Annotated in this window: 50 protein-coding genes and 2 tRNA genes; 18 read left to right on the top strand and 34 right to left on the bottom strand. The window is 62.1% G+C overall.

Annotated elements, in window-relative coordinates:
• Positions 1 to 86: 86 nt before the first annotated feature.
• The 10 genes from FJ423_RS30870 to FJ423_RS30920 all read right to left on the bottom strand — a co-directional run bounded on the left by FJ423_RS30870 (position 87) and on the right by FJ423_RS30920 (position 6,195).
• Positions 87 to 162, bottom strand: a tRNA-Phe gene (locus tag FJ423_RS30870).
• A gap of 165 nt (positions 163 to 327) precedes the next feature.
• Complete coding sequence (gene yacG / locus FJ423_RS30875) at positions 328 to 537, bottom strand: DNA gyrase inhibitor YacG (RefSeq protein ID WP_140847161.1); 210 nt, start codon at positions 535 to 537, stop codon at positions 328 to 330.
• A gap of 13 nt (positions 538 to 550) precedes the next feature.
• Positions 551 to 1,177 carry a Maf-like protein gene (locus FJ423_RS30880; RefSeq protein WP_140847164.1) on the bottom strand — a complete coding sequence of 209 codons (627 nt, stop codon included), beginning with the start codon at positions 1,175 to 1,177 and terminating at the stop codon, positions 551 to 553.
• A gap of 128 nt (positions 1,178 to 1,305) precedes the next feature.
• Positions 1,306 to 1,524 (bottom strand): translation initiation factor IF-1, encoded by a 219-nt coding sequence (infA, locus tag FJ423_RS30885; protein ID WP_006200926.1) that lies wholly within the window; start codon positions 1,522 to 1,524, stop codon positions 1,306 to 1,308.
• Positions 1,525 to 1,722: 198 nt separating this feature from the next.
• Positions 1,723 to 2,133, bottom strand: a complete 411-nt coding sequence (locus tag FJ423_RS30895) for a low molecular weight phosphatase family protein (RefSeq protein WP_095765707.1) — start codon at positions 2,131 to 2,133, stop codon at positions 1,723 to 1,725.
• A 42-nt stretch (positions 2,134 to 2,175) separates the two neighbouring features.
• Positions 2,176 to 2,661: a UPF0262 family protein gene (locus tag FJ423_RS30900; RefSeq protein ID WP_095765706.1), complete on the bottom strand. Its 486-nt coding sequence runs from the start codon at positions 2,659 to 2,661 to the stop codon at positions 2,176 to 2,178.
• A 2-nt stretch (positions 2,662 to 2,663) separates the two neighbouring features.
• Positions 2,664 to 3,956, bottom strand: coding sequence for a histidinol dehydrogenase (hisD, locus tag FJ423_RS30905; RefSeq protein ID WP_140847169.1), 1,293 nt, complete (start codon positions 3,954 to 3,956; stop codon positions 2,664 to 2,666).
• A gap of 6 nt (positions 3,957 to 3,962) precedes the next feature.
• Entirely contained in the window at positions 3,963 to 4,397 is a 435-nt protein-coding gene (locus tag FJ423_RS30910) for a DUF2948 family protein (RefSeq protein WP_095765704.1), read from the bottom strand.
• Positions 4,398 to 4,489: 92 nt separating this feature from the next.
• Positions 4,490 to 5,782 (bottom strand): UDP-N-acetylglucosamine 1-carboxyvinyltransferase, encoded by a 1,293-nt coding sequence (gene murA / locus FJ423_RS30915; RefSeq protein ID WP_140847171.1) that lies wholly within the window; start codon positions 5,780 to 5,782, stop codon positions 4,490 to 4,492.
• 140 nt (positions 5,783 to 5,922) lie between these two features.
• On the bottom strand, positions 5,923 to 6,195 hold the full coding sequence (locus FJ423_RS30920) for a hypothetical protein (protein ID WP_140847173.1): 273 nt from the start codon (positions 6,193 to 6,195) through the stop codon (positions 5,923 to 5,925).
• Between the two features lie 222 nt (positions 6,196 to 6,417).
• Between FJ423_RS30920 and FJ423_RS30925 the strand changes: the two genes are divergently transcribed.
• Positions 6,418 to 6,492 (top strand) — tRNA-Thr (locus tag FJ423_RS30925).
• A gap of 133 nt (positions 6,493 to 6,625) precedes the next feature.
• On the opposite strand, the gene FJ423_RS30930 is transcribed toward FJ423_RS30925, so the two are convergent.
• From FJ423_RS30930 to FJ423_RS30950, 5 genes are all read right to left on the bottom strand, one after another.
• Positions 6,626 to 7,072, bottom strand: a complete 447-nt coding sequence (locus FJ423_RS30930; RefSeq protein ID WP_246680366.1) for a DoxX family protein — start codon at positions 7,070 to 7,072, stop codon at positions 6,626 to 6,628.
• A gap of 26 nt (positions 7,073 to 7,098) precedes the next feature.
• Positions 7,099 to 7,899 carry a DNA-binding domain-containing protein gene (locus FJ423_RS30935; protein ID WP_140847178.1) on the bottom strand — a complete coding sequence of 267 codons (801 nt, stop codon included), beginning with the start codon at positions 7,897 to 7,899 and terminating at the stop codon, positions 7,099 to 7,101.
• Positions 7,886 to 8,920: a DUF692 domain-containing protein gene (locus FJ423_RS30940; protein ID WP_140847180.1), complete on the bottom strand. Its 1,035-nt coding sequence runs from the start codon at positions 8,918 to 8,920 to the stop codon at positions 7,886 to 7,888. The genes FJ423_RS30935 and FJ423_RS30940 overlap by 14 nt, the downstream gene beginning before the upstream one ends.
• Positions 8,921 to 8,963: 43 nt before the next feature.
• Entirely contained in the window at positions 8,964 to 9,233 is a 270-nt protein-coding gene (locus tag FJ423_RS30945) for a DUF2282 domain-containing protein (RefSeq protein WP_140700495.1), read from the bottom strand.
• 231 nt (positions 9,234 to 9,464) lie between these two features.
• Positions 9,465 to 10,343 carry a hypothetical protein gene (locus FJ423_RS30950; RefSeq protein ID WP_140847182.1) on the bottom strand — a complete coding sequence of 293 codons (879 nt, stop codon included), beginning with the start codon at positions 10,341 to 10,343 and terminating at the stop codon, positions 9,465 to 9,467.
• A 195-nt stretch (positions 10,344 to 10,538) separates the two neighbouring features.
• Here FJ423_RS30950 and FJ423_RS30955 point away from each other — a divergent pair, with 195 nt between their 5' ends.
• From FJ423_RS30955 to FJ423_RS30980, 6 genes are all read left to right on the top strand, one after another.
• Positions 10,539 to 10,814 carry a hypothetical protein gene (locus tag FJ423_RS30955; RefSeq protein WP_140847185.1) on the top strand — a complete coding sequence of 92 codons (276 nt, stop codon included), beginning with the start codon at positions 10,539 to 10,541 and terminating at the stop codon, positions 10,812 to 10,814.
• Positions 10,815 to 10,995: 181 nt separating this feature from the next.
• On the top strand, positions 10,996 to 11,271 hold the full coding sequence (locus FJ423_RS30960; protein ID WP_140847187.1) for a hypothetical protein: 276 nt from the start codon (positions 10,996 to 10,998) through the stop codon (positions 11,269 to 11,271).
• 204 nt (positions 11,272 to 11,475) lie between these two features.
• A complete protein-coding gene (locus FJ423_RS30965; RefSeq protein WP_140847189.1) occupies positions 11,476 to 12,387 on the top strand; it encodes a LysR family transcriptional regulator in 912 nt (303 codons plus the stop codon).
• A gap of 190 nt (positions 12,388 to 12,577) precedes the next feature.
• Complete coding sequence (locus tag FJ423_RS30970) at positions 12,578 to 13,060, top strand: cupin (RefSeq protein WP_140847192.1); 483 nt, start codon at positions 12,578 to 12,580, stop codon at positions 13,058 to 13,060.
• 128 nt (positions 13,061 to 13,188) lie between these two features.
• A complete protein-coding gene (locus FJ423_RS30975; RefSeq protein WP_246680360.1) occupies positions 13,189 to 14,352 on the top strand; it encodes an MFS transporter in 1,164 nt (387 codons plus the stop codon).
• An 81-nt stretch (positions 14,353 to 14,433) separates the two neighbouring features.
• Positions 14,434 to 14,859, top strand: coding sequence for a DUF302 domain-containing protein (locus FJ423_RS30980; protein WP_224611522.1), 426 nt, complete (start codon positions 14,434 to 14,436; stop codon positions 14,857 to 14,859).
• A gap of 53 nt (positions 14,860 to 14,912) precedes the next feature.
• Here the strand turns inward: FJ423_RS30980 and FJ423_RS34435 are convergent, their stop codons facing one another.
• Together FJ423_RS34435 and FJ423_RS34440 are read right to left on the bottom strand one after the other, a co-directional pair.
• Positions 14,913 to 15,104: a hypothetical protein gene (locus FJ423_RS34435; RefSeq protein ID WP_246680361.1), complete on the bottom strand. Its 192-nt coding sequence runs from the start codon at positions 15,102 to 15,104 to the stop codon at positions 14,913 to 14,915.
• A gap of 25 nt (positions 15,105 to 15,129) precedes the next feature.
• The gene (locus tag FJ423_RS34440) at positions 15,130 to 15,345 is read right to left on the bottom strand and encodes a LysR family transcriptional regulator (protein WP_224611474.1); all 216 of its coding nucleotides are present in this window, start codon (positions 15,343 to 15,345) and stop codon (positions 15,130 to 15,132) included.
• Positions 15,346 to 15,587: 242 nt separating this feature from the next.
• Here FJ423_RS34440 and FJ423_RS30990 point away from each other — a divergent pair, with 242 nt between their 5' ends.
• From FJ423_RS30990 to FJ423_RS31010, 5 genes are all read left to right on the top strand, one after another.
• Positions 15,588 to 16,370, top strand: a complete 783-nt coding sequence (locus FJ423_RS30990; protein ID WP_140847200.1) for a 3-hydroxybutyrate dehydrogenase — start codon at positions 15,588 to 15,590, stop codon at positions 16,368 to 16,370.
• A gap of 22 nt (positions 16,371 to 16,392) precedes the next feature.
• The gene (locus tag FJ423_RS30995) at positions 16,393 to 17,544 is read left to right on the top strand and encodes a patatin-like phospholipase family protein (protein ID WP_140847203.1); all 1,152 of its coding nucleotides are present in this window, start codon (positions 16,393 to 16,395) and stop codon (positions 17,542 to 17,544) included.
• Between the two features lie 33 nt (positions 17,545 to 17,577).
• Positions 17,578 to 18,972 (top strand): NAD(P)/FAD-dependent oxidoreductase, encoded by a 1,395-nt coding sequence (locus tag FJ423_RS31000; protein ID WP_246680362.1) that lies wholly within the window; start codon positions 17,578 to 17,580, stop codon positions 18,970 to 18,972.
• An 18-nt stretch (positions 18,973 to 18,990) separates the two neighbouring features.
• Entirely contained in the window at positions 18,991 to 20,337 is a 1,347-nt protein-coding gene (locus FJ423_RS31005) for an NAD(P)/FAD-dependent oxidoreductase (protein ID WP_140847206.1), read from the top strand.
• Between the two features lie 140 nt (positions 20,338 to 20,477).
• Positions 20,478 to 21,182, top strand: coding sequence for a peroxiredoxin-like family protein (locus tag FJ423_RS31010; protein WP_140700483.1), 705 nt, complete (start codon positions 20,478 to 20,480; stop codon positions 21,180 to 21,182).
• Here the strand turns inward: FJ423_RS31010 and FJ423_RS31015 are convergent.
• The 3 genes from FJ423_RS31015 to FJ423_RS31025 form a co-directional block, all read right to left on the bottom strand.
• Positions 21,166 to 22,071 carry a LysR family transcriptional regulator gene (locus FJ423_RS31015; RefSeq protein ID WP_140847209.1) on the bottom strand — a complete coding sequence of 302 codons (906 nt, stop codon included), beginning with the start codon at positions 22,069 to 22,071 and terminating at the stop codon, positions 21,166 to 21,168. The two genes, FJ423_RS31010 and FJ423_RS31015, sit on opposite strands and share 17 nt — an antisense overlap.
• Before the next feature lie 264 nt (positions 22,072 to 22,335).
• The gene (locus FJ423_RS31020; protein WP_246680363.1) at positions 22,336 to 23,082 is read right to left on the bottom strand and encodes a GGDEF domain-containing protein; all 747 of its coding nucleotides are present in this window, start codon (positions 23,080 to 23,082) and stop codon (positions 22,336 to 22,338) included.
• Between the two features lie 258 nt (positions 23,083 to 23,340).
• Entirely contained in the window at positions 23,341 to 24,045 is a 705-nt protein-coding gene (locus FJ423_RS31025; RefSeq protein WP_246680364.1) for a thermonuclease family protein, read from the bottom strand.
• Positions 24,046 to 24,250: 205 nt separating this feature from the next.
• Between FJ423_RS31025 and FJ423_RS31030 the strand changes: the two genes are divergently transcribed.
• A complete protein-coding gene (locus tag FJ423_RS31030) occupies positions 24,251 to 24,787 on the top strand; it encodes a hypothetical protein (protein WP_140847214.1) in 537 nt (178 codons plus the stop codon).
• Positions 24,788 to 24,819: 32 nt separating this feature from the next.
• Here the strand turns inward: FJ423_RS31030 and FJ423_RS31035 are convergent, their stop codons facing one another.
• The 10 genes from FJ423_RS31035 to FJ423_RS31080 form a co-directional block, all read right to left on the bottom strand.
• A complete protein-coding gene (locus FJ423_RS31035; RefSeq protein WP_140847217.1) occupies positions 24,820 to 25,377 on the bottom strand; it encodes a hypothetical protein in 558 nt (185 codons plus the stop codon).
• Positions 25,374 to 25,949, bottom strand: coding sequence for a L,D-transpeptidase (locus tag FJ423_RS31040; protein ID WP_140847220.1), 576 nt, complete (start codon positions 25,947 to 25,949; stop codon positions 25,374 to 25,376). The genes FJ423_RS31035 and FJ423_RS31040 overlap by 4 nt, the downstream gene beginning before the upstream one ends.
• Entirely contained in the window at positions 25,936 to 27,099 is a 1,164-nt protein-coding gene (locus FJ423_RS31045; RefSeq protein WP_140847223.1) for an AAA family ATPase, read from the bottom strand. Before FJ423_RS31045 ends, FJ423_RS31040 begins: the two co-directional genes overlap by 14 nt.
• On the bottom strand, positions 27,096 to 27,743 hold the full coding sequence (locus tag FJ423_RS31050; protein ID WP_140847226.1) for a TadE/TadG family type IV pilus assembly protein: 648 nt from the start codon (positions 27,741 to 27,743) through the stop codon (positions 27,096 to 27,098). The genes FJ423_RS31045 and FJ423_RS31050 overlap by 4 nt, the downstream gene beginning before the upstream one ends.
• 2 nt (positions 27,744 to 27,745) lie before the next feature.
• Positions 27,746 to 28,288 (bottom strand): TadE/TadG family type IV pilus assembly protein, encoded by a 543-nt coding sequence (locus FJ423_RS31055; RefSeq protein WP_140847228.1) that lies wholly within the window; start codon positions 28,286 to 28,288, stop codon positions 27,746 to 27,748.
• Positions 28,289 to 28,293: 5 nt separating this feature from the next.
• Complete coding sequence (locus tag FJ423_RS31060; protein WP_140847231.1) at positions 28,294 to 29,820, bottom strand: TadE/TadG family type IV pilus assembly protein; 1,527 nt, start codon at positions 29,818 to 29,820, stop codon at positions 28,294 to 28,296.
• Positions 29,821 to 29,891: 71 nt separating this feature from the next.
• The gene (locus tag FJ423_RS31065; protein ID WP_140847234.1) at positions 29,892 to 30,185 is read right to left on the bottom strand and encodes a hypothetical protein; all 294 of its coding nucleotides are present in this window, start codon (positions 30,183 to 30,185) and stop codon (positions 29,892 to 29,894) included.
• Positions 30,172 to 31,617: a type II and III secretion system protein family protein gene (locus FJ423_RS31070; RefSeq protein WP_140847236.1), complete on the bottom strand. Its 1,446-nt coding sequence runs from the start codon at positions 31,615 to 31,617 to the stop codon at positions 30,172 to 30,174. The genes FJ423_RS31065 and FJ423_RS31070 overlap by 14 nt, the downstream gene beginning before the upstream one ends.
• 48 nt (positions 31,618 to 31,665) lie before the next feature.
• Positions 31,666 to 32,706, bottom strand: a complete 1,041-nt coding sequence (gene cpaB, locus FJ423_RS31075; RefSeq protein WP_140847239.1) for a Flp pilus assembly protein CpaB — start codon at positions 32,704 to 32,706, stop codon at positions 31,666 to 31,668.
• A gap of 103 nt (positions 32,707 to 32,809) precedes the next feature.
• A complete protein-coding gene (locus FJ423_RS31080) occupies positions 32,810 to 33,022 on the bottom strand; it encodes a Flp family type IVb pilin (protein WP_140847242.1) in 213 nt (70 codons plus the stop codon).
• Between the two features lie 498 nt (positions 33,023 to 33,520).
• On the opposite strand from FJ423_RS31080, the gene FJ423_RS31085 reads away from it, so the two are divergent.
• From FJ423_RS31085 to FJ423_RS31105, 5 genes are read left to right on the top strand one after another with little or no spacing between them, the layout of a single operon-like run.
• Complete coding sequence (locus FJ423_RS31085) at positions 33,521 to 34,906, top strand: CpaF family protein (protein ID WP_140847245.1); 1,386 nt, start codon at positions 33,521 to 33,523, stop codon at positions 34,904 to 34,906.
• Positions 34,906 to 35,877, top strand: a complete 972-nt coding sequence (locus tag FJ423_RS31090) for a type II secretion system F family protein (RefSeq protein ID WP_140847247.1) — start codon at positions 34,906 to 34,908, stop codon at positions 35,875 to 35,877. Before FJ423_RS31085 ends, FJ423_RS31090 begins: the two co-directional genes overlap by 1 nt.
• Positions 35,878 to 35,896: 19 nt before the next feature.
• Positions 35,897 to 36,847 carry a type II secretion system F family protein gene (locus tag FJ423_RS31095; protein ID WP_140847250.1) on the top strand — a complete coding sequence of 317 codons (951 nt, stop codon included), beginning with the start codon at positions 35,897 to 35,899 and terminating at the stop codon, positions 36,845 to 36,847.
• A gap of 53 nt (positions 36,848 to 36,900) precedes the next feature.
• Positions 36,901 to 37,449: a tetratricopeptide repeat protein gene (locus FJ423_RS31100; protein WP_140847252.1), complete on the top strand. Its 549-nt coding sequence runs from the start codon at positions 36,901 to 36,903 to the stop codon at positions 37,447 to 37,449.
• A complete protein-coding gene (locus tag FJ423_RS31105) occupies positions 37,446 to 37,991 on the top strand; it encodes a prepilin peptidase (RefSeq protein ID WP_140847255.1) in 546 nt (181 codons plus the stop codon). Before FJ423_RS31100 ends, FJ423_RS31105 begins: the two co-directional genes overlap by 4 nt.
• An 11-nt stretch (positions 37,992 to 38,002) precedes the next feature.
• Here FJ423_RS31105 and FJ423_RS31110 read toward each other — a convergent pair whose 3' ends face one another.
• The 4 genes from FJ423_RS31110 to FJ423_RS31125 form a co-directional block, all read right to left on the bottom strand.
• Positions 38,003 to 39,250 carry a penicillin-binding protein activator gene (locus tag FJ423_RS31110; protein WP_140847258.1) on the bottom strand — a complete coding sequence of 416 codons (1,248 nt, stop codon included), beginning with the start codon at positions 39,248 to 39,250 and terminating at the stop codon, positions 38,003 to 38,005.
• Positions 39,251 to 39,478: 228 nt separating this feature from the next.
• Positions 39,479 to 40,171: a lytic transglycosylase domain-containing protein gene (locus tag FJ423_RS31115; protein WP_246680365.1), complete on the bottom strand. Its 693-nt coding sequence runs from the start codon at positions 40,169 to 40,171 to the stop codon at positions 39,479 to 39,481.
• A 164-nt stretch (positions 40,172 to 40,335) separates the two neighbouring features.
• Positions 40,336 to 40,704 (bottom strand): hypothetical protein, encoded by a 369-nt coding sequence (locus FJ423_RS31120; RefSeq protein WP_140847263.1) that lies wholly within the window; start codon positions 40,702 to 40,704, stop codon positions 40,336 to 40,338.
• A 72-nt stretch (positions 40,705 to 40,776) separates the two neighbouring features.
• The coding region (locus tag FJ423_RS31125) for a type I secretion C-terminal target domain-containing protein (RefSeq protein ID WP_140847266.1) at positions 40,777 to 42,700 on the bottom strand (1,924 nt) is incomplete at its 5' end.

Raw genomic sequence — 42,700 nt, forward strand, 5'->3', positions numbered from 1 at the left:
ACTCCACAACCCCTTCGGGCCAAAAGTGTTACCCATGTCTCCGGTATAAACCGTAACCTATGTGTCCGGAACGGACCAAGAGGGAATGGTGCCCAGAGGCGGATTCGAACCACCGACACGCGGATTTTCAGTCCGCTGCTCTACCAACTGAGCTATCTGGGCCTGTGCCGGCTAACGGGATGCGCCCGCCGGGTTTCACGAAGGCGCCAGGCGGCGCCCCTTGAAAGCGCGTGGGTTATAGCACGGGAATCTTGCCTGTCCAGCGCCTAGGTGTTGATTTCGTCAGGAAAGAAAAATCGCTGGAAAACAACCGGTCGCCGGCTGCGCTTACGGCTCGTCCTTGGGCGTCGGGCTGTCGTCTTCTTCCTCTTCGCCGTCGCGGCCGGGAATGACATAGGCGCCCTTCAGCCAGCGGTTGAGGTCGATGTCCTTGCAGCGCGCCGAGCAGAACGGATAATGCTCGCGCACCGACGGTTTGCCGCATTCGGGGCAGGGCCGTTTCGGCCTCAGCGGCGTTACCTTGTCGCCCGAGCTCATGTGTGGACTATGCTCATGGGCGCGCGGCGTGCCAGTGCTGGTGCGCCTTGAAGCCTTCGCCGGAAAGCAGCGCCACGCTCTCGTAGAGCGGCAGGCCGACCACGTTGGTGTAGGAGCCGACCAGCTTGACGACGAAGGAGCCGGCCAGGCCCTGCACGGCGTAGCCGCCGGCCTTGCCCCGCCACTCGCCCGACGCGACATAGGCGTCGATCTCCTCGCGCGGCAGCCGCTTGAAGCGCACCCTTGTCTCAACCAGCCGCTGGCGCAGCTTGCCGCCGGGCGTGATCAGGCAGATGCCGGAATAGACCCGGTGCGAGCGGCCGGAAAGCAGGCCGAGGCAATTGACGGCGTCGTCGATCGTCTCGGCCTTGGGCAGGATGCGCCGTCCGACCGCCACCACCGTGTCGGCGGCGAGGATGAAGGCTGGCGCATAGTCCTCCTCGCTCTTCAGCGAGGCCAGCGCCTTCTCGGCCTTGTCCTTGCAAAGGCGCTTGGCTAGCGAGCGCGGATGCTCGGCGCGCAGCGGCGTCTCGTCAACATCGGCGGGCAGCACCCGGTCGGGCTCGATGCCGGCCTGCTGCAAGAGTTCGATGCGGCGCGGCGAACCAGAGGCAAGCACCAGCTTCTGCAGAATGCTCATGGGGGCATGATGCCGAAAAGTGTGAAGCGGTTTTCGGACGACATCATGCTCCACTCCCTGATTTGGAGCCGGATGATTTCGGGTCGAACAGACCTGAAATCATCCGGCTCTGGGTCCGCGCTAGATGATTACTTGAAGCGATAGGTGATGCGGCCCTTGGTCAGGTCGTAGGGCGTCATCTCGACCAGGACCTTGTCGCCGGTCAGCACGCGAATGCGGTTCTTGCGCATGCGGCCGGCCGTGTGGGCGATGATTTCGTGTTCGTTTTCGAGCTTCACCCGGAACATCGCATTGGGCAGCAGTTCGGTGACCACACCTGGAAACTCGAGGACTTCTTCCTTCGGCATTCGATACCTTTGCTTGGATGGCGGTTCCGGCGCCTAGAGCATGATGCCGAAAAGTGTCAAGCGGTTTTCGGGCAACATCGTGCTCTAGTTCTTTGATCCGGAGTCGGATGATTTCCGGCCGAACCGACCGGAAATCATCCGACTCCGGCCGGAATTTGCGGCGGAACCTATATGATAATCGCCCGCTTGTGAACATGCTTAATCGGCCGCGTTTTTTGCCTCGGGAAGCAGAAAACGTCGGCTTATGCGCGCTTTCAGCCGCTCGCGCACATCGCGATAGGCGGCCATGATGTGCTCTCGCGTGCCGCCTGTGTCGGTGGGGTCGGGCATCGGCCAGTATTCGACCTCGACGGCCAGCGAGCGCGTCAGCTCGAGCGCCGCATGATGCGCCTCCGGCGCCAGCGTCACGATCAGGTCGAAATAATCGTCCTCCATATCCGCCAGCGTCCTGGGTTGGCGCTCGCCAAGCGACAGGCCTTCTTCGGCGAGCACCGCATCGACGAACGGGTCGCGCTCGCCGGCGCGCACACCGGCCGAAGCGACGAAGGTGGTGGCGGGAAGCATGCGGCGCGCCATTTGTTCCGCGATCGGCGAGCGCACGGCGTTCATGCCGCATAAAAACAGGATCGAATGGGGCAGGGCGACCAGGATCTAGCCTCGCCAGTGCAGCACGCAGACCAGCGTGAACAGCCGGCGCGCCGTGTCGAAGTCGATCTCGATCTTGCCGGCTAGCCGGTCCATCAAGGTCTGCGAGCCTTCATTGTGCAGGCCGCGCCGGCCCATGTCGATCGCCTCGATATGGCTCGGCGTCGAGGACCGGATGGCTTCGTAGTAGCTTTCGCAGATCAGGTAGTAGTCCTTGACGATGCGCCTCAGCGGCGTCAGCGACAGAATGTGGGTGACCACCTCGGCGCCGTTCTCGCGGCTGACGCCGAAAACCAGGCGGGACTCGGCCAGTGAAAGCTTAAGCTTGTAAGGACCCGCGCCGTCATCATTGACCGGCCGAAAACGGTTCTCCTCGATGAGGTCGAAGATCGCCACGGCCCGCTCGTGCTCGACGTCGGGCGTCGAACGTCCGATCGATTCGTCGAGCTCGACGTCGATCAGCCTGTCGCGGGTCTGGTCGCGGCCGGACATCGTTACATGTTCAACCTGATCGCGACGGAGCGGGCATGGGCATCGAGCCCTTCGGCCTTGGCGAGCGCGATCGCGGCGGGCGCCAGCGCCTTGAGCTGCTCCGGGCCGAGCTTCAGGATCGAGCTGCGCTTGACGAAATCGAGCACGGACAGACCCGACGAGAAACGCGCCGACCGCGCCGTCGGCAAGACGTGGTTGGAGCCGCCGACATAATCGCCGATGACTTCCGGCGTATGGCGGCCGATAAACACGGCGCCCGCGTTGCGCATCCTGGAAAGGAATACCTCGGCGTCGTCGAAGGCGAGCTCGACATGCTCGGCCGCGATCCTGTCGACCAGCGGCAGCGAGGCGTCGAGCGTCGGCACCAGGATCACCGCGCCGAAATCGCGCCAGCTGGCCCCGGCCGTCTCGCCGCGCGGCAGCACCTTGAGCTGGCGCTCGACCGCCTGCACGACCGCCTTGCCGAATTCCGGTTCGTCGGTGATCAGGATCGACTGCGCCGAAACATCATGCTCGGCTTGCGCCAAAAGGTCGGCCGCGATCCAGTCCGGGTCGTTGTCGGCATCGGCCACCACCAGCACTTCCGACGGCCCGGCGATCATGTCGATGCCGACCGTGCCGAACACCTGCCGCTTGGCCGCCGCGACATAGGCGTTGCCCGGACCGACGATCTTGGCGACCGGCCTGATCGTCTCGGTCCCATAGGCAAGCGCTGCAACGGCCTGCGCGCCGCCGACGCGGTAGATCTCCGAAACGCCGGCAAGGTCGGCTGCCACCAGCACCAGCGGATTGATGACGCCGCCCGAGGCCGGCACGACAATGACGATGCGCTCGACGCCGGCGACCCTGGCCGGCACCGCGTTCATCAGCACCGAGCTTGGATAGCTCGCCGTGCCGCCCGGCACGTAAAGGCCGACGGCTTCGATCGCCGTCCAGCGCGAGCCGAGCTCGACGCCCGCGGCATCCGTATAGCGATCGTCCCTCGGCTTCTGTCGCTCGTGATGCGAGCGGATGCGGTCGCGCGCGAATTTGAGCGCCTCGACGGTCGCCGGATCGGCCGCTTCATAGGCCTTGGCGATGTCGTCCTTCGATACCGCGATGCCGAGCGTGTTGAGATCGGCTTTGTCGAACTTCAGCGTGTAATCGACGAGCGCCTTGTCGCCTTCGGCGCGCACGCGGGCGATGATGTCGCGCACCACGGCCTCGACATCGGCCGACACCTCGCGCTTGGTGGTGAGGAAGGCCGAAAAACGCTGTTCGAAATCGGCGTCCTGCTGTCGGAGCGTTATCGCCATCGCGCTTCAGCCTCTGTGCAGGGGGCGCGAGGTGGCTTCCCAGGAGCCGCCGATGTCGGCAAGCCTGGCCTCGATACATTCGACGTCGAGCATAATGGTGCCGCCGCCCGAAAAGATCAGCTCGACGATGCCGGCCGGCTTGCTGATGGCGATGAAGCTGACCGCCAGCAGCGACAGCACCTCGGCCGGCTTATCGCGCGCAATGCCGTTGGTCTTGGCGCCGAGCACGCGATCGAAATGCAAGACGCTCTGGCGCCGTTCATTGTGCTGGCGGAACAAGCCGGATTTCGCTTCCCAGACGAAGCGGTTCATGGTCAGCACGAAGCGCTTGGCCGCCGGCAGATATTCGAGGTCGGAGACCTTCATCACGGCGTCCTGGACATGCGCCGAGACGATGCTCAGATCCTGGTCGTCGAGCGCGATGAGCTTGAGAGCTGCCATGCGGAATGCGCACCCTGAACGTTGACAATTCAACGTTCTGTTATGCGGTCTTTCCGCTCGGCGCAACCGCTGGGAAAGAATGCTGCGAAGCGTCAGCCCGAAATGCGCTCGATCACCGCGCCGCAACCGGAGAGCTTCTCTTCCAGCCGCTCGAAGCCGCGGTCGAGGTGATAGACGCGGTTGACCGTGGTTTCGCCTTCGGCGGCCAGGCCGGCGATCACCAGCGACACCGAGGCGCGCAGGTCGGTCGCCATGACGGGCGCGCCCTTCAGCCTTGCGACGCCGTCGACGATCGCCGTCTGGCCGGAAAGGGTGATGTGGGCGCCCAGCCGTGCCAGCTCCTGCACATGCATGAAGCGGTTCTCGAAGATCGTTTCGGTGATGCGCGACTTGCCCTTGGCCATGGTCATCAAGCCCATGAACTGCGCCTGCAGGTCGGTCGGGAAGGCAGGGAAGGGGGCGGTGGTCACGTCGACCGGCGCAATGCCTAAGCCGTTGCGCTTGACGCGGATGCCCTCATTGGTCGGCGTGATCTCGGCCCCGGTCTCGACAAGCACGTCAAGCGCGGTCTGCAACAGGTCTGGACGAGCGCCGGCGAGCATCACGTCGCCGCCGGTCATGGCGACGGCCATGGCATAGGTGCCGGTCTCGATGCGGTCGGGGATGACGCGCACGCGCGCCCCCGACAGCGCCTCGACGCCGTGGATGGTGATGGTCGAGGTGCCGGCGCCATGGATCTTGGCGCCCATGGCGATCAGGCATTCGGCGAGATTGACGATTTCCGGCTCGCAGGCGGCGTTCTCCAGCACCGTCTCGCCCTTGGCGAGCGAGGCCGCCATCATCAGCACATGGGTGGCGCCGACCGAGACCTTCGGGAAGACGTAGCGATTGCCGATGAGGCGGCCATTCCGGGTCTTGGCGATGACATAGCCATTGTCGACATCGAGTTCCGCGCCAAGAACCTGCAGGCCCTCGAGAAACAGGTCGACCGGGCGCGTGCCGATGGCGCAGCCGCCGGGCAGCGACACCTTGGCTTCGCCCATACGGGCAAGCAACGGCCCGATCACCCAGAAGGAAGCGCGCATCTTCGACACCAGCTCGTAAGGCGCGGTGGTGTCGACGATGTTGCGGGCCGAAAAATTGATCGTGCGCGAATAGCCTTCCTGCTGCTTTTCGCGCCGGCCGTTGACGGAATAATCGACGCCGTGATTGCCGAGGATGCGGATCAATTGCTCAACATCGGCCAGATGCGGCACGTTTTCCAGCGTCAGCGTGTCGTCGGTGAGCAGTGAGGCGATCATCAGCGGCAATGCCGCGTTCTTGGCGCCCGAGATCGGAATGGTGCCGGCAAGCTCATTGCCGCCGACAATTCTGATGCGATCCATGAGAAAACGTCCCCTCGGCCCGAACAGGCCGCTTCAATCGGTTTGAGTGTGCCCGGCTTAGACTATTGGCCGGCTTGGTTCAAGAAATAGGATTTTCCTAAAACCGGACCGACTGTGGCCGGCCAGTATGGCTGATTTGGTCAGTCCTTGTGCATTTTTCCTGCAGCCGGCAACTCTTCCGGCCGATCGTTGGGATCGGCAGCGCGCTGTTCGTCAGCGTCGCCGGCGCGTTGCTTGTGAACGTCGCCAGTGCGCTGCTTGTCACGGTCGCGGGCGCGCTGCTTGTTAGCGTCGCCAACCCGTCGCGAACGTGCCTGCATCTTGCGCTTCTGCAAATTGGCGCGCAGCGCCTCGGCCAGCCGGTCCTTGCGCTCGCCGCCGCCTTTTTTCGGTGGATTTGCCTTGTCGTCCATCGTCCATTCCTGACCGGCGGTCAGCCGGCCGCGATTCCGCATGGCTAGCATTTTCGGGCGGCCATGTCATGAAAGCGGGCCGAAAGTCGGGTTCATCCTGTGGATCAGCCGCCCATGCCGCCCCAAACCGCATAATTGCCGGCGGGAATCACATGCGACGCTTTGGGTTTTTCTTGGCCTTGCGCTTACCGGTTCGATATGGCAGAAGCGCCGCCATCGCAGGCTGCGGTAGCTCAGTGGTAGAGCACTCCCTTGGTAAGGGAGAGGTCGAGAGTTCAATCCTCTCTCGCAGCACCAGCCTATCCCGTTGAATTTGCTGAAGCTCTTGAGCGCCAAAGGTCTGCGTCCGTCTTTCGCGCCGATTTCAAGACATGGCTATCGTCAAAGTCCGCGAGCACGGGGTAAGCGATGGCCTCACCCGTCGGGATGTTCATCTAGGGGACGCCGAAAGGTTTCGCTCCGCGATATGATCGAGCGAGAAAATGCCGGCGCCGCGCGTCAGCACCAGGAGCAGCAACGAGGCCCATAACAGGTGCTCGGCCCAGTTCTCCGGATAGACGAAGGTCTGGATGACGGAGACGACGCCGAGCAGCATCAGGGCCGCCAGGCGCGAGAACAGTCCAAAAAAGATCAACACCGAGCCTGTGATTTCGGCCGTTGTCGCCAATGGCGCCGCTATCGAGGGATCGATGAACGGCAGGTTGTATTCGTTTGCGAACAACTGCAGCGTCACTGGCCACGAGGCGAGCTTGCTCTGGGCCGATTGCCAGAAGACATGTGCCACCGCCACGCGCGCAGCGAGTTGGACCAGCGAAAATGGAATATGTTCGGGCAGCTTGATGGCGCGCCTGTAGAGGCCGACAAGGCCGGCCGGCATGGATGAGGAATGTTCTGATGCTGCGCTCATGACTGTCTCCATGTGTTTGAGAGGAAATTCGCGGCGACGCGCACATTGGTGACGAGACCGTCGCCGAACAGACGCATAAGGGCGGAAACCAGATCGAAGGCAGGGTCGAGGGCCAACGCACGGCCGGTGGCATGCTCAAGGCCGAGACCATGCTTCAGCGAATGCCAGAAGGCGAGGCTCGCACGGTCGAGCAGAGCAAGTCGCACGTTATCCCCTGACCGCCACAACGCCACGCGTTCGGGGCGCCTTGTCCAGGCGCTGTTCTGGTCGACGGGTCCTTCCTGCTGATGCGCAGTCCATACCGAAAGGATCGACCAGTGCGAAATGATCAGCCGCAGCGAAGGCTGCAACACGATATCTGGCGATGGGCCGAGCTCGGTGTTGTCGTATTCGGCGAGGCTGCGGGGCTGCGACGAAGGTGCATCGAGCGCCTCGGCTATGGCCCATTCGAGCCGTGCCGTTTCGGCAACGATCGGCATGTCGGACAGCGTGTCGGTTGATTTGAGGAAGCGCGGGAAGCCGGCGCCATAGCGCGCCAGCCGCGATTCTGTTGGCGGATGGCGTCGAATGAACTCGCTTGCTGCGTAGCGGAAGAAACGTTCGTCGACCAGGCGAACAGTGACCGGAAAGACCGCCATCAGCACCGCTGTCAGCGAGCTGCGGGTGTTGTTCTGGTAGATGCGCAGGCGGCCTAGCGGATCGGCGCTGCCCGCGGTCAGCAATCTCGCGGCGATTGTTGGATCCGTGGACAGCACCGAGCGCGCCATCGTGGTCTGCAGGTGCTCAAGCGGCAGCATAGTATTCCTCCTCGAGCGGAGGCAGCGCCACGGAGATGGATGGTCTCGCGGTCCTGGCAGCCGCGAACGCCGCAAGGACGGGCATGCTGGTCGTCGTTTCGCCTTCGATCGGGAGGCGGATCGGCGTCGCGCGAGCTTCTGTCATTTGCTCGCGCCGCGCCGCCTGCTTGCGGCTGAACATGATCGATGCGGTCAGCATGTCGGCCCACATCGCTTCGCCCAGCAGCACGTCGAGAACGGGAACGTCGGTGTCCCACTCGATCAATGTCGGGCGCGGCCCAAGCCGATCCACGGCATGCTGGTAGAGCGCCCAGACGACCGGCGGCACGCGCGAGCCATGATCGTCGATCAGCACTGTGTCGGTTCCGACATGGTTGGTCGCATGGCCGGCGAGATGGATCTCGCCGATAGCTTCCTCAGGGAGCGCGTCGATGAAGGCCTTGGCGTCATATTGCAGGTTGTGCGCGGAGACCTGGACATTGTTGACGTCGAGCAGCAGGCCGCAGCCGGTTCGCGCCACGAGCGCCGCCAGGAACTCGGCCTCGTTCATCGAGGCGTCCGCGAAAGCCAGATAGGCCGACAGGTTCTCGATCAGCACACGTCGCTTCAGCGTGTCCTGAACCGTCTCGACGTTGCGGGCAACGATCGCCAGCGCCTCTTCGTCATAGCGCAACGGCAGGAGATCGTTGAGATAGGCCCCGTCGGCGACGCTCCAGGCGAGGTGCTCGGAAACCAAATCGGGCTCAAAGCGCTCGCAGACCTTGCGCAGCCTTTCGAGATGGTCGCGATCCAGGCCTTGCGCGCTGCCCAGCGACAGACCGACGCCATGCACGGACAGCGGATAGGTCTGGCGCAGTCTTTCCAGCGCCTGGACGCCCGCGCCGTCGCCCATGTAGTTCTCGGCGTGGACCTCGAGCCAGCCTGCGGACGGGCGCCGCGTCAGCATCTCTGCGATGTGGGGCGAGCGAAGACCGATGCCCGCCGATGCGGGGATTGCGAGTGGCGAAAACATATTGGACATCGGTCTCCTCCTTCTGGTCTGATTGCTCGAGGTGGAAAGTCGGCTAGGCCTTGGGCTTGTCGCTGCCCCCGGAAATCTTCGCGCAACTGCCGGCCGGCACGTAGAGCCAGGAGTCAGGCTGGTTGTCGGCGGTGGAAGTGCCAGCGCATGAATGCGTCGCAGTCTGGCAGTCGTTCTGGCCTGCCTTGACGACGCCATAGCACTTCTCGAAGGCGAAGCCGGGCTTGGCGGCGGGACCGCTATATGCCGCCGTGGCGGCGAGTGAGGTGGCGGCCGCGAGGGCCGAGCCGATAAGGGTCTTGGTGTTGATCACAGGCTTGTCTCCTGGTTGGCGTTTCGACGGAAAGACCGGCCCCGAGGCCCGTCTGCAGATCAGTTTCCACGATCGTCATGCCGAGCTGAAATGCTGTCTCGGCATGGAATTGATAAGCGGGCCACGATGTGCCGAGGGCGGCGCGAAAAGGCCCTCCGGCCGGGAACCGGAGGGCCTGGCGCCTGCATTCGGGAGTATGCGAGCAGGCGCGGCTAGGCGGGAGGAAAGCGCCTAGATGTATTGGGTTCTGCAGTCGTTGGCCGGGCGCTCGTTGGTGCTGGAAAGATCAGCGGCAAGCCAGTCTTCGGCACATTGCCGTCCCCTGTCGCGAATGTCAGTCAGCTCGCCCCAATCGATCCAGGGCCTCACAAGCAGCGGAGCTCCAGCTCGATAGTGGCTGTCGAAGATGCTGTGAACCGGGGCGCATCCGGTCACGCATTGGGCGGCGCCGGGGCTGCGATCCGGACAGCGCGCCATGAATATCGACGGCTTGCCGCTGACCACCACACGATGGCAGGCTCCGATTGACGCCGCAGGCGGCAGTTGCGAGATGTCGCCGTCGCCCCAATAGACATCGCCATCGATCTCAATGGCCGGCGAAAGGAACGGAACAGCCGCAGCCGCCACGATCGCGTTTATCGACAATTGTTCGTCCGAGAATATCTTCACCGCATCTGTGCGGGCGTTGACGGCCACGACGCGCAGCTTCACCGGGCAGTCTTCGTCGCGGATAGGCTGAAGGTCGATCGACTGTTCCAGCATCGATCTAAGCAGGCTCGTTCTGTCGATGGCGAACATCGAGGCATGGCTGACGCGCCGCCAGAAATTGGCGAGCGCCGTCCGCGCGCCGCGCCTTCCGCCGACGCTCAGCCCATAAGCAAAGACCGCCGCCTGCATCGCTGCAAAGCCCGACGCGGTAACGCCGCTCACGCTGCAGTTCGGCTCGTCCAGCAGCCGATCGAGCACACCCCAGACGAAAGCGGCATGCGCGTCATTTGCCAGCACGATGTCGATCGTCCGGCCCTCGACATTAGGATCCGTCACTGACGTGACAAGATCCGTCGCTGACGTGATCGATTGGACTGTGCTCACTGCGGACTGGGCAAGCATGGCCTGGTCTCCATCCCAAGGTCGCCAGCAAGGGCGATTGGAGAGAGACTGCCGCATCTTCTTGTTCAGCCGAAATGCCAAGGTGGCATGAAGTCCATAGGCAGATTGCATTGGCTGCTGGCCCCGCGCGCGACAATCTTCATCCCGATCAGGCTGGCGCCGTTGCCGGAGCCGCGCCTGGAAGGGAGATGAATGATGAGAAGACAACTTGCCTGTGTGGCTGTGCTTGCCGTTTGTCTTGGCGTGAGCCCGGCGTCCGCCGACCCGTTCAGCGACCTCGCTGCATTCCCGACCTTCTACGCAGACGCCACGATGAAGACGATGAAACCGATGGCCGGGTTCAGGAAGGCCTGGTTTGCTCTGTCAAAGCATGACCGGGTCAAGATGACGAAGGCGTGCAACGACCCGGCGATGCGCAAACCCCACGCACAATACTGCGCCAACGTGCTTGTTTTGGGCGGAGCCAATTAGCGGCGCACGCCCGGAATGCAGAACCGGCATAAACGCCATTCGCAGATGGCATTGGCGAATTGAGCGCCGGATGAAGCAAGGTCCACCTCGGCAAGCGGGAACAATAGAGTTCCAAAATGCTGCCGGTCATCAACGCAGTCGTCAAAGGGGCGATTGCACAACTCCGGAGAAGGATCCCACCATGAATATCAAAGCCATCTGCATCGGCGCATTTGCACTTTCCATGCTCGGCAGCGCTGCGTTCGCCGGCGCGCTCGACGAGCCGTCCAACATGCAGCCCTTCTTCACCGACGCCAGCATGAAGACGATGAAGCCCAAGGCTGAATTCAAGGCCGCCTGGGACGCGATGTCGAAGGACAAGCAGGGCGCGATGATGAAGGAGTGCCAGGATGCGGCGATGAGCAAGCCGCACGCCGAATTCTGCGCCAACCTCCAGGCGCTCGGCGGCGCCAACTGAGCGCTCGACAACCGTTTCGGGCAACATCGGACGGCGGCATGATGGCGAGCAGCTTGCTCGCCATCATGCTTTTGAGAAGCGAGAGCATTCGCCGGAAGCTCATCATGACCGATTGCTATCGACTTTATACCCCCCGTGCATTGGCGTGATGGAATGCATTGCGGCAGGGTTCGAGCCTGCAGATGCAGTTGAGGGACGACCCGCATGGACATACATCACATCCGCTATTTCCTGGCCGTCTGCGAAACCCGGAATTTCACGCGCGCAGGCGAGAAGTGCAACGTTACCCAGCCGGCGCTCTCGCGCGCCATCCAGCAGCTCGAGGATGAGGTCGGCGGACTGTTGTTTCGCCGCGAGCGGAATCTGACGCACCTCACCGATTTGGGCGCTTTGCTCCGCCCCAGATTTCAGCAGATCCTCGATGAGGTGACCGGCGTTCGCCAGGAGGCGTCGAGATTCCTTTGCCTGGAGAATGCAAATCTCAAGGTTGGCGTGATGTGCACGATCGGTCCGCGGCGGTTTACCGGGCTGCTGACGGACTTCAACCGGCGCCAGCAGGGCATCCAGCTGCAGCTTGTCGAGGGGGTGCCGGCGTCCCTGTCGCAGCTGCTGGAAGCGGGTGAGATCGATGTCGCCATCATGGCGTCGAGCAACAGTTTTCCGGAAAGGTTCGATGTTACGCCCCTCTATCGCGAGCGGTTCGTGCTCGCGTTTCCCAATGGGCACCGGCTGGCCCGAAACGACAATGTCGCCATCTCGGAGCTCGACGGCGAGAACTATCTCAGACGCCTGAACTGCGAGTATCGCGACTATCTTGCGGGCCTTTGCAATGAACGTGGCGTCAAGCTCAGGATCTCCTACGCCAGCGAGCGCGAAGACTGGATTCAAAACATGGTCTCCGGCGGGCTGGGCATCTGCTTCATCCCGGAGTTCAGCGCCGTCATCCCGGGATTGCAGGTCAGGCCCGTCATAGATCCGGAGGTTTGGCGAGAGGTATCGCTTGTCGTCGTGGCCGGGCGCCGGTTCTCGCCGGCCACATCAACCTTCGTCAACAGCGTCAAGGCGCATAGCTGGCCGGAAAGCGGCATCGATCTGGTTAGGAAAACGGCTGCATAGCAAGTCGAAGAAAAGAACCGACGCCATGGTCTGTCGTGGCGCGGATTGCTGCGCCCGTATGATGATCGACGATAGTTTTCAGGTATCGATTTAAGAGCCAGTCAGCATTTCTCTTTCGGGAAGGCTCCGGTCACTCTCCTCGTCATGCCCCGCCTCCCGCGATTGGGCACCGACAAAGGAGAAATACGAGATGGCTACCAAGAAACTCAACCTTGCGTTCGCGCTGGGCATGCTGTCCGCGACCGCTGCACTTTCCGCGGCCCCGGCTTTCGCCGGCGACTGCCCTGCCGGCCAGGCCGCCACCACCGATATCCAGGAACATCCAAGCAAACCGGTCGGCGTGACCGACACGGTGCTTTCCGCAATCGATCTGAGCAGCAAGGGCGAGGCCTGGAAAGGCAACATGCTGCGCCTTCGCAAGCTCGTCGTTCAGCCCGGCGGCGTCGTGCCGTGGCATGAGCACAATGTCCGCCCTGCCAACATTATCGTCCTCGAAGGCTCGATCACTGAATACGCCAGCACCTGCAAGGTCGGCATCGAGCATCCGGCCGGCGACGCGACCGCCGAGTTCGGCCAGCTCGCCCACTGGTGGAAGAACAACGGCAAGGTTCCGGCCGTCCTCTATTCCGCCGACGTCCTGCCGTCGGCGATGCATGAAGACCACATGATGTAAGCCGCTCGCCGCGGTGAAGATATCCCGGCATCAGAAACCAAAAACCCGTCCTCGGGTGATTGCCTGAGGACGTGGCAACGGAGCCTGTCATGACGACCAGTGAGCATTCCGAACCGACGCGGCTTCGCATGGCGGCCGCGGATAGCTGGCGCTTCGGCCTGATCGCGCTGATTGCGTTCCTGACGCTCGTCGATCTGTTCGCCACCCAAGCCATCCTGCCTTCGCTGGTGGTGAAATTCGGCGTCAGTCGCGCCACCATGGGCTTTGCCGTCAACGCCAGCACCTTCGGCATGGCAGTGGCCGGGATTGCCGTCGCTCTCTTTGGGCGAGGCATCGACCGCCGCAACGGCATCTGGATCAGCCTGGCCATCCTGGCGATCCCGACGACGCTGCTGTCGCAGACGGACAATATTGTGGTCTTCGCACTGCTGCGAGTGGTGCAAGGCCTTTGCATGTCGACTGCGTTCACGCTCACCATGGCCTACCTGGCAGAGCATTTTTCGGCGCGGCAGACGACGAGCGCGCTTGCGGCCTATGTGACGGGGAATGTTGCCAGCAACTTTTTCGGCCGGTTGATGTCGGCGGCCGTCGCCGACACGTTCGGCATCTCCACCAACTTTCTGACCTTCGCCGCGCTTAATCTGCTCGGCGCCGCCCTTGTCTGGTTCACGTGGCAAAAGACCTCGGCAATGATGCCCGCCGACGCCGAGGGTCAGCCCGCCCGCGCCGCCTGGAAAGCCCCGTTGCGGAACGCCGAGCTGCGTGCCTGCTTTGCGATCGGCTTTTTGATCCTGTTCGTCTTTATCGGCACGTTCACCTATGTGAATTTTCAGCTTGTCGCGGTGCCGCTTTCGCTGACCCCCATGGCGCTTGGCGCAGTCTATTTCGTCTTCTTGCCATCGATGCTGACCACTCCGCTCGCCGGGCGCGTGGCCTCAGGCCTTGGCCCGAGAATGGGGGTGGGCGCGACGCTTGGGCCGGCGATCATCGGTTTGCTTCTGCTGCTCGCACCCAGCCTTCCGGTCGTCCTCGCCGGGATGGCGCTGGTCGCCGTCGGCACCTTCCTGGCTCAAGCGATAGCCACGGGACATGTCAGCCGGACCGCGTCGCGCGATCGCGCCGCCGCGAGCGGCATCTATCTCGCGTCCTACTACGCGGGCGGGCTCGCCGGCAGCTTCCTCATCGGACAGATCTACGACCGCGTCGACTGGACCGCATGCGTGATCGTGCTGGTCGCGGTTCTCGCCAGTGCGATCGCGATCGCGCGCGTGCTGCAAACGCCGAAGGCCTGAGACCTGAAATCGAAACTTAGTTGTCCAACCAAGGAGACCGACATGATCAACCATCTCAAAGCTCTGTTTGCAGGCGCAGCCATGCTGATGTCTGCTGCCCTCCCGGCTGCGGCTTCGGACGGCGTCGTCACCGTCAAGAGCGACTATTCCGTCGCTGAAACCGTCGCCCGCATCAAGAAGGACGTGCTCAAGAAAGGCATCAAGTTCTTCGGCGTCATCGACCAGGCACAGCTTGGCAAGAATGCGGGCAACGATGTCAGGCCGTCGCGGCTGGTCATGTTCGGCAATCCGGCGCTCGGCACCACCTTCATCACCTCCAATCCCGAAGCCGGGCTCGACTGGCCTGTGAGAGTGCTGGTCTACCAGAGCGCCGACGGCTCGGTTTACGCCGCCTACAGCGATTTCGACTGGATCGCCAGGCGGCACGGCATCACCGACCGCACCGCGCAGTTCAAGATGGCAACGGAAGTCATCCAGTCGGTGACCTCAACCGTCAAGAAGAACTGAATGCGGAAAAGCATTGCCCGGACACGCAAGGCATGCTGCCTTGCCCGGCGACCCTATTCGGCGGCGGACAACGCTTTAGCCCGCTCGCCAAACCATTTCTTCTGCGTGGCCTCTCGCACCAATGCGCCCACCGCGGGCGAATGCCTGCGGCCGCGCACCGTGACGAGATTGACCTCCCGCCAGAATTCCGGCTCCGTGATCGGCAGAGGCACCACGCCAGGATGCTTGGCGGTATGCTCGGGCATGAAGCCGAAGCCGGCCCGGCGGCGATCATCGCCAATGTCCAGTCGTCACGATCGCTCCAGTATACCGGGCTGGGTGAGTGAAACGGCGCTCGCGGTGGAAAAGCGGCCCGCCGAATTCATCTTCCAGGAGTTTGATGGCGCGCGACAGCGCCGGCTGCGTGACATTGCACTGCTCGGCCGCCCGCGTGAAATTCAGTTCCTTGGCGACGGCCAAGAAGTATTTGACCTGGCTGATCTCCACTGCACGCTCCCTCACTGGACGTGCATACGGCACGGCCCGGGTGCCATGCAATCTTACTAGCTGCCCTGACGTCAAACAACCCGAACGGTCGATCGACCTCCACAGCCGACGATCTGACCGTCAGCTATCGAATCCATGTCTCAACGGCATTTCCGCAGCTTGCGGCGGTTCACCATACTCATCGTCAGATCCAGAGCCGGCCCGCACCCCGTCGCTCGTAGCGCAATCGGAAGGACAAGACGATGCTCAAAGGCAAGACAGCGCTCATCACCGGTTCGACCAGCGGCATCGGGCAAGGCATTGCCGAAGCCTTCGCGGCCGAGGGCTGCAACATCGTTCTGAACGGCTTTGGCGACGCCGCCGAGATCGAACGCCTGCGGGCCAAGCTTGCGGCCGATCATCAGGCCGTCATTCGATACGACAATGCCGACATGAGCAAGGGCGACGCCATCACGGCGATGATGGACAAGGCCATCGCCGAGTTCGGCGCCGTCGACATACTGGTCAACAACGCCGGCATTCAGCATGTCGCGCCGATCGACGACTTCCCGATCGAGAAATGGGAAGCGGTGGTGGCGATCGATCTCATGTCTTCGTTCTATACGATCCGGCGCGCCTTGCAGGCGATGAAGGCGCGCAAATGGGGCCGCATCATCAACGTGGCCTCGGCGCACGCGCTCGTCGCATCGCCCTATAAATCCGCCTATGTCGCTGCCAAGCACGGTGTCGCCGGCCTGACCAAGGCCGTCGCGTTGGAGGTTGCCGAACAGGGCATCACGGTCAACGCCGTTTGCCCCGGCTACGTGCTCACGCCGCTGGTCGAAAAGCAGATACCGGATACCGCCAAGGCGCGCGGCATCACCGAGCAGCAGGTGATCAAGGATGTTCTGCTGGCAGCGCAGCCGACCAAGCAATTCGTCACGGTCGAGCAGGTTGCCGCGCTCTGCCTGTTCCTGGCGTCGGACGACGCGGCCTCGATCACCGGTGCCGTCATGCCGATCGAAGGCGGTTGGACTGCTCACTAGACCCGCACGAGGAGCGAAGGCGATGAACAAGATCACGCAAAACCTGTCCGCTCCGGAAGCAGGACCGGCGCTTGGCCATCAGGGCGAAGTCAAGCGTCAGACCGTTCTTGTCCTTCAAGGCGGCGGCGCGCTCGGCGCCTACCAGGCCGGCGTCTACCAGGCGCTGGTCGAGGGCGGCATCGAACCGGACTGGGTCATCGGCACGTCCATCGGCGCCATCAACGCCGCGCTGATTGCTGGAAACGAGCCCGGCGTGCGTCTGGCCAGGCTCCAGGAATTCTGGGACGGCGTCAGCCGCAGCAGTCCGTTCGACGAGTTTTTCCGGATGATGGTTCCAAGCAACATCTTTGCCAATATGGGCACGGTGATGCGCGGCATCCCGGGGTTCTTCGAGCCGAACCCAAGCGCCATGTTCGGAGTCAACCGCGAGGTTGGTGTCGAGAACGCATCCTATTACACCACGGATCCGCTCAAGAGGACGCTCAGCAATCTGATCGACTTCGACTATCTCAACGGGCGCCACACGCGGCTGACGGTCGGCGCGGTCAACGTCAACACCAGCGAGCTCAAATATTTCGACACGCGCGAGATGATCCTGTCGGCGGCGCATGTCATGGCGTCGGGCGCCTTGCCGCCGGCGTTTCCAGCAGTCTGCATCGACGGCGAGCCCTATTGGGACGGCGGCATCTATTCGAACACGCCCATCGAGGTCGTGCTGGACGAGCGCCCTCGGCGCGACGCGCTGATCTTTGCCGTCAACATGTGGCAGCCCCGCGCCAACGAGCCGAAATCGATCTGGCAGGTCATGGGGCGACAGAAGGACCTTCAATATGCCAGCCGCGGCCGGAGCCACGTTGCACGGCAGGAGCAACTGCATCGGTTGCGGCATGTCGTGCGCGAACTGGGAAGGCTCGTGCCGGAGGAGCGTCGCGAGGATCCGATGTTCAAGGAGCTCGCCTCCTATGGCTGCCCGTCGGTCATGCATCTCGTTCGCCTGCTTTCGCCGCGACTGGACGGCGAGGACCACACCAAGGACATCGACTTCACCCGCTCGGGCATACGCACGCGCTGGCAGGCAGGATACGAGCATGGGCAGCGCGTCCTCGCTGACAAGCCCTGGGAATGCGAGGTCGACATGCTGCAAGGCATTGTGATCCACGAATCCCAAGAGTGACGTGCCGCGCCGAGCAAGATACGGAGACCACCGATGCAGATTGTCACCCCCGGCATGCGGTTGATCCCGGAAGCCGTGCTCGCCAACAATGCTGCGCTGTTCCGCACGATCCCGGAGACTCCCTCGCACGCGGACAAGTCATTGCACCGCGTGATCATTGTAGGCGGTGGCGCGGGCGGCCTGGAACTGGCGACGCGCCTCGGCCGCAAGTTCGGCAACCGGCGGCTTTCCGTCACGCTTGTCGACCGAAACCGCACCCATATCTGGAAGCCGCTGTTGCATGAGGTGGCATCCGGCGCCTTGAGCGCATCACACGATGCGGTCGAATACATCGCCCATGCCAGCCGCCACGGCTACCGATACCGCATTGGCGAGGTCGTCGGCATCGATCGTGCCAAACGCCAGGTTTTCGTTGCGCCCAGCTTCGACGATGACGGTCGCCAGGTCATCCCGCCGCGCGTTCTGGGCTACGACACGCTGGTCATGGCCGTCGGCAGCGTGACCAATGACTTCGGCACGCCGGGCGCCGCGCGCCATGCCCTTTCGCTCGATACCGCGGAACAGGCGGCCCGCTTCAACAAGCGCATGATCGATGCCTGCCTGCGCGCCAATGCGCAGTATGAGCAGCTTTCACCCGGTCAGCTCCATTGCGTCATCGTCGGCGCCGGCGCCACCGGCGTCGAGCTGGCAGCGGAACTTCACAAGTCGATGCGCGAGATAGCGTCGCATAATCTCGACAACATCGATTTCGAAAGGCTGATCCGCATCACCATCGTCGAAGCCGGACCGAGAATCCTGCCTGCGCTGCCTGAGCAGATGGCGCGCGCCACGGCACGCTTGCTGATCAAGTTGGGCGTGCAGATACGCTGCGGGATCAAGGTCACTGAAGTGACCGAAGACGGTATACGGCTCGGCGACAAGCTCTTTGTGCCTGCCGAACTGGTCGTCTGGGCGGCCGGTATCAAGGCGCCGGATTTCCTGAAGGGTCTCGAAGGTCTCGAAACCGATCGCATCAACCGCCTGATCGTCGATGAAACCTTGCGCACGGTCGCAGACGAGAATGTGTTCGCGATTGGCGACTGCGCGAACTGCGTTCTCCCGGGCGAAGAAAACGCCTTGCCGCCGCGCGCCCAGACAGCCCATCAGCAGGCAGGCCACATGGCCAAGGTGATTGCGGCACGTCTCGCGGGGCGGGCCCCGCCGGCGTATCGCTACCGCGACTATGGTTCCCTCGTCTCACTCGCCGACTACGGTGCGTTCGGCAGCCTGATCGGGGGACTGAAGATCGAAGGTCTCGTTGCAAGGCTCGTCTATCGCTCGCTGCACAAGATGCATCTCAAGGCGGTGCACGGCCTGGCGCAGACCACGCTGGCTTCGATCGGCGAGATGATCGTCAAGCGCGCCAGACCGCGCATCAAGCTTCATTAGAGCGGCGGAGGCGATGCGATGGAAAAGTATGACGTCGTGATCCTGGGCGGCGGCAATGCTGGAATGGGCGTGACGGTTGCGACACGCGCCGCCGGACTTTCCGTCGCCATCGTAGAGGCTCGCGATCTTGGCGGCACCTGTCCCAATCGCGGCTGCACGCCGAAGAAGGTGCTGGTCGCGGCAGCCCACGCGCTCGACGAGATCGCGAGGGCCGGCGATCATGCAATAAGGATCGAACCGCCGCGGCTGGATTGGCGAGGCTTGATCGAGCGGGAAAGGGACATCATCAGGGATATCCCGTCCCGATTGTCCGGTTTGATGGCCAAGCGAGGCGTCGACGTCATCTACGGCGAGGCCGCATTTGTCGCCAGCAACGCCATCCGCGTCGGCAGTCGAGAATTCGAGGCCAGGAACATCGTCATCGCCACCGGCTCGAAGCCGCGCCCAATGCCGATTCCGGGCTCGGAATTCCTGACGACATCGGACGATGTGCTGAGCGATCCGACGCTGCCTCGCGCCGTGGTGTTCATTGGCGGTGGCGTTATCGCTTTCGAGCTGGCTCACGTCTATGCGCGCGCCGGCGTCGAAGTCACCATCCTCGAGGCGCTGCCGCAGCTTCTGGGAAGCTTCGACGAGGATGCCGTTGCTCTGCTCCTTGGCGAGAGCGAGCGCTTCGGTATCAGCATCCATACCAAGGCTTGGGTCAAGAAGATCGAGAAGGTCGACGGGCGACTGCGGGTGAGCTTCGCGAAGGATGGCGCCGAATACCGGGTGGACGCAGATCGGGCCGTCAATTGCGCCGGGCGCGTTGCCAATGTCGAGGGCCTCGATCTCGGCGCCGGCGTCATCGTGCATCGCGAAGGCCGCATCGAGATCGACGATCATCTGAGGTCCCGTTCCAACCCGGACGTCTATGTCTGCGGCGACGCGGTCTGGAATTCTCCGCAGCTTTCGCCGATAGCGACCTACGAGGGCGGCATCGTCGGCCGCAATATCGTCGACGGCCCGAAACATCGGCCCGACTACGGTCACATACCTGCCTCGCTCTACAGCATTCCGGCCGTGGCAACCGTCGGTTTGACCGAGGCCAAGGCGAGGGAACGCGGCTTCATCATCAACGTCCGCTCGAACGACATGCAAGGCTGGCTTTCGGCCAGGACTTACGCCGAGCCGGTAGCGTGGTCGAAGATCATCGTCGAGGAAACGACAGACAGGATCCTTGGGGCTCACCTGGTCGGCCATGCCGGCGAAGAGCTGATCCACATATTTGCGCTCGCGATGAGGCACGGCATCACGGCACGAGAGCTGTCTGAGATGGTCTGTGCTTTCCCGACCTTCACGGCGGATATCAGGAACATGATGTAACGCGTCGCCTCGGGTCAGCGAAGAAGACACAGATCTGGCATGTGTCGATGCAGGTGGGGCATCAAATCCATGCAGGAAAAACATGGCAACTGCCGAGGGGTTACGGTGATAGGCTGTGTGCGAGGTATGAAAGTGCAGACATGGCCGCCGACGACCAGGCAATGACATTCGAGCAGTCCGTGCAGGCAGCCATCGAGCTTGATGCGCCTCTCAATGAACGGCTGGCGGTGGTTGCCGCGGCGGTCCGCCGCCTAAACTCGGAGTTTGCGGACGCTGTAGATCGACTGGTGGAACGCCTGGAGAAGCAGGGTGCCGGAGCGGCGGCGCCAAAGCCCGGCGATGTCATGCCGCCATTCCTGCTGCCTGACGACGAAGGCAGGCTGGTTGGCCTGGCCGACATCCTGCTCCAAGGGCCCGCTGTGATCACCTTCCAGCGCGGGCATTGGTGCCCTTACTGCCGTTTGAACGCGATCGGCATCGTCGAAGCGCAGCAGGAGATCGCGGCATTGGCCGGGCAAATCGTGGCGATCATGCCCGAGCGAGGCAAATTCGCCAGGGCGATGAAGGCCGCGGTTGGCGCAAGCTTCCCCTTCCTGACCGATATGGACAATGGCTACGCCCTGTCTCTTAACTTGGCAATATGGATCGGAACCGAAATGGAGCGGTTGATGGGCGTTGCCTATGACCTCCCAAGCTACCAGGGCAACTCCAGCTGGTTCCTGCCGATCCCGGCCACATTCGTCGTCGGAACCGACGGGATCATCACCGACCGCTTCGTCGATCCGGACTACCGCCGTCGCATGGACATCGACGACCTGATCGCGGCGCTCAGGCGGGCTCGCTGACGCCAAAGGATGACCAGTCGGCCGCTCTCAAGAGATTGAGCAGCGTCGTCGCGACAGGTGCGCGCTGCCTGCCGGCGACCGCATAAACCGACACGATCCGCGAGACGTCCAGATCGCGAAGCTTGAGCCGGCGGATGTTCGAGGATCGCGGTGCAGTAAGCGAGACAAAGCCAACTCCGGCATTGGCCTCAAGCAGCGCAAGGAGATCCTGATCGGTCTCGACTTCATGCGCGGTCCGGGGAGTATACCCTTTAGCGGAAAGACAACGCGCTAGTTCCTCGCTCGTCTCCCAATCGATCCGGCTGAGCACAGGTTCGGCGGCGAGCTGAGCCAGCGCGACATCAGCCTCATTTCGCCGGGCGAGCGGGTGATCTGAATTTACCGCGAGTTCGATCCCTTCCTGGAACAGAGGCCATACGTCCAGGCGGTCCCAAGCCTGTCCAAGGGGGCCGGCAATCGCCAACTCTACTTCACCGCCCTTTAGCGCCTCGATCACAGCCGCCGGCGAGCCACGGTGGATTTTGAGATGCACACCGGGATAGGCCCGAAAGAGCTCGGTGAACGGCGAAACCAGCAGCGCAATGTTGATGCTGTTCGAAATGGTCACATTGAGCGGCGCAACATCGCTGCTTTGCACAGCCTTGGCCAATGACTTGGCGGAAGTGGCCGCGTCATAGCATTGTTGCAGCAAGGGCAGCATCCGCCGTCCAAGTTCCGTCAGGTGCGAGTGCTGACGCTCTCGCCGGAGGAGCTCGCCACCGAGTTCTTCTTCAAGCGTCTTGATCGCGCGCGTAAGCGCCGGCTGAGTGACGTTGCATTCCTCGGCCGCTCTGGTGAAGTTCAACGTGTTGGACAGGGCCAAGAAATAGCGGACCTGCTGCATCTCCATGAATTTTCGCCCCCTTCAGCGAAATTCGATTTCTTCAGGAACAGCTAATTCGCGGCCATGCTAGCGGAAATCCAAGCAAGGTCGAGGGGTGATTTGCTGGGGTTTGCCCGCAAGACAATTGTCCAGCAGGGTCACCTTGTCGGTCGTCATAATGCTAGAAAATATAGTGTAAAGTACGTTTTTATTGAATTAGCGGAAGTTCAATCCTCACGCAGCACCGGCTTTCCGAAACATCTGGTGGGCGTGTCGGGCGATCACGCCGGCTCAGTTGGTGACATGCGACAGCCGCAGGCCGGCTTCGTCCGGGATCTCGGCCATGCCTTCCTCCGCGAAGCGGAACATGTCCTCGAAATCCAGCTCCCGCTCGAAAATGACGCCGCCGACTTTGATCGCAAGCACGTCCTTGTCGCCTTTGGGCGCGAAGTAGATCTCGCCGACCGTGCCGCGAATGCGCTCGCCGATGTCCTTGGCGTCCTCTTCGCTCGCGCCCGGCAGGAAGACGCCGAACATCGAGGTTCCGATCCGGCCGATCAGATCGTCCTTGCGCACCGCGGATCGGATGGCCGATGCGATCAGCCGCAAGGCCTCGTCGCCCCATTCGAGACCGAAACGCAGGTTGATCGATGCCAGATGTTCCGGATGGATGACCAGAAAGGCGCCGGAGCGCGGACCGGCCGGTCTCTGCGCCCTCCGGTCGACCATCGAGGTGAACACCTTGCCGTTCAGGCAGCCGGTCAGCTGGTCGTAGGTGCCGGATCTGGTGAGTTCCTGCCGGTAGCGGCGGATCTTCACCTGTTGCCAGCCGAGCAGGGCAAACAACGGCAGACCGATGACGATCGGCACGATGATTGCCGTAATTGCCCCGCGGCCGAATGGCGTCAGGCTGTCGCTGAAAAGCAGCAGGTAGTTCAACCCGAGCGAAAGCGCGACGCAGGCGGCGGTGCCAAGCGCGGCCAGCAAGATGAGGTGCTTCCACGTTTGAACCGGCGCGGTCGGTGTTTTCGCAGTCAAGGGCCAATCTCCTGTTCGACGCATGGCATACAGGAGGTCCGTTACGATTTCGGTGTCAGGGAAACGTACAATTTGATGCAAGTCGGCATGTTCTCCATGGCAAGCGCCGGATCCGGCACACCGGCGGCCGCGGTCGGTGGCTGACGACCTGCCAGGTCGTCGGCCCAGTCCAGGTTTTAGAAGTGCTGAACCGCCCTGACCATTCTGCTTTCACGCAAGTGCGCGAGGGGAGCGGCCACCGGCTTTCCCGCGGCAGCACTATTGCGGTGGGCCGAAAATGCCCATCCGGGCGGTCCTCGCCACCACCTCCGCCTTGCCGTAAATGCCGCTGCGAGCGGCCATCGCCCAGCCGTTCGAAACCAGCCAGGCGCCGACATCCTGCGTGCCGAGCGCGCAGGGCGCGGCGATGGCAAAACGGTCGACGTCCGGCGGCAGGAAGCATTTCAGCGCCCGCCCGCGCAGCCAGGCGTTGAAGGCGGCCCGCGCCCGCTGGCCGCAGGGCCAGGCGGTGTCGTCGAACATGCAGGTCCTGTCGGGGCTTATGTCGACCGTCCCGCTGATGGCGACGGTGCGTCCCATGGCTTCGACGACCGCCGAGGAGGTCGCGACGGGACGGAAAAGCAGCGTCTCGCGCCAATCCTGCGGCATCGGCGTCTGCGGCCGCGGCGCAAGTCCGAGCTCGCTAAGCGGAGGACGCGGTTCGATGCGCTCGATCCCGGATGGGTCGAGCGGCGGCGGCGCGATGAGGTCCTCGGCGATCTTGCGCGCCGGCCGGCCTGGCCGCGCGTCATGGATCGGGCCATGGAAGGCCGGCTTCAGGTCGCCGGGGTCCTGAGCCGGTGCGATCGAAGTGGGCGGCAGCAGGCGGCCACCCTCGACGATCAGCACCATGCCTGCGATCAGGCCGAGACCGCCGAGCGCAGATGCCAGCAGCGGGCGGCCGGACGGGCTCACCTGGTTCACGCGTGGACCCTCGCGGGATCGTGCCGATAGCCGGCGGTGCGGCCCGAGCCCGACCCGTTAGCTCCTGTCGACATGGCGCCACCCCGACCGCTGAATCGGACCATACATTAGATGTGAGCGACATTCCTTGAAAAGCAAGGCGTTGCGTTAAGTCTCGCGCAACCAATGCGGCCTAGAATCGGCCATCGGATGTCGAGGGGATGACATGATGCGCAAGCCGATACCGCTTTTTGCCTTTCCGGCCCTGGTGCTCATTCTGCTGGCGGCGGAGCGAGCGGCGGCGCTGCTTCTCGGCTTCTATCCGGCGAGCCCCGCTGCGTGGCATGCCTGGCTCGAGCTGCGGCCGTTCTCGACCATGTTCTGGCAGCAGGTGCACGTTTATCTCGGCGGATCGATGGCGCTCGATGCGGCCATCATTGTCTTCGCGGCGGGCGCCTGCTGGATGGCAAGCTGCTCAAAATGGTCCGGCGGTTTCTTCATCGCCAATCATGCTGCAATCATTTTCGCCGGGTCCATGATGGCGCTGAGCAGCCACGCGGAAACGGCGAGCACGATCGCCGCCTTCGTCACGCCCCATGGCCTTCAGTTCTCGGTGATGGTCGACCTAAGCTTGCAGAACTGCCTGGTGCTGTGCCTCGGTCTCGCGGCATGCGCCTACTGCCATGTCGCCTTCTTGCGCGAGGCAAAGCTACGTGCCGAAGCCCGCGCTGTCCGCATGCTCTCGCTGCAGCGCGATCTGTAACCTGCCGGTCCGGGCGGCGAAGACCCGCCTGCTCAGTTGATCTTCTTGTAATAGACCTTGCCGTCGGGCTGCTGGATGCGCTGGTAGGACGGGTTGGGCCCCGGAGGCGCGACCTTGCGCTTGAACGCGGGCTGTCCGTCTCCGGCGCCAGCGTCTCCGTCGGCCGCGGACGCATCCGCCACCGTGGTGTTGTCGAGCAGGGCCGGCTCGGCCGCGCCGGGCGCCGGCTCGCTGGCGGCGACGGGCTGGCCTTGCTCAAGCTTGGCGATATTGCCGTTGATCCGGCCGAAATTCGCCTGCAACTGATGGTCCAGCGTCTCGAACCGGCTCTGGAAACCGTTGTTAACGGTGTCGATGCGCGCGCCGATCCGCTGCTCGAACTGGCCGAGCTGTTCCAGCCGCGCCTCCATCGTCTTGAGGTCGTTGACGCCGCGATAGAGATAGGCCGCGGCCGTCACGTTGACGACGGTGACGAGCAACGCACCCACCGCCACGACGCCGATCAGCCTGGCCCGGCTGGGCTTTCCCGGAGCGGCTTCCCTGTGACCGAGTTCGATTGCCGGGACGTCCGGCTCGCTGATCATCGTCATTCAACCACCACCTTTGCGCCCACCGCGACGCGTTTGAAAAGATCGATCACATCGGTGTTCGTCAGCCGGAAGCATCCGGACGTGCCGTCGAAACCGACGCCCTTAGGATCGTTGGTGCCATGGATGCGATAGAGCGTGTCGCGCCCGTCGCGCGACAGATAAAGCGCCCTGGCGCCGAGCGGATTGTAGGGACCGGCCGGCACCATCGCCGGCAGCTCCGGCCGGCGCGCGCGCATTTCCCTGGGCGGGCGCCATTCCGGCCATTCGGTCTTGGAAGCGATTTTGACAGTTCCGGTCCAGCCGAAGCCGTCGCGGCCGACGCTGATCTGGTAGCGCAGCGCATGCCCCGCTGCCGTCACCAGATAGAGCGCCTTCTCGTTTTTGCGGATGACGATCGTGCCGGGCTGCTCACCGGTCTCGAAGGCGACCGCCTTGCGCAGGCTGGGGCCCATGGCCGGCAGCGGCGGCAGGCCCGATCCGGCTTGCGCCAAACCGCAGGCCGACGCCAGCGCGATGCCGATCAGGCCGGCCGCGGCAAGACGCCCGACGATGCGAAGTCTAGCGCTGGGCATTGTCCAGCCGCTCCTTGAACATGCGTTTCAAGTCCTTGTTGAAGCGCGCGCGTCCGTCGACCTCGGAAGGCAGGATGGCGCGGTTCAGCGCGTCGGCCAGGAGTGCGTTGTCCAGCGCCAGCGACTTGATGTGCGGCGCCTTGAAGATCTTCTCCAGCTCGCTGCGCGAGAAGTGGTTGCCGAACCATTTGCGCTTGTGCTTGTTGGCCACCAGCGTGATGCTGACCTTGTTGCCGCGCAATTCGCGGATCTTCTTGTAGAGCCGCTTGCCTTGCCTCAGCGAAGCGACGTTGAGCTCGAAGACGATGAATATCTCGTCGCTCGTGCGCAGCACCGAATCGTGCCACGGCGTCTCGATGTTGGGCAGGTCGATGACGATGTCGTCGAAGCGGTAGGCGACGAGATCGAGCAGCCGGAAGACGAAGTCGGAACCGCGCGGCTCGAACGGCAGTTGCGGCCGCTCGAAGGAATAGAGGGTCAGGCCGGAGGGCCGCGACAATTTGATGACATCCATCAGCTCGACGTCGAGCCGGTCCGGCTGGCCGATGATGCCGGAGAGGTCGAACTGGTTGAACTGGTTGAGATAGGCGCCGCAATTGGCGCTCTGGAAATCGAGGTCGACCAGGCAGGTCGAGGCCGCCCGCTCGGCCGATTTCGAAGCGAGATACTCGGCCGCCGAGATCGCCAGCGTGGTGGCGCCGGCGCCGCCGCTGGCGGCAATGAAGGTGATGATGCGGCTCTTGGTGCCCTGGCTGCCGGTGTCGTGGAAGGTGACGGCGTTGAGCAGCTCCTTGGCGTCGAGCGGCTTGTGCAGCCAGTCGGACGCGTTCATGCGCACCAGGACGCGCGTCTGCTCGGAGGTGAGCTCGTCCGAGATCGCGATCAGCGGCACCGACGCCCAGGCCGCACGCGCCTCGACGATTGCCGGATTGCCGAGCAGCTCGCCATTGGCCAGATCGAGGATGATGATGCCGGGGCGGCTGTCGACCGGCGGCCCCTTCAGGAACTCCGCCGCATCCGAGACCTTGACGTCATAGATCGCCAGCGCGTCGAGACGGGTCGTGACATCCTGCCTGAAATTCGGATCAGAAGAAAACAGGGCGACCTGCTTGCGCTTCGTGGGCAGAACTCTGGTGTCGATGGCGTTCATGGGTAGGCGACCTTCAAATCTTCGCCCGTGACCGTGCTCAGCATGGAGGGCATTGTCATGTCTCCGAATCCGAAAAGTCCGCCTAGGAAGAAGAACTGGTAGCTAATGTTCTTGAGGCTGACGGTTATCGTCGGCACCGGGCCGCCCAGCCGTGTCTGGTAGCCGAGACCGGTGGCGGTATAGGTGATTACGATGTCGTCGCGATGCAGGCCGGGGAAGAAGTGGCACATGCCGGGCCGCATGGTGAGCCGCTGGACGGCGGTGATCGTCGGACAAATATCGTTGTTGGTGACAGCTGTGTCGCCCCGGAATATGCGGCTGAAATTGGTGGCGCTGAACGTGCCGCCATTACTGCAGCCGCCCGTAGCTCCCGTGTATTGGCAGACGAAAGGTCCATACGCGCCGGCGGCAATCGGCGCACCAGGCGACGCTGTCGGTGCGGCGGCCGCCAGATTGGTTACGATCGGATCGGAGATCGACGCCAGTCGTGCGCCGTACTGGACCGCCTTAGTCGCAGCATTCCATTGGTACAACGCGTAGCCGAAATCGACGAAACCTAGTGTCAGCGCAAACAGCAGCGTCGACACGATGGCCATTTCCACCATCGTTGAACCGTCTTCCGATTTTGCAAAGCGCGTCATCATGTTCAGAACCGGATCAACCGCTCCTCGTGGAAGCCGTTGAGCGTGATCGGACCGATGCCGAGCAACGACAACATGCCGATGCCGCTATATGGATACGCGCCCGTCACTCGGACAATGCAGACCTGCGCGGTAGTGGAACGGTATTCGGTAACGCCGGAAACCACTGCGTCATGGCAGGAACCGCTGGCGGCGATGGTCACCGTCGCATTGTTGGAAGTCCCTCCCGCTTTCTGCCAGCCGTTGACGCGCGCGCTGCCTGTGCCTGCCACATTGCCGAACACCGCTATGTTGGCGGCGATGTTGGCGCAATTGATCCCCGGGAGACCGTTGTCCGTGTATATCTGGCTGTTGCAGCGGGCAGCGAAACGCGCGGCATCCGTAAGCCCGGCCTCCATCAGCAGCTTGTCATGGATCAGATTGCCGAATTCGAACACGCCTGCCGACAGAGGCACCATCAGCGGCAGTATCAGGGCCGTCTCGACAAGCGCGGTGCCGCGATGGTCGCGTCGAAATCTGTTGAGGTGATGGAACAGGGTTCTGATCATGGCGATCACCGGTAGAGCTGAGCTTCGTCGCGCAGGTAGTTGTCGAGCGTACCGCTGCCACCCTTTCCGGTGATGTCGACGAGCTCTACGAAGATGTCCTTTCCGTCTCTGATCGGCTCGGTAATGAAGAAGCTGGCGAATCGCCTGACAGGGATGCCTGTAAGGCGGCCGCTGAAATTCATGCCTGAAGCTTTGAGCGCGTTGCAGTCGAGGATCGCGCCATAAAGCAATCGGCGGTCAGGGATTGAGATCGGGGTTCCGGCCCCGGCGGGCGGGATGCCTTTCTCACCGCTGACTGCGGCGTCGCCGACGATGTTGTCGGACGTATTTCCATCTCCGTTCGGGTCGATTTCGTAGCGATAGACCTCGTATCGTGTTGGCAGGTTGGCGCCAGTTCCGGAGAGCGCGGAAGGCACCGGCCGACCGGGATGGTTCGCGGCCCAATATCTGGCGAAGTTCCAGTCTCCAGCACCCATACGGCCGCCCATCATGGTGCAATTGCTAGCGATCTGGCACGAGTCGCGTTCAAGCCCGACGCCCTTAGTGGGGTCCGTTTCGTAGTCGACCTTGTTGTTCTTGACGAAACTGTTCCAGTTTTTGGCGCCCTTGCGCACATTGACCCCAGGTCCGTCCGAGTAGCTGGAAGAATCGATACCGAAACGAGAATTGATACCATTCAATACAGGCCCGGCGTTCTGTCCCGGCTCGGTGTCGACGCCGTCGCGCGAATAGCAATTCTGCGGTTTGGAGTCGGCGAGCATTTTTTCGAGCTGATTGGCACCATTACCGAACGGCGAAGCCAGAAAAGCGAAGTTACCGGGAAAGTAAGACCCATCTCCACGCAGTTTTATCTGGCGACGACGGTATTGCCTGGTTTGCGCTGCCTGTTCCAGTGTGACGCCGCCGGTGATGGTAGTGTCCTCATACGGGTTGCACATGAACACCGGCGTGTACTCGCAAACGCCTGATGTGAACCCTGCAGTCGCCACCGCCCCTATGGTCCACGAATTGTCGGTGCCGCCGGGCAGGAACGATACCGGAAACAGTGTGTCGAAACCGGTGGGTGTGACCTTGACCTGGATGAATTTGGTTTCATCCTCGCCAACAGAAGGAGTGGCATCGGCAAGATAGGTAGCCTGATTGGCCGTCGTTATCTGGGTGCCGTCCGCAGGCGGGATTGCCTTGAGGAAACACCAGGAAATATTTCCAGCGGCATTACATCGCGCCGTGCCGCCCGGTTGCCCGGAGGTTAGGGTAAACCGGCCGGAGGTCGAGAAATTGCTCTCGTTGTGGACCAGCGTCGCCATGGCGCGCTCTGCTCTACCCCATGCACCGGGAAACCCGTCAAGCTCTGCGGCCCCAGCTAATGAAAAGGCGTCGGCGGCCTTCTGCAGGTCGTTTTTCAGGTTGTTGGCTCGGCTCATATCGATCACCAGCAGGGAAAAGCCGATGATCGCCGGTAACATGATTGCCACTAGAACGAGTGCGATACCCCTTTGATCCTGCCAGAACGCGCGAACAATTCGCAACATGGCCGTGCCCCTTTACTAACCCCGTCGCCAGCACCCCTCGTTTGCCCAGCGCTGAAACCGCATCCCTCTTTTCAGTTCGTTGAACTGGTCGGCGTGCCGACATTGACTGTCACGTTACCCCCGGACGGCGCCGCTGGCGGATATCTGTATTTCTGCACGACTGCGACTGACCGCGCGCCGTCGCCCTCGATCCTGGTGTTGTTCGAAGCCGGATTGTACGGGTCGACCGTCTGCAGCAGTTGGTTGGCCTTCTGCGAGTCGCCCGATGCGAGCGTCATCGTGTCGTAATTGTGCAGATAGTCGGCCGCGCAGCCGGCGAGCAAGCTGGTGCCGAACAGAACGAGCAGGAGCTTATTTCTTGACATAGACCAGCTTGTCCTTCGATTTCACATCCAGCATGTGGCCATAAGGGCCGGTGACGCCTTCGCCATGCTCGTACATGCGGATCATGTCCTTGTTGACTTCGAGCTGGCCGAGCAGGAACAGCTCCGGATCGTTTGCCGGCTTCGTCTTGTCGAAAGGTGTCGCCAATTGCTCGCCAGGCTTCACCGGCCGCACCAGATGCGGCGTGACGATCACGACCAACTCTGTTTCTTCCTTCTGCGTGCTCGAATTCCTGAAGAGTGCGCCGACGATGGGTACCTGGCCAAGCCACGGCACTTGGTCTTGCTGTATTGTATTCTTGCTCGAAAGCAGGCCGCCCACGGCGAAGCTCTGGCCGTCGCGTAGGTCTACCGTGGTCGACAGCTTGCGATTGGTGAAGATCGGGTCGCCGGCTGTTGTGAAGCCGTTCAGGTCGCTGACTTCCGGCGCAAGCTTCATGTGGATCTTGCCGTCGTCCAGCACCACCGGCGTGAAGTTCAGATTGACGCCGAACTGCTTGAAGACGATCTCGACTTCGCCTTGAGCGTTGACGCTGCGCACCGGCACCTCGCCGCCCGCGTTGAAGCTGGCCGTCTCGCCAGAAACCGTCGTGAGGTTCGGCTCAGCCAGCGTACGGACAACGCCCTTTGCTTCAAGCGCCTCGATGATCAGGTCGACTTTGATGTTGTTGTCGATGACGCGGGTGATGAGAGCGGCGAACGGGTTTGAACCAGACAGAAGCCCACTTAGAATATTGCCCGGCCCGAGGACGATATTATCCTTATCGACTGCCGCATCGCCGGTACCGGTTCGAGTCGTGCCTCGGCTATTCGTGCTCCTGATCGACACCCCAAGATCGCGGCCCGCATTGCGCTTGGCCTCGAGGATACGAACCGAAAGATTGACCTGTTCGCTGTCATCGATGGTGACGGCGTTGATGATGGAGTCTGGACCGTATTGTTGTGTGACCTCGACGATGGACGCCAGCGTTGCGGCGTCCTTCACGTGGCCGCTCAGTCGAATCTTGCCGTTGATGGAGCCGATCTCGATGCGAGCCTTCGGCGCCACCTGGCGGATTGCGACGGCCATGTCGCTGACATCCTGGCCCACTTCGATCTGGATGGCGCCCAGCGATCGCTTGTCCTCGGAAAACAGATTGACGGTGGTGGTGCCGACGCTCTTGCCGATGATGTAGAGCGTCTTGTCGGTCATCGGCTGGGCGTCGGCGATCTTCTCGTCGCCGACAACGATATCGCCCAGGGTGGCGTTCACCTGGAGTGTGACGGATTGCGATACCGGGATGAAGACGCGATGGAGTGACGGGCTCGATACGTCGATGAACCGGTCGGCGGCGTTTGCCGGCGGACCAAAAATCATCAACGCAGTCAGGCTGGATAGCGTCGCAATTGCCATCCTCATCCAGAAACCCTGCATCCGAAATCTCCCCGACTGCTATCCAGCAGTGTCCCATCCGCCGTGCGGCTATTTCTGTCGCGGCACGTCATAGGTTTCGAGCTTCACGCCGCGAAACACACCGACTGTAGCGCGTACCGGAGGTTCCGGCTGCACATATTTTACCTCTTGCTTTACAACTTCCTGCACTTGTGGTGCGGGCGCCACAGCAGGGGCAGGCTTGACTTTGCTCAACTGATCGATCTGGCTGCCTACTCGGTCCACGGCCTTGGCCAGTCCGTCGATCTTGGCATCGGCCCGCTTGCGTTCTTCGGCGGCGGCCGCGTCGGCGGCAGCTTGCTTGGCCAACTCTTCTTGCCGCTTGGCGACATCTTCAGGAGTGTCGCCAGTCAGATCTGAAAGCGTGATCCGCTCGGTGGTCTCGCCGTTGCTGGCCGCCGCCTGCCGAAGCGCCAGTGACAATTGCCCCGCGCCTGCGGCGAGGGTCAGCTTCTGGGCATCCTTGGTACTGACCTCTACGGTCACAGCTTTCACAACTGTTGGGCTGTCCTTGCTTTCATCGGCAACCTGGTCGACGGCGAGCACCTTCACACTCTGCAGCAGCACGTCGACAAAACTCTTGTCGGGACCGTTGTCGCTTCGCACTGTCCTGGTCAACAGAACATCGACGCGATCCCCAGGGAAAACGAAACCGGCCACGCCCAGCACATCGTTGACGCGGATCGAAACGGCTTTCATGCCTTCGCCGAGCACGGCTGAAAGCGTGGCGCGCTGCCCGGCGCCAGTAATCTTGGAAGCCAGCACCGGTTCATTGGCGCTGATCGCCTGCAAAGCCTGGCGCGTTCCATTGCCAGCCAAAGCATCTTTGGTCGTCTTGAACGCTCCGGTCGGGATTGCGCCTGCCGGCCACGCTATCTCGCGCAATTTGTCGGCACTCAGAGTGTCGCCGAACTTCAGCGGCATCGCTGCGACCACGATGGTGCTGGCCTGCACGCCGTTGGATTGCGCCAATGCGTTGCGCTGATTGGCCAGCCAGATATTGGCGAGGACAACAGCCAGAACGCCGAACACGCCGGCGAGAACAATCATTATTACCGTATTTGCGCGCATGAGCCTAACCCCAAAGGCTTCCGTTCAGCCGCACTGCCCCACGCGGCTTTTTCTTATTGTCAGGCCCGAATCGCCTGATTCGGGCCTGACATTCTCGAAGTGATCAGCTGCCGGCGCCGGAAGAGCAGCTGCCGATGCCGCTTGCGTTCAAGTCGGTGCAGAGCTGGGTAAAGCGACCGTTCACCCAGAGGCCGATGCCGACGATGATCAGGATCGCCGCGCCCGCAATGATGCCGACGAGAATAGAATATTCGACCATAGCAGCGCCGTTTTCATCGTCGCGGAACTGCCGGGCCATCGTCATGAGCTTCTTCATGCCAATTTCTCCCTTTGGAGGTTTGAACCCGACGAGACGAGCCTAAGGATGAACCCCATACCCAAGCATCCCCCGTCACTTTCAATCCTAGGTCGCGTGAAAAAGCAGAGTCAAACGGATTAACAGTCGCTTAACCTTTCAATACCTGGAAAGCGCGGATTTAAGTTTGGACAACAGCTTGATTCGCCTCACTTTTCAAGCCATCTTAACCATTCATTCACAATTCGGCCACCGGGGCGCCTCAGGCATGGCGTCATTAGGAAGCCAACATATACGTTTATATCTAAGTATTTAGAAGACATATTAGCTCATACTGCGACATAAGTCCTAAGACTTTGGTCGGGGCATCGTCATCGGTCTGAAATAAAACGATTTCCCGAGAGATCGATTTTTTAACTATGTTGCAAGTAATACACGATCGCGGCCACCTCGCTGCTTGTGCCCCTCGTGGTTAACGCTTAGTTTCAATCCTGGGGATTTTTGCAGGGGGCTCGCGTGATGTTGGGTCGCTTCATCAAAGGAACGAATGAACAGCGGGCGCTCCAGCCGGCGCCCGTCGCGGCTGCGTCGAACGGAGTGGCAATCGTTCCGGCGCCGGATGTTGAATCGCAAGGCGATGATTTCCTTACGCTCAAGGTCGAACTGCATCGCCATCTCATCGACCGCTTCAACCTAACGGCTCTGGAAAGCGCCTCCAAGGACGAGATCCTCAATGAGATTCGGCCGATCGTGCGCGAATTCGTGCGCGGCCGAAATGTACCGCTCAACGCCCGCGAGCTTGATCAATTGACCAGCGACACGGCCGACGAAATGCTGGGACTTGGACCGATCGAGCCGCTGCTCAAGGACGATTCCATCGCAGACATATTGATCAACACGCACAAGCACGTTTTCATCGAGCGCCGCGGAGTGCTGGAGGAAACCGCGATCCGCTTTCGCGACGAGGCGCATCTGTTGCGTGTCATCAACAAGATTGTCTCGGCAATAGGAAGGCGCGTCGATGAATCCGCGCCGATGGTCGATGCTCGCCTTGAAGATGGCTCGCGCGTGAACATCGCCGTGCGGCCGATATCGGTGGATGGCCCGCTGGTGTCGATCCGCAAATTCTCCAAGCATCCTTATTCACTGGAACGGCTGATCACCTTCAATTCTATTAGGCCGCAAATGGTCGATTTGCTTCGGATTGCGGTGCAATCGCGTAAGTCTATCCTGGTTTCGGGCGGCACTGGCAGCGGCAAAACGACCTTGCTCAATGCGCTGTCGAGCTACATCCCGAGCAGGGAACGTCTGGTCACCATCGAGGACGCTGCGGAACTGCAGCTGCAGCAGCCACATGTCGGCCGGCTGGAGACGCGACCGCCCAATGTCGAGGGCAAGGGCGAGGTTCGCCAGCGTGAATTGGTCAAGAACGCGCTGCGCATGCGGCCGGATCGCATTATCGTCGGCGAGGTCCGCGGCGAGGAAGCCTTCGACATGTTGCAGGCCATGAATACCGGCCACGAAGGCTCGATGACCACCATCCACGCCAACACGCCGCGCGATGCCATTTCGCGCCTGGAGCAGATGGTCGGCATGGCTGGCATGCCGATGACCAATGATTCCATTCGGGCGCAAATCGCGTCGGCCATCGACATCATTGTGCAAACGCAGCGCCTCTCCGACGGCGGCAGGCGGGTTATTTCCATTTCGGAAATTACTGGCATGGAAGGCAATGTCGTCCAGCTTCAGGAAATCTATCACTTCATCCGCCGCGATGTGACGACAGACGGACAGATTGTCGGCGAGTTTCGCGCCACCGGCGTTCGCCCACGCTTTGCAACAGAAGCGGCCACGCTGGGTCATCATTTCAGCAAGGACGCCTTCAATCCGCAGGTGCCGCTCTGATGCCGGCCGGTCAGACGCTCCTTTATTTCATCTATGTTCTCGCGGCCGCGTCCGTGATCCTTGCCGGAGAGTCCCTCTATTTGTCTTACGCGTCGCGACGAGTAAGATCGGGAGTCATAAATCGGCGCCTATCGCGCCTCGCGGAAGAAGCGCCAGCCGAGAAGACCTTGCAAGGTCTCTTGCGAGAACGAGGATTGACTGATTCCGGCGACTTTATCTTCGGGATGGTCGCCTTGAACCGGCTCTACACGCAATCGGGCATCACTGGTAATCCGTTGGCCTTCGCCGCTATGTTCCTGCTGGCTGGGCTGGCGATCGCGTTGGTGCTGCCATTGCTCTTCGGCTTTTCCATACTCGCGGCCGTGATTGCTTTTATGCTTATTGGCATCGTTTTGCCGCTTCTTGTACTTCGCCGTTCGCGCAACAAGCGCATCCAGAAATTTGCAGCACAGCTTCCTGATGCGCTCGACATGATCGTGCGTTCGCTGCGCGCCGGCCACCCGACGACCGTGGCGATCACGCTTGTCGCCCGCGAAATGCCCGACCCGCTCGGCACCGAATTCGGTATCGTCTCGGACGAAATCACTTTCGGCCTCAGTCTGGAAACTGCGGTGCGTAAGCTCTCGCAACGCGTTGGGTTCGAGGGGCTCCATCTTCTTTCGGTGTCGCTTTCCATTCAGGCCAAGACCGGCGGCAACCTGACCGAGATCCTCGCCAATCTCTCGACAGTCCTGCGCGAACGACAGAAATTGCGCCTGAAGATCAGAGCGCTGTCGGCCGAAGGCCGGATGTCGGCTTGGATCATCTCGCTGTTCCCGGTCGTCATGCTTGGCCTGCTGATGGTCATCGCGCCGAGCTACTACGGGGCTGTATGGAACAGCCCACTCCTCATGCCGGCGTTCCTGATCTTCGGGATATGGGCGCTGATTGGTGACTTCATCATGTACCGAATGGTCAACTTCGACTTCTGATTAGAGGCAAAGCGTACACTTGTTCTCGATCACTCAGGACACCAGCCTTCTGGTTTCGATTGCCGTTTTCCTGGCGGCAGTGGCATTTTTCCTGTTCGGCGCCCTCGTTTTCATGCCGGCACTGCAGACGCGGAAGCTGGTGACGGAAAGCTTGAAGTCCGAAGGGATTGCCAGCCGTCGCTCGTTGGTCGGCCAGGAACAGCTCGCCAAGATAGCAGCGCAGCGACCGGTCGATGCCTATTTCCGATCGGTAGAAAAAGAGCGGGGCGAGCCTAACGCCCTTGAAGCAAAGCTCTTTCGTGCCGGTTTCTACCAGGCCAGTGCCCCCATGTTCTATACGCTCGCCCGGATCGGTGCTGTCGCCGTCGGGTTTCTGGGAGTGTACACGGGGTTGCTTGCGGTGGTTCCGCCGCAAATTCCAGGGATTTTTGTATTCGCGGCCGCCGCCTTGTTTGGCCTCGCCTGTTTGGTTATTCCGAGCATAGCGCTGGATCGTTTTGAAAATGCAAAGAAAGAGACGTATCGTCGCGGCTTTCCCGATTTCATGGACATGATGATCACCTGTGCCGATGCCGGCATGAGCCTGGAAGCGGCGGTCGAGCGGGTGAGCCAGGAACTGGCTGGCACCCACAAATGGCTCGGCATCCAGCTTTCAATCATGAATCTGCAACTGCGCGCCGGAAAACCGCTGCGAGAGGCTCTCCGTGATCTTTCCGATCGTCTTGGCCTTGAGGAGGCGCGGGCATTGTCTGTGTTGTTCCGCCAATCGGAAGAGCTCGGCACGAGCCTTACCGATGCTCTGCGTGTCTATAGTGACGAGATGAGAAGTAAGAGAATTCTTCGAGCTGAGGAGCGCGGTAATGCGCTACCGGTCAAGATGATGATCCCTCTGGGGGTCTGCGTCTTTCCGGTGGTCCTGATGATCGTGCTGTTGCCGATCATTATTCGCATGAAGGGCATTTTCTTCTAGCCGGTCATACAATTAGATTCTAAAAAGAGATTCGGGGACTCGTGGGACACAAAATGACACGGCCAAAGCGCCTCGCAGTCGCAGCCAGCCTGCTACTTATTTGCCTTGCGGGCTGCCAGACCAACAACGCCGACGGCGTCGTTCGCACCAATGAGCCGGCCAAAGGCGACTACACCGCCTTTGGCGATACCTTCGACGGTCTGAAGACGATCAGCGATGTCGACTACTATGCCTCGGACCAGGCGGTCACCGAGGCCAAGACGCAGTTCCGCTCGGAAAACTACGGCAACGCCGGCGCCTTGTTCTACAAGGCGACGCGGCTGGCACCCAATGATGGCGTCGCCTGGCTTGGCCTTGCCGCCTCTTGTGACCGCATCAGGCGCTTTGATCTGTCCGACATGGCCTATGCGCGAGCCTACCGCCTGCTTGGCGCCACGCCGGAATATTACAACAATCTCGGTTATTCCTATCTGCTGCGCGGCAAGCTGCAGGAGGCGCGCAGCAACTTCCTGAAGGCCTATGAGCTAGCGCCCAACGATCCGACTGTGGCCAACAATCTGAAGCTTCTATCGTCCAGCGTGCGCAACATAGAGCGGTCATGAGCCTTTTGCTCGCCGCATCGCTGCTGCTGAAGGCATTGGCCATTCCATTGCTTGCTCGAGTCGCGTGGGTCGATTTCTCCACCCAGAAAATCACCAATAGGGACGTCCTGCTGCTGCTTTGCCTTGGCTTAGGCTCGCTGCAACTTCTCTCGGTTCAGGCGGGGTCGTGGTGGGACATGGGTCTGAGCGCCATAGCCGCCTTGACCCTGTTCATCGTCCTCTTTCCGCTCTGGGCCATGCGGAAGGTCGGCGCCGGCGATGTGAAGCTGATGGCCGTAACGCCGTTCCTGATCGGGGGCAGCAATCTTGCGGTGTTTTCGTTGTTGCTGCTCGGCTTTGCGGGCGTGATAGTGATTTTGGTTCGGAATCCATTTCTGTTGCCGGCAGGACTATTTCGCCAGTATGTGCAGCATCTCGACCGCAAGGGCGTTGTTCCCTTTGGAGTGCCGATTTCCGCGGCTGCAATTTGCACGATTGCTTTTCAAATCTATGTCAGCTTGATGGTAGCCACCAGTTCCGGGATATTGCAGCAGCTCAACTGAGCTTGCCCCTTTCAAAACCCCGACGTCGACTTCTCCACGAGCTTCAACCGCCCCTTCTCCACCTTGAAGAACGGCATCGATCTTTGGCTCGAGCCGTCGGCGCGGAAGCGGAACAGGCCGGTCGAGCCGCGGAAGCCGCTGGTGTTTTCCAGCACCTGCTTGCTGAAGCCCTCGGGGCCGGCTGAGCTCGCGATGCCGGCACTCAGCGCCACCACGTCGTAGGCATAGGCCACGTTGACGTCCGGCTGGTAGTTGTAGGTGGCCTTGAAGCGGTCGGCGATCGGGCCGGTCTCGCTCTGGTCGAGCGTCGCGATATAGGCGCCTTCGTAGAGCGGATCCATCGGGCGCTCGAGCCAACGGTCGGTGCCGATCAGCGTCACCGCCTTGCCGGGAATGCCTTTGGCCTTCAGCGCCGCGAGCACCGCGGTTGGGCTGCCGTCGCCGCAGGCGACGACCACGGCGTCGGGCGCCTCGACCAGCGAACCCATGTCGGACACCACCTTGGCGCCGCCATCGCTCGCCGAATAGGGCAGGGTCACCGCAAGCGTGGCGCCATAGATGCTGAGCGCGTTGGCCACCCGGGATTCAATCGGGCTCGAGTCCGCGCCCGAAGGCACCAGCAGCACGAATTTCCTGGCGCCCTTGGCGGCGACCGCCGCCGCGCCCGCCGCGGCGCTATCGGCTTCGCCGAGCCGCACGGAATAGACGCCGGGGCCGCCGGCGAAATTGTCGGCCAGCGCCAGCACCGGCGGCCGCTTGGAGCCGGAGAGCTTGGCAAGGTGCTGAGCGGCCGCAAGCTCGGACGGCCCGATGACGACCTTGACCGGGCCGGACGTGATCGCCTTCACCGCGAGGTCCTTGGCGTAGCCGCTGTCGCCGCGCGTGTCCTCGATCGTCAGCGTCAGAAGCTTGTCGCCGAGATCGGCCATTGCGAGGCGCGCGCCGTCATACATTTTCCGGCCGTTCTCGCCGGTGCTTCCGGGCGCCGAAAGCGGCAGCAGCATGGCCACCTTGGTCGGCCCCGTGCCGAGCGTCAGCTGGGCCTTGGCGGCGGTGGCCGAGGCCGGGCCGCCCGAGGTCGCGCTGGCCAAGGCCGGACTAGCCAAAGTCTGGCCGCTTGCCTGCTGGGCGGGCGCCACGGGCGCGCCCGCCTGGCCGGCGGGTGCCGCGACCGCCGACGGATCGAGCACATCCGACGCGCCGCTCTTGGACTGGCATCCGCACAGCGTCGCGACGAGCCCGAGAGCGAGAGCCCCCAATGCATGTCGCCCAAAAGTGGTCCCGGTTTTGGGGAGACGACATGCATCTGACAAAGACCTGAAGCGCGCCGCAACGATTCGTTTCGACGCGGCGCGCTTCAGGTCCGGATCGTGCCGCTCACATTTCATTTGATGCTTCCATCCCATTTGCCGCCAGTATTCGCCCCGGTGCCTTCACTTCTCTTAACGTTTGCTTGCCCGGCCGTCCCGCAATTCTTGCATCATGGCTTAGCCGTCGAAGAGCCGCGCTCTCAGCGCCTGTATCGCCTTCGCTTGCGCCGGGCTGCGATACTCGGCGCATTTCATGTAGCGCGGCCCGGGCACGAACACGCGGCGCACGCAGACGCCTTTCTCCTGGCCGGTGACGGCGCCGTCCATGGAGACGTCGGAGAATCCGATCGTCGCCACCGGCAGCGGCCCGGCCACATCGAGCCCTTCCCGTGCCAGGATCGCGCGTGCGCGCCGGCAGTAGTCGACAGAGCGGACCGAGAAGCGGGTTTCCCCATGCCCGGCGGGGTATTTCATCACAGTGGTGCAAAGATCGCCCGCGGCAAGCCTGTTTGCCTGCGCCAGATATCTGACGCCGAGCGCGATGTTGGTGGCCGGCTCGCCAAGCTCGTCGAGCGAGCCGCGAAAGCCGAGCATCCGCGCCGTTGCCGGCATGACCTGCATCAGCCCGACCTCGCCGTCAGCGCCGCGCACGCCGGGATCGAAGCCGCTCTCGATCTCCATCACCGCATGCGCCAGCACCGGCTCGAGGCCGTAGAGCGACGCCTGGCAGGTGGCGAATGCCTTGAATGTCGCGCGCGTCCGCTCGGGCGCCGGGTCGCAGCGCGCGGGCTGCGCCCGCTGCGGCTGCGGCCGTTCCAGCCAGTTGGCGTGGACAGGTGCTTGCCCCAGGCCAAGCAAGGCGACCGCCAAGGCAATTCCAGGAAAACTGCGTGGCGGTTTTCCGCTCGCACTTGCGTCAAGACAAAGAGATGGGCCGTTTCGCCGTGAAACGGCGAGGCGGTCCAGCGCGATCGCCTCCGCCGGTTCTCCGTCGGCCACCATCGCAGCCAGCCGGCGTCCGCTTGCCCGTCAGCTCAGTGCATATACTCGACCATGCGGTCGTGGAAGCACTCGCATTTGTTGAGCGTTTCTTCGTCCTTGTAGTTCGTCTTGAGGTAGCCATAGGCCATGCCGCAGGCGACCTTGGCTTCCGAGGCCCAGACGAAGGCGGGACGCGACGAGTTGATCCATTCCGGGCTGTTAGCGACGGCGACCGATTCGTCCATCAGCTTCACCACATGGTCCTTGAGCTCGACCATGTTGTCGGTCAGCACCAGGTCCGACGTGCCGACGGCACGGCAATAATTCACCGCCGGCTCGCCGATGATATCGGCAGCGAACCCCGTCGACCCGGCCACCAACAGCGCCGCGGCCGAAGCCAGCAATCTTACGGAATGTTTCATGTAAACCCCTCTCCGAATTGCGAATTCATGCTTTGCTTATGCTTAGCATGGAAGCGTGGTGGCGCATAAGTGCTAAATGGTGGCCGTGTGCTGCTGATGGTTCGAGTCGTCGTAGAGAATGTTGATCGTGCCGGCGGCAGGTCCGTTCGTCAGCTGGGCCACATCTACGAAGTTGGTGCCGCCGGCCGTGCCGTTGGTGTCGACACTCAGCGTCTTTGTGCCAGCGTCATAATGCACGTAGTCGGCGATGTTGCCTCCCGGTGCTGTCTCGAACAGCGAAGACAAGTCGATCTTGTCGCCTTCGGGGCCACTGTAATCGGTGATAAGATCCTTGATGTCGAGGTGGTCGAGCCTGAACGTATCGGCGCCGGTGCCGCCTGTCAGCGTGTCCTGGCCAGCGCCGCCGACGAGGAGGTCGTTGCCGGACCCGCCATTGAGCGTATCGTTGCCGGCGCCGCCGACGAGCGTGTCGTTGCCGCCCGCTCCACTCAAATTGTCGACTCCGGCTCCACCATACAGCATGTTCCCGACATCGTTGCCGGTGATGGTGTCGTCGAAAGCAGACCCGATGATATCGGGCGCCGCCGCCGTCGACGTGTAGATATGCGAAGCGCCGGCGGCGTCCGCCGAGTGATCCGCAATCGGGTTCCCGCTCAGCGTCACGCCGATCAGACTTGTCGCCAGGTCACCGTCCGCGTCCACGATCTGGATCGGCAGATTGAAGTTGACGGGGTTGGTGCTCTGAACGGCTGCGCCGAACCCGGTGATGGCGAAGTCGTCGCCGCTCGTGTTCAACAATTCCAGACTGTTGTAGCCGTCGGCCGTGAACGTTGAGACGGAAACATGGTCGTCCATTATACCTGTTATCTGAGCGGCATAATGAACTGCGGCGGTGGGATCCACATCGACGAAGTGAACCGTGTAGGTTCTGTCCGTCAGCCCACCCGGACTGCCAACCGTGTATGTCGTTGCGTTGGTGCCGATGGTCGCGAAATCGACGATCTGCGTCTGCCCGTCATACGCGATCGCGACCGACGTGACCGAATCGAGCGCACCATCCCCAACGACCTTGTTGTTGTCGGTACCCGTCGTGGCGTTGTCGTCCTTCGCCGTGATTTGAAGAACGGTGTTGGTGTTTCCGTCGCCAAAGGTGAAGGTGGCGCCGTTGGCGGTATAGTGGTTATCGAACACGTGGTCGCGGTTGGCGAGGACGCCATATCCGCCGGCTCCCATCGTGTTGCCGGTCAAATCCTGGACAAAGTCCACCCGGATGCCTTCGCCCGCACCGATGTTCTGCCCGCCGGCGCCGCCGCCGACGCCGAAGGAGTTCGCGTTCCCGTTGATGGTCGTGCCGGTGCCGAAAGGCGTGAAAAGCACGTCCTGCGAATTATCGTCGACCGGGGCACCGGAGTTCTTCTGACCATTGGGCACGAAGCCGGCCCAGGCGCCGTTACCGCCGTCGAAATCATACGTCCCGTTAGAGAACGTCACTTGCGTCAGGCTGTCGACCGTTCCATTCATGTCAACGGAATAGCTGGCACTCTGGGGGTCGAGGGTGACGGTGAACACCGCCAGGCCGTTAGCATTTCCGTACAGGGTATGACCGTCCGCAGATACATCGTAGATGATGTGGGCGCCGCCCGAAGTCAGGCCGCTGTCCGCGCCATCGAGAGACGCCGCGAAAATCGCCGTGCCGGCACCATCCGCTCCGTAGTTGTTGGACAGCGAGTGGTCTACATCCAGAGCAAACGTAACCGGAGCGCCCGCGCTATTCGACAGCACCGCGTAGTCCGGCGAGACTGCTGTCGGACCGTCATCGAGGAAGGTGACCGCGCCGCCGATGTCGATGGCGCCGGTCGAGGCGCTGTCGCCGTCGGCATCCGTCACCGTCGCCGTCACGGCGATCTTGCCGGCCAGATTGAGCGCGTCGTTGTAGGCGGCGGCCGTCGAGCCGTCGACCAGATGTTCCAGCGCGACGTTCTGCACCACCGTCAGC

The organism is Mesorhizobium sp. B2-8-9 (genome assembly GCF_006439475.1).
Classification (GTDB): Bacteria; Pseudomonadota; Alphaproteobacteria; order Rhizobiales; family Rhizobiaceae; genus Mesorhizobium.

Bases quoted from the DNA above. Each gene is read 5' to 3' on its own strand.
- yacG (WP_140847161.1), bottom strand. From the start codon at position 537: ATGAGCTCGGGCGACAAGGTAACGCCGCTGAGGCCGAAACGGCCCTGC.
- FJ423_RS30880 (WP_140847164.1), bottom strand. From the start codon at position 1,177: ATGAGCATTCTGCAGAAGCTGGTGCTTGCCTCTGGTTCGCCGCGCCGC.
- infA (WP_006200926.1), bottom strand. From the start codon at position 1,524: ATGCCGAAGGAAGAAGTCCTCGAGTTTCCAGGTGTGGTCACCGAACTG.
- FJ423_RS30895 (WP_095765707.1), bottom strand. From the start codon at position 2,133: ATGAACGCCGTGCGCTCGCCGATCGCGGAACAAATGGCGCGCCGCATG.
- FJ423_RS30900 (WP_095765706.1), bottom strand. From the start codon at position 2,661: ATGTCCGGCCGCGACCAGACCCGCGACAGGCTGATCGACGTCGAGCTC.
- hisD (WP_140847169.1), bottom strand. From the start codon at position 3,956: ATGGCGATAACGCTCCGACAGCAGGACGCCGATTTCGAACAGCGTTTT.
- FJ423_RS30910 (WP_095765704.1), bottom strand. From the start codon at position 4,397: ATGGCAGCTCTCAAGCTCATCGCGCTCGACGACCAGGATCTGAGCATC.
- murA (WP_140847171.1), bottom strand. From the start codon at position 5,782: ATGGATCGCATCAGAATTGTCGGCGGCAATGAGCTTGCCGGCACCATT.
- FJ423_RS30920 (WP_140847173.1), bottom strand. From the start codon at position 6,195: ATGGACGACAAGGCAAATCCACCGAAAAAAGGCGGCGGCGAGCGCAAG.
- FJ423_RS30930 (WP_246680366.1), bottom strand. From the start codon at position 7,072: ATGCCGGCCGGCCTTGTCGGCCTCTACAGGCGCGCCATCAAGCTGCCC.
- FJ423_RS30935 (WP_140847178.1), bottom strand. From the start codon at position 7,899: ATGCTGCCGCTTGAGCACCTGCAGACCACGATGGCGCGCTCGGTGCTG.
- FJ423_RS30940 (WP_140847180.1), bottom strand. From the start codon at position 8,920: ATGTCCAATATGTTTTCGCCACTCGCAATCCCCGCATCGGCGGGCATC.
- FJ423_RS30950 (WP_140847182.1), bottom strand. From the start codon at position 10,343: ATGCTTGCCCAGTCCGCAGTGAGCACAGTCCAATCGATCACGTCAGCG.
- FJ423_RS30955 (WP_140847185.1), top strand. From the start codon at position 10,539: ATGAGAAGACAACTTGCCTGTGTGGCTGTGCTTGCCGTTTGTCTTGGC.
- FJ423_RS30960 (WP_140847187.1), top strand. From the start codon at position 10,996: ATGAATATCAAAGCCATCTGCATCGGCGCATTTGCACTTTCCATGCTC.
- FJ423_RS30965 (WP_140847189.1), top strand. From the start codon at position 11,476: ATGGACATACATCACATCCGCTATTTCCTGGCCGTCTGCGAAACCCGG.
- FJ423_RS30970 (WP_140847192.1), top strand. From the start codon at position 12,578: ATGGCTACCAAGAAACTCAACCTTGCGTTCGCGCTGGGCATGCTGTCC.
- FJ423_RS30975 (WP_246680360.1), top strand. From the start codon at position 13,189: ATGGCGGCCGCGGATAGCTGGCGCTTCGGCCTGATCGCGCTGATTGCG.
- FJ423_RS30980 (WP_224611522.1), top strand. From the start codon at position 14,434: ATGCTGATGTCTGCTGCCCTCCCGGCTGCGGCTTCGGACGGCGTCGTC.
- FJ423_RS34435 (WP_246680361.1), bottom strand. From the start codon at position 15,104: ATGCCCGAGCATACCGCCAAGCATCCTGGCGTGGTGCCTCTGCCGATC.
- FJ423_RS30990 (WP_140847200.1), top strand. From the start codon at position 15,588: ATGCTCAAAGGCAAGACAGCGCTCATCACCGGTTCGACCAGCGGCATC.
- FJ423_RS30995 (WP_140847203.1), top strand. From the start codon at position 16,393: ATGAACAAGATCACGCAAAACCTGTCCGCTCCGGAAGCAGGACCGGCG.
- FJ423_RS31000 (WP_246680362.1), top strand. From the start codon at position 17,578: ATGCAGATTGTCACCCCCGGCATGCGGTTGATCCCGGAAGCCGTGCTC.
- FJ423_RS31005 (WP_140847206.1), top strand. From the start codon at position 18,991: ATGGAAAAGTATGACGTCGTGATCCTGGGCGGCGGCAATGCTGGAATG.
- FJ423_RS31010 (WP_140700483.1), top strand. From the start codon at position 20,478: ATGGCCGCCGACGACCAGGCAATGACATTCGAGCAGTCCGTGCAGGCA.
- FJ423_RS31015 (WP_140847209.1), bottom strand. From the start codon at position 22,071: ATGGAGATGCAGCAGGTCCGCTATTTCTTGGCCCTGTCCAACACGTTG.
- FJ423_RS31030 (WP_140847214.1), top strand. From the start codon at position 24,251: ATGATGCGCAAGCCGATACCGCTTTTTGCCTTTCCGGCCCTGGTGCTC.
- FJ423_RS31035 (WP_140847217.1), bottom strand. From the start codon at position 25,377: ATGACGATGATCAGCGAGCCGGACGTCCCGGCAATCGAACTCGGTCAC.
- FJ423_RS31040 (WP_140847220.1), bottom strand. From the start codon at position 25,949: ATGCCCAGCGCTAGACTTCGCATCGTCGGGCGTCTTGCCGCGGCCGGC.
- FJ423_RS31045 (WP_140847223.1), bottom strand. From the start codon at position 27,099: ATGAACGCCATCGACACCAGAGTTCTGCCCACGAAGCGCAAGCAGGTC.
- FJ423_RS31050 (WP_140847226.1), bottom strand. From the start codon at position 27,743: ATGATGACGCGCTTTGCAAAATCGGAAGACGGTTCAACGATGGTGGAA.
- FJ423_RS31055 (WP_140847228.1), bottom strand. From the start codon at position 28,288: ATGATCAGAACCCTGTTCCATCACCTCAACAGATTTCGACGCGACCAT.
- FJ423_RS31060 (WP_140847231.1), bottom strand. From the start codon at position 29,820: ATGTTGCGAATTGTTCGCGCGTTCTGGCAGGATCAAAGGGGTATCGCA.
- FJ423_RS31065 (WP_140847234.1), bottom strand. From the start codon at position 30,185: ATGTCAAGAAATAAGCTCCTGCTCGTTCTGTTCGGCACCAGCTTGCTC.
- FJ423_RS31070 (WP_140847236.1), bottom strand. From the start codon at position 31,617: ATGCAGGGTTTCTGGATGAGGATGGCAATTGCGACGCTATCCAGCCTG.
- cpaB (WP_140847239.1), bottom strand. From the start codon at position 32,706: ATGCGCGCAAATACGGTAATAATGATTGTTCTCGCCGGCGTGTTCGGC.
- FJ423_RS31080 (WP_140847242.1), bottom strand. From the start codon at position 33,022: ATGAAGAAGCTCATGACGATGGCCCGGCAGTTCCGCGACGATGAAAAC.
- FJ423_RS31085 (WP_140847245.1), top strand. From the start codon at position 33,521: ATGTTGGGTCGCTTCATCAAAGGAACGAATGAACAGCGGGCGCTCCAG.
- FJ423_RS31090 (WP_140847247.1), top strand. From the start codon at position 34,906: ATGCCGGCCGGTCAGACGCTCCTTTATTTCATCTATGTTCTCGCGGCC.
- FJ423_RS31100 (WP_140847252.1), top strand. From the start codon at position 36,901: ATGACACGGCCAAAGCGCCTCGCAGTCGCAGCCAGCCTGCTACTTATT.
- FJ423_RS31105 (WP_140847255.1), top strand. From the start codon at position 37,446: ATGAGCCTTTTGCTCGCCGCATCGCTGCTGCTGAAGGCATTGGCCATT.
- FJ423_RS31120 (WP_140847263.1), bottom strand. From the start codon at position 40,704: ATGAAACATTCCGTAAGATTGCTGGCTTCGGCCGCGGCGCTGTTGGTG.